Genomic DNA, 56,982 nt, shown 5'->3' with positions numbered 1-56,982 from the left:
CGGCTACCGGAGAATGGGTGTCGAAGCACTAGCCTGTCCGTCGGAGCGGGACAAACCGCGAAGCACGCCGAATTTGCCCGGCCGGAAGCAAGGAGCCGATCATGACGCAATTGTCCATTCCCCGCGCGATCCTGGTCTGGGGCACGGCTTTGAGCCTGTTCCTGATGATCAGCCTTATCGCCTGTATTCTTTACGGTTTGGCCCTGCCTTCCGGATTCGAAATGCACCGCGCCTGGTCGCCCTGGCTCCCCGGGTTCGAATGGCTGACACTCGGCGGTGTTCTCGCGGGTCTGTTTTGGTCCCTCATCTACGGTTTTTGGGCGGCGGCCCTCCTCGTCCCCCTGCACCGCCTCGCAAGGCGTTGGTTCGGAGTTGCAAATGACTGATCGCAAGGCCTGCTGCGACCCTGCCAGCGGCGCGCTGCCGCCCGAAGGAATAGCGATTGATCCCGTTTGCGGCATGAGCGTTACGATTGCCGGAGCCAAGCACAGCGCCGGGCACGACGGTGCGCGGCATTACTTCTGCTCCGCGCACTGCCAGCAGAAATTCGTAACCGATCCCGAAATGTACCTGAGCGGGGCGCATCTGCAGGCGGTCGAGGACGTGCCGGAGGGCACGATATACACCTGCCCGATGCACCCGGAAATCCGGCAGCAAGGACCAGGCTCGTGCCCGATCTGCGGCATGGCGCTCGAACCGGAAACCTTCAGCCTCGATGACGGCCCCGATCCGGAACTCATCGACATGAGCCGGCGCTTCTGGATAAGTCTGGTCTTCACTATCCCGTTGTTCGTCTACGCGATGGGCGATCTGATTCCGGGGCAGCCGTTTTCACAGCTTGTCGAACCGGCCTTGGCGCAATGGATACAGCTGGCGCTGGCCACACCTGTCGTGCTCTGGGGCGCTTGGCCATTCTTTACGCGCGGTCTGCAATCGGTTCGGACGATGAACCTCAACATGTTCACGCTGATCGGGCTCGGCGTCGCCATCGCTTACGCGTTCAGCGTCGTGGGAACGATTGCGCCGCACATCTTCCCGCCCGGTTTTCACGATGCCGATGGGCGGGTGGCGGTCTATTTCGAAGCGGCGGCGGTCATCGCCACGCTCGTCCTGCTCGGGCAGGTGCTCGAACTCAAGGCACGGGGCGCAACATCGAGCGCTCTGCGCGCGCTGCTCGAACTCGCTCCGCCGACCGCGCTAAAACTCATGCCCGACGGCTCGGAGCGTGAGGTCGCTCTCGATCAGGTCGCGACGGGCGACCGCCTGCGCGTCCGCCCCGGCGACAAGATCGCCGTCGACGGCCGTATTCTTGAAGGCTCGAGCAGCGTCGATGAATCGATGATCAGCGGCGAGCCGCTACCGGTGAAAAAGTCAATCGGCGACGAGGTGACGGGGGGTACGGTCAACCAGACCGGCGGCTTTGTCATGACTGCGGAACGCGTGGGCAAGGACACGATGCTGTCCAAGATCGTGCAGATGGTGGCTGAGGCGCAGCGCAGCCGCGCGCCGATCCAGCGTCTGGCCGATCTTGTCGCGGGCTGGTTCGTGCCCGTGGTAATCGGCATCGCCATACTTACCTTCGCTGCCTGGGCGGTCTGGGGGCCGGAACCGGCGTTCGCGTATGGCCTGGTCAATGCCGTAGCCGTACTCATCATTGCCTGCCCCTGCGCCCTGGGCCTCGCCACGCCAATGTCGATCATGACCGGGACCGGCAAGGGTGCGCAAAACGGTATCCTGGTGAAAAATGCCGAGGCGCTCGAGACCTTCGAAAAGGTCGACACCATCGTCATCGACAAGACCGGGACACTGACCGAAGGCCGACCGGAGCTGGTCATGGTCGAACCTGCACAGGGCATCGATGAATCGGAGATGCTGCGCCTGGTGGGCGCCGCCGAAATCGGCAGTGAACACCCGCTCGCCGAGGCGATCGTCAAGGGCGCTCGCGCGCGCGGCCACAAGTTCGCGGCGGCGAGCGATTTTTCCTCCGTGACGGGCGAAGGTATCGAGGCAAGCGTCGGCAAGCGACGCGTCGCGATCGGCAACGCAAAGATGATGCGCCGGGTCGGTGCCTATGACCCGATCATGGCCGACGCCGCCGAAACCGCCCGAGCGAAAGGGCGGACGGTGATGTTCGTTGCAATCAACGGTAAGCCGGCCGGGCTGATCGGCGTCGCCGATCCGATCAAGCCGACCAGCGCGCGCGCCATCGGCCGTCTCCACGCAGCAGGTATTCGGGTGGTCATGCTGACCGGCGACAGCGAGGCAACCGCGCGCGCCGTGGCGAACGAAGTGGGGATCGACGAGGTCCATGCCGATGTCTCGCCTGCGGACAAGAACCGCATCGTCGGTGAATTGAAGGCGGCAGGCAAGACTGTCGCAATGGCGGGCGACGGGATCAACGATGCGCCTGCGCTCGCCGCGGCCGATGTTGGGGTGGCGATGGGAACCGGCACCGATGTCGCGATTGAAAGCGCCGGCATGACCCTTGTGCGCGGAGATCTCGAAGGCCTGGCCCAGGCGCACCGGCTTTCGAGTGCAACCATGCGCAATATCCGGCAGAATCTGTTCTTCGCCTTCGCCTACAACTCGCTCGGCGTGCCGATTGCCGCTGGCGTGCTGTTCCCCTGGTTTGGCATATTGCTGAGCCCGATGATCGCGGCAGCCGCGATGAGCCTCTCTTCGGTGTCGGTTATCGGCAATGCGCTGAGACTACGGACGCTCGATCTCAGAAGCGAGCCATGACGGTGTGAATATGCTCTGGCGCCCTGTCCGTCGGCTGATCCGCTGGAGGCTGAGCAGGTCGGCGCGCAAGGTGCTCGAAACGAGAACTCTCGAGCGGTTAGATGGCGTGTGGCTGCGCTGGTTGCCGGATGAGATTGATCTGTTCCTCGCGAACCTGGAGCCACAGGCGAAGGAACTGCGCCCCTTGTCCGATCTTGGTCAACTTCCGAGCGCAGGCAATCGCCTCATGGTGGAGCTAGCCATCTATACCGCCGCGGCCTATCGGGCCTTGCTCGAAGCAGGGCTTTCCAGAGAATCGTCGCGGAGCGCGGTCGCCGACATCGGGTGGAACGTCTATGCGCTTCTTCTCCGGCTGAATTCGCTTCCCTTCCACCTGGTCACCCAGGATCCCGGCAAACGGCTACGCGGCACGATAGGACTGCTGCTGCGCTTTTCATTCAGCGCACCGGGTTACGCGGTCGAGGCGCGCCGGGGAGGCGACGACCGTATCACCCACTAGACCCACTGTCCCTCGCAGACCTTTATACGGACCCTCGTTGCGGAAGCGGGCGACCGCGGCGATCTCGAAACTTTTTGCGAAAGCTGGTGCCGGTACGACTCGCCCGGCGCCGACATCATCGCGGATGACGGCGGCCGAGGTCAACGTAAGCGGGAACAGGCGAATGCAGCCCACGCTGGCAGCTCTCGAAAAATTCACACCGGGTTTTTGGCCGTCTTCACGGTCGACGCGCGGTAAATCCGCTCAATGGCTTCGGCGAGCACGCGATTGAATTCCTCGTCATCCATCCCGGCGCGCAGATCCTGCAGGAGCGCACGGCTGAAGCTTGCCACAAGCGCATGATTTTTCGCCAGCTCGTTGCAAGCCTCTTCTTGCGAATACCCGCCAGAAAGCGCCAACACCCGCGCACAGCTGGGATGTCCCACAAGCGGCGCAAATAGGTCTGGCGCTGCTGGCATGGAAAGCTTGAGCATCACCCGGCGACCAATTGGCTGCTTATCGAGTGCCTTCGCTAGTGCGCCAAGGAGTATCGCGTCGCATTCCGCGCGCGACTTGCTTTTCAGGTTCACCTCCGGCTCGACGATTGGAATCAGGCCCTTATCCAGAATGCGATTTGCGATGTCGAATTGTTGATCGACAACTGCGCCAATGGCTTTGGTGGACGCCTCGTTGATCAGCGAGCGCATTTTCGTACCGAAAACGCCCTTGGCCTTTGCGCGGTCAAGCAAGGTCTCGAGACCCCGGATCGGCTTCATGAGCCGAACACCGTCATTCTCGTCTTCCAGACCCTGATCGATCTTGACGAAGGGCACGATGCCACGCTGCCGGAGCAAGTCCGGCACGGGCGTGCCGTCCACCTCGCCATCCATCGTTTTCTCGAACAGGATCGCACCCAGGATCTTGCGGCCATCGAACGACGGAGCGGTAATGAGCCGGCTCCGCATCTGATGGATGAGGGCGAACATCTCTTCTTCACCGGAATAATCGTGAGCGCTGATGCCATAGTTTGTCAGCGCAGTTGGCGTCGAACCGCCGGACTGGTCGAGCGCAGCAACGAAGCCGGCACCGCCAATGATTTGCGCCATCAATACCGGGTCGTGCATGCACTGCCTCCGTTCATCCGGGCGTGGGCTGCTTTTTTGCGTGCCACTTCCGTCCGGCAGCAGCTGTCGCGCCTTGCACTCCGTTTGAATACGCCGTGCTCGCGACCGCCAGGACCTTCGGCCGGAGGAACCGGAAAAGGTGCATTACCGCGCCCGTTGGAGCTGCCAGCGGGTATGGTCATCGGCGCTCACCCATGAAGCGGAGCAGAAACAGGAACAAGTTGATGAAATCTAGATACAGCGTCAGTGCACCCATTACGATCGCCTTGCCGCGGAAATCGCCGCCCTTAACCTCAGAATAGATGTTCCTGATCTTCTGGGTGTCATAGGCCGTGAGCCCGGCAAACAGCAGAACTCCAATGCCGCTCACGATCATGTCCATCACCGAGGATTTCAGAAACATGTTGACGAGCATGGCGATGATCAGCCCGAACACGCCCATGATCAGGAACGATCCCCACGCGGACAAATCGCGCTTGGTCGTATAGCCCCACAAGCTCAACGCGGCAAAGGCCGATGCCGCCACGAAGAAGGTGCGGGCGATGCTGACCCCAGTGTAAGCAAGGAAAATGGTAGCGAGCGACACGCCCATGAGTGCCGCGTAGCTCCAGAACATCGCCTTGACCGCCGTCTCGGAAAACCGATTGATGCCAAAGCTCAGGGCAAGCACCAGCGCCAGAGGCGCAAATACAGCGACCCATCCCAATCCTGTCGGCGCTCCGGTTGCAGCAAAGAACAGTGCGCGTACACTGTCCGTGCTGGCCACGAATAGCGCGACCAAGCCGGTGAGCAGCAATCCGCTGGCCATATAATTGTAGACGCCGAGCATATAGGATCGCAGCCCCGAATCGTAGATTTGCGCGGGCGCCCCCGCGCGGGACCGTAAGGGGTGCTGATCTAGAGTTTTGAGTGGGTCTGCCATTGTGAAGTCCTCCTGCGCCGGACCGCTGACGGTGCCGAATTTCTGCCGCCGCCCTCTGAAGACGTTTGAGCCTCCGGTGAATTACAGTTTGCTGTCGCTATGCAGACCCGCGCTTTAGACGACAAGAGCGCCATGGAAGAGGAAGGCCTCCGTCGTCGCTGGAACGCACCTGTCAACCGTCCGGGTTGCCGCGCAACATGCTTCAATCATGGGTATAGGTGAAATGCACCGTCACAGACGGCTTGCGATGCATCGCGTGCGGAGTCTGCTTCGATTGCGACGGCAGCATGTGCGGCGGGCGGTCCACGACAATTCCGATCCGGTAATTAATGCCTCGGGCAAAGGTTGTGTACCCGCCGAAAGTCAGCGCGCCCGCGACAGTCATCGGTTGCAGGCGAACCGATCGTTGTATTCCGCCAGGCTCGAGGATATGCGCGGTGACATTCGCGTCCTTGACTCTGGCCCCTGAAGCCTTTTCGAAGACAGCGGCCGTGATGTGCATGCTGTGAGAGCTTGCCGGCGTGCCGCCATGCATCTCCGCCTCGGGATGGCCGGTTGGATGACCCTTCACCACTGCCGCCGGCACCACGCCTAGATACACCGTGAGACCGCCCGCGCTCTGAGAACCATCGATTACACCCGCGTTGGCTGTGACCGGAGCGAAGAGCATTCCTGCTAGGCCCAGCGTAGCGCGCTTGGCGCCAGAACGATCTGTATCTCATAGTGAAGGCATCTTCCTCTTTGTTACGTCCGGGCAAGGGGCAGGACTGCATCGGCTTGCCCTACGGGTTACGCGTTGCCGCCACCAGGCGCATCTTTTTGCTTGGCTAGAGTCTCGAACAATCCTCCAAATTCAATGGGGAACGGGAAAACGATGGTCGAGCTCTTATCTCCGGCAATTGTGCCCAAAGCACCCAGATAGCGCAGCTGCATGGCTTCAGGACGTGCGGAAAGAGTTTCCGTCGCTTCCAGCAGCTTTTGCGCCGCCTGTTGCTCGCCTTCGGCATTGATGACCCTGGCCCGGCGCTCGCGCTCGGCCTCAGCCTGCTGGCCGATCGCACGGATCATGCTTTCCTGAATATCGACATGCTTGATTTCGACATTGGCGACCTTGATTCCCCACGCGTCGGTTTGTGCATCGAGAATTTCCTGGATGTCCTTGTTGAGCTTGTCCCGCTCGGAGAGCATTTCGTCGAGTTCGTGCTTGCCGAGCACCGAGCGAAGCGTGGTCTGCGCTAGCTGGCTGATTGCGTAATCGAATTGCTCCACTTGAATGATCGCACGCTCCGGATCGATCACGCGGAAGTAGATCACCGCGTTCACGTGAATGGAGACGTTGTCGCGCGAGATCAGGTCCTGGGTCGGCACGTCAAGAACGATCGTACGCAAATCAACGCGTGCAATGGTCTGTACAAACGGGAAAATAGATCAGCCCGGGCCCTTTGACCCCAGTAAAACGACCGAGCGTGAATATAACCGCGCGCTCATACTCCCGCAAAATGCGGATCGAGCCTGCCAAAACTGCCAGCGCAATGAACAGGATGACAATTATGGTAAAGATGTTGCCGCTCGCGTCGTACTGCATCTCGTTCTCCGATCGCTTGGACACTGTCATGTGCTGCTTGCCCCAATAGGAGGCAACTACGCCGTCAAAGACGCGCCGGAATTCGAAATCTTACAGAGCCATGGAATGAAGGAAGGTCGCCGGACCATGAATCGCCTCCGTCCATGGCAGATCGGCGTATGGGCTCAAGACCGGGAGGCTGGAAAACGACCGATATGCTCGATTGGACCATTGCTGACCCTTTGAGGCGACGCAGGCTAAGAAATCAGATTCCACGTGTAAGAATCGTAGAGAAGAACGCCAGAATCTAACGACAGCCACTGAAGCGGGTCCGAATTTGCGCCGCAGTCAACGAAGACGACTTTGCAGAATACGGCTTCCGCCTGCCGAGTTGCATCGACAACCGCCCGCTGCGCTTCAACGAATGGGACGCAATGCGCCCGCAGACCTTCGCGGTCAGCGCCACGCCGGGGCCGTGGGAGATGGAGCAGACCGGCGACGTCTTCGCCGAGCAGGTGATCCGCCCGACCGGGCTCATCGATCCGCCGGTCGAGATCCACCCGGTCGAGGATCAGGTGCAGGATTGCATCGACCAGTGCCGCTAGACCGCGCTGAGAGGCTACCGCACGCTCGTCACGACGCTGACCAAGCGCATGGCCGAGGATCTGACCGAGTTTATGCACGAGGCGGGCTTGCGCGTGCGCTACATGCATTCGAAGCCGAGAATTGACCGACACTTGGCCATATAGGAGTTGTATGGCGTACCTGTCGGTCGCCAATCACCGTGCATGAAGAGAAGACGGTGACGATTCCTTTGTCGTGTTGCGAGGAATCAGTTTGCCTCTTCACTTTCCTGCTCCACCCCGCAAAGGGGAGACGTCAAAGGGACGATCGTGTTCAACGTGCTTTCTGCGGTTGCAACGCTCCCGGCAGCACACGTCAGTTTGAAACCCGCGTCCATTTCTGGTTCTTGCACCCCACATGCCCGAACATACATCCATGAACCTGGAGGGTGTCGGCACTGATCGGTTTCAACTCCCCGCCGACCGTTCTGTCGAGATCGGGAACCAGAACTTTTCCGCGCCATTCGTTCCGGCCGGACCGATCGAACTCGCGGAAAAGATTGATGCCTATGAGCACGTCGGTTCCGGCCTTTGCTGCGTCGGCCTTCGCTTTCTCGTTCGCATAAACAACGACGCCGCAAAGCTTCGTGCCGCACTCCTCGATCCGGACACGAACACTTCCGGACGGGTTTGCCCAAACACCCATGATAGCCTCATTCGGCGTTCCGGTTTGCCGAGCATGCGCCGCATTTGATGCAAAGATGAGGGCCGCGCCCATGATGGCCAAACGAATCATAGCTTCTCTTTCTTACGCCAAAATAGAACCGAGCATACCAGGTCCGATGAACGAACGTCATCTGCCGGCTCACATACTCTCACGTTAGCGAAAACCTTCATCTCGTCCTGACGCGCTGCTTCTCGAGCAAAAATGGAGCGTGTTCGTTGGAACTTTTAGCGCCTTCCCCCAGCTCGGTACTCGATAAAAGGGTCAAGTGCTGTTCTGCCGAGCGACTGTAATCTGGGGAGCCGCCGCGCGTCAATGATGCTGAGGCCGCCTCCTTTCATTGGTGGCGACCGTCCTTAGGCCGAAGGTGGGAGCAAGGAATGAGGCAAGGTCACAAGCACGCGTCCGACAGACGGGGATGGCGGATGCCGATCGTCTTCCTCGGTTTCGCAGCGATTGCGGGGTATTTCCTGCTTGCCGAACATAGGGTTCACGCGCTCAGCATTCTCCCTTGGGCTTTGCTCTTGCTGGCCTGCCCGCTGCTCCACATGTTTATGCATGGTGGACACGGTGGACACGGAGGTCATGGCGGCCAAGGCGGTGATGATGATCAGCGCGCCAGCAACAACGGCCCGAGTCCGGTCCGCGATCGCCACAGCGGACACAAGGCCGCTGATTCCAGCGCCCGTCGCCGATAACTCCGGAGAAACCTGCCATGCATAGCGACGCATCCGCCGCCTATGGGCTTTGGGGTCTGGTGATCCTCAACTCCGCGATCTTCATTTTCTTCGCGTTCAGCTTCTTCAAACCGCAAACCAAGCGCGACTGGCGATCATTCAGCGCTTTCAGTGCTTTTCTCGTCGCACTTTTTGCAGAAATGTACGGCTTTCCGCTGACCATCTACCTGCTCTCGGGCTGGCTCCAGAGCAACTATCCGCAGGTAGACTGGTTCTCGCATGACGCCGGCCATCTGCTCGAGGAGTTGTTCGGATGGCAAGCCAACCCTCATTTCGGGCCCTTCCATATCCTGAGCTTCATCCTGATCGGCGGTGGCTTCTGGGTGATATCGAGCGGTTGGGCACGGCTTTACCGGGCCCAGAAGCAAGAGAAGCTCGCAACTGAAGGTATCTATTCCTACGTCCGGCATCCGCAATATGACGGCTTCATCCTGGTCATGCTCGGCTTCCTGTTCCAATGGCCGACTGTCCTGACGCTAGCGATGTTTCCGGTCCTGGTTGTCATGTATGTGCGGCTCGCCCGGAGCGAGGAGCGCGAGGCACTCGCCGCTTTCGGCCAGGACTATCGCGCCTACATGGCACGCGTCCCGGGTTTTATTCCCAGGCTGTCGCGCTCGCGGTCAGGTGATCCAAATCTGCCCAAAAGGCGACCGCGCCGGCCATTCTAAAACGGCCCAGGACGAAGCCCTAGTAGAGATTGTCAGATCGATATGAGCAAGAACAAGCAGGACAGATCTGCGCCCGGCTACGCCGAGAAACTCCATGCGCTTCAGATCGGGCTCAGCGCGTTGCAACGCCAGGTGATCGCCGATGGCCGCAAGCTGCTGATCATTCTGGAAGGGCGCGATGCAGACGGCAAGGACGGCACGATCAAGCGCATCGTCAAGCATCTGAGTCCTCGAGACACCCGCGTGGTGGCCCTTGGTGCACCATCGGACCATGATCGCCGGTCCTGGTATTTCCAGCGCTGGGCAAACCATCTTCCGGCTGAGGGCTAGATTGTCGTGTTCAATCGTAGCTGGTACAATCGCGCTGGCGTCGAGAAGGTGATGAACTATAGCACGGACGCGGAATATGAGGAATTCATGGCGACCGTGCCGCTGTTTGAGCAGCTTCTCGCGCATTGCGGCGTCACGTTGGTCAAATATTATCTCGATATTTCGAAGGAGGAACAGAAAAGGCGTCTGGTTGCTCGCCGGAAAGATCCGCTGAAGCAGTGGAAACTCAGTCCAGTGGATGACCAAGCAATTAAACGCTGGGATGCCTACAGCGCGGCTCGCAACGAAATGCTTGCCCGTACACACAACGTTGCCGCACCATGGCGGTGGTGCGGGCCGACGACAAACACCACACCCGGCTTTCGCTCATCAGCGATCTGTTGAGCCGTTTCGGGGAAGCGCCGCACACCGATTCCGGCTTGCCGGATCCCAATACCGCATTCCTCTACGACAGCGCTGCGCTCGAACAGGGTCTTATCGCGCCGTAAACCGCCGCAAGTCAGTCCCGTGGACCACGGAAATTAAAATCTTGAAGGCACATTATGCAAAAACACCGTGTCATTGGCATGGCCAGCCCCAGCACCGGCGCGCGCTAGTCTCCGAGATTATCGGCGAGCGTTTTTGTCCGATCCGAGACTCGGTTTTGTCGTTTGCGAAAGGCTGTGCTGCGAAGGCCTATTGACGGTGCTGCGGTTCACAGCGCACATCGCCCGAACGCGATACCGCTGACGCGCGATCGCACCGCCGGCTCTAAGCGACAAGCATTTGCCTGCATGCCCGAGGACGTCAGGGAACGAGGATGAACCTGTCCAACGATTTCGTGTGGTTGATATGGTCGCTGGCATTCCTCTTGGCCTTTGCCCTGATCTACCTTGCGTTCCCCGTGCACCGGAAGGTAATGGTGCGGGCCGCACTTGGCACGGCGCCATTCGGCTTGACCGAGCCGCTATTCGTCCCTGAATACTGGCACCCGCCCAGCCTGTTCGATCTCGACCAAAAAACCGGTTTTGACCTCGAGAGTATCATTTTCTCTTTCAGCATCGGCGGCATTGGGGTTGTGCTCTACAATCTGATGAGCCGCCACGAGACGGCGCCCGTCGAGTCCCATCACCGGCACCGTCTGCACCGTCTGCACCGTCTGCACCGCCTTGCACTGGCCACGCCGGTGCTATTTTTCTTTCCGCTCATGGCTCTTGGGTGGAATCCATCTATCCTGCGGTCATTGCAATGGCGGCCGGTGCTGGGGCCGCCGCTTGGTGCCGCCCTGATCTCCTCGCCAAGACGTTCCTCGGCGGCATTCTCTTTCTTGTGTTCTATGCAGTCTTTATCGCCGGTCTTCGGATCACAACGCCGACCGATATCGAACAGGTCTGGAATCTGCCTGCTTTGTCAGGGATACTGCCTGCCGGCATACCAGTTGAAGAGTTGCTATTTGGCGGCGCATTTGGCCTTTATTGGGCAAACGTCTACGAGCATCTGACCTGGTCGAAGTCCTCGCCGCTGCCGAAACGGGATGGTGTCTGAGCCCCAGGGCGATCGAGCTTCGCGGGCATCGTCATGGCGCAGCAATGGCAATCCAGACGCTTGGCAGTTCTCATGCGACAAATGGCGATGAAAAGATGGCTTCGCCGCCGAGTTGGTGTTCGATTTCCAGCAAGCGATTGTACTTGGCGAGACGTTCACCTCGACACGGCGCTCCACCCTTGAACTGACCACCGGTCATCGCGACGGCAAAATCTGCGATGAAGTCGTCTTCTGTCTCGCCGGATCGATGGGAGAATTTGTAGCGCAGTCCAGCTCGCCGACACAGTTCGATCGCCGCCACCGTTTCGGTAACCGTGCCGATCTGGTTGGGCTTGATCAAAACAGCGTTCGTGGCTTTGTCATCAATGCCCCGCTGGATGAAACGCGAATTGGTGACATACAGGTCATCGCCGACGATCTGGATGCGGTCTCCCATCGCCAGGGTCTGCTTTACGAAGGCGGGCCAGTCCTGTTCGCCGAAACCATCCTCGATCGACACGATCGGAAATGCGGCAATCCAGTCAGTGTAGACAGCCAGAAGTTCGTCACTGGTCATATGCGCTCGGCCAAGCCCGGGCAGGACATAACCGCCGTCCTTGACGAAGGAGGTCGCTGCGGGATCCAGCGCGATGGCAATTTGACGGCCTGGTTCATAGCCTGCCACCTCAATTGCGCGGACGATCAGCTCGAGCGCTTGACGCTCGTCTTTCAGATGGGGCGCGAACCCGCCTTCATCACCAACCCCCACACCCAGGCCTTTCTCTTCCAGAAGCCCCCTCAGGACATGATAGGTTTCCGAACCATAGCGCAGCGCTTCGCCGTATGTCGGGGCACCATGCGGTACGATCATGAATTCCTGCATTTGGAGCCCATTGGCGGCATGCTTGCCGCCATTGATAATGTTCATCATGGGGACCGGGAGACGCCGGGCGGTGGAACCCCCGAGGTACTGGTAGAGGGGTAATTCCATCGCCTGAGCAGCGGCGCGAGCGACGGCTAGCGAAACGCCGAGAACGGCGTTCGCGCCGAGCCGCGCCTTGTTCTCGGTTCCGTCGAGTTCACACATAAACCGGTCAATTTCCGGCTGCCGGACAACATCCACACCGATGAGGGCGCCCGCGATTTCGCGTTCGACATTTGCGACCGCCTTCAGGACCCCGCGACCGGCATACCGCGCCGCATCGCCGTCGCGAAGTTCGTGGGCCTCGAACTGGCCAGTCGATGCTCCCGAGGGCACCGACGCGCTTGCGGCGATACCGCCCTCCAGACGGACTGTCACCTTGACCATGGGCCAACCGCGCGAGTCGAGAATCTCGTGCGCCGACAGAGCAGCAATGGTTCGCTTCATTCGATGTCTCCTATTCCAGCAAACAAATTCAATGACCGCGGCCTTCGGCCAACTCACGCTTTGTCCTGTGATCTTTCAACCGTCCGGCAGCGGCACGGCCCCAGCACATTCCGAAAGGCGTCCGCCGATCGACCCGCGTCCGAATTGCGACACCGTCTTCATCGCGTCTTTCGTCACTGCTCGTATCTGCAGCAGGCACGCGCATTGGCGCGTCATCAAAGGGACGTCGCAGCGGGCCGATCCTTACCAGAACGCCCTCTCAAATCGCGTGCAAGCGCGCCGATCTCCGCGTCTGAAATGACGAGTCTGGCAGCAGCATGGAAACCCGCTGGCCGGTTTGCCGGGGGTCCCGCACCACGCGGTACTGTAAGGTCGGGTGCTTGCCTGCGTCCTTTCCGGAACACACTGATCGTCTGTCACTGGCCGGGGCTGCCGCAAGAGCGGTCATAGGTTAGCTGCCGGAGATCACGTCGCGGCAGATAGTCGGCAATAGGGTCTGTATCAGCCGTGAGTGCACAAGGAGCGCAGCGATGACGGAAAGCCGCATAGCCTGGTTTGAGTCCCTGAACGTGGGCGACGTTCCCATCGTCGGCGGCAAGAACGCCTCGCTTGGCGAGATGGTACGCACACTCGAGGAAAAGGGCGTGCGTGTGCCGGGCGGCTTCGCGACGACCGCCGCGGCCTTTCGCGAATATGTGGCTGCCAACGAAATCGAGCCGGAGCTGCGCGCCAGCATTGCGGCATTGCAGAGTGAAAAGGCCTCGTTGCACGAAACGGGCGAAACGATCCGCCGGCTGTTTCTCGACGGAGAATTCCCGGAGGCGATCGCCACAGAAATCCGGGACGCCTATCGCGAGCTTTCCCGTCGCAGCGGCCAGGACGAGATCAGTGTTGCTGTGCGCTCGAGTGCGACTGCTGAGGACTTGCCCCAGGCGAGCTTTGCCGGTCAGCAGGAAACCTTTCTCAATGTGCGCGGTGAGCGCGCGCTGCTCGACGCCTGCCGGCGGTGCTACGCCTCGCTGTTTACCGACCGGGCGATCAGCTACCGCGAAACCCAGGGGTTCGATCATCTGGAAGTCGCGCTGTCGATCGGCGTCCAGCGGATGGTACGCTCCGACCTGGCAGGTTCGGGAGTCATGTTTTCGATCGATACGGAAACCGGATTTCCCGGCGTCGCCGTGATCAGCGCCGCATGGGGTCTCGGCGAAACCGTCGTGCAGGGCGCGGTCGATCCCGACAAATATCTCGTCTTCAAGCCCTTACTCGACGACCGGCGCTACACCCCGATCATCGAGAAGACGCTCGGCGCCAAAGAGACCAAGATGATCTACGCGACCGGCGGGAGCGAGCGCACCACGACAGTTGCAACCACCCAGAAGGAGCGCCAGGCCTTCGTTCTCAGCGAAGCGGAAATTCTGGAGCTCGGCCGCTGGGCCGCAACGATCGAGGACCACTACGGCCGGCCGATGGACATGGAATGGGCCAAGGACGGAGAGACCGGCGAACTCTACATGGTCCAGGCGCGGCCCGAGACGGTGCAGTCGTCCCGGCAAACCGGCCAAATCAAGAGCTACCGCCTGAAGACGAAGGGAAAGCCGATCATCACCGGCTCGGCGATCGGCGAAGCGATTGCCTCGGGTCAAGTATGTGCCATTCGCAGCGCCGCCGACATCGACACCTTCCGCGACGGAGCCATCCTCGTGACCGGCATGACGGACCCCGACTGGGTCCCGATCATGAAGAAGGCCGCCGGAATCATCACCGATCATGGCGGCACGACCAGCCACGCCGCCATCGTCAGCCGCGAACTGGGAGTGCCCGCCATCGTCGGCACGGGCCATGGCACCGAACTGCTGATTGACGGGCAGGAAATCACGCTTTCCTGCGCTGAAGGTGATCGGGGCGTTGTATACGAAGGCATCCTGGAATTCGAGTCATCGCAGGTGGATGTTTCCGACCTGCCCGAAACCCGAATCGCGATGATGGTGAACATCGCCAGCCCTGCCGCCGCCTTCCGCTGGTGGCGCCTGCCTGCGCGAGGAGTTGGCCTTGCGCGGATGGAGTTCATCATCAACAATCTGATCAAGATCCATCCGATGGCGCTGATCCATCCCGACCGCGTGGCCGATCCAGCGGCGCGGCGAGAGATCCGCCAGCGCACGCGCGGCTACGATGACCCAGTGGACTTCTTCGTCGAGACGCTCGCGCTGGGAATCGCCAAGCTCGCAGCACCCTACCACCCGCACCCCGTGATCGTGCGCTTGAGCGACTTCAAATCCAATGAATATGCCCACCTCCTCGGCGGCAGCGTTTTCGAACCGGAAGAGGAGAATCCGATGCTCGGATGGCGCGGTGCTTCGCGCTACTACGACGAGCGCTATCGCGAGGGTTTTGCCCTGGAATGCCGAGCGCTGAAGACGGTGCGCGAAAGGATCGGTCTCGAGAACGTGATCGTCATGGTTCCATTCTGCCGCACGCCCGAGGAGGCTGATCGCGTGCTCGCCGTGATGAAAGAGAACGAACTCGAGCGGGGCCGGCACGGCCTCGAAATCTACATGATGTGCGAGATTCCCGCCAACGTCTTCCTTGCCGAAGAGTTCGCGCAGCGCTTCGACGGATTTTCGATTGGTTCCAATGACCTCACGCAGCTCGTGCTCGGGGTCGATCGGGACTCGGGCGATCTCGCCCCCCTGTTCGATGAGCGCAATAATGCGGTAAAGCGTGCGATTCGCGAAGCCATCGTCCAGGCGCACGCCGCCGGCATCAAGATCGGGATCTGCGGCCAGGCCCCCAGCAACTATCCCGAATACGCCGCTTTTCTGGTTGAAGAAGGCATCGATTCGATCTCGCTCAACCCCGACAGCTTTGTCTCTACGCTTCGCAACGTTGCCCAAGTCGAGCAGAGTCTGAAGACCGCGCCAGCGCGAACAACCTCCGAGCCGGATGCTTCTCGATGAAGGTCGTCGTGTTCGAGACGGAAGAGTGGGAACACCAGGCGTGTCTGAGGCTTGAACCCGAGCACGAGGTCGAATGCACTCGCCAGCGCCTCGACCCGCAAACCGCCACCCTCTTCACTTCGGCAGAAGTCGTAAGCACCTTCGTGAACTCACAGCTCGGCGCCGACGTACTGACCCAGTTCCCCCGTCTCAAGCTGATCGCAACCCGGTCTACCGGATACGATCATATCGATTTGGACTGGTGCAAGGCGCACGGTGTCGCGGTCGCGAACGTACCCGACTATGGCGATTCGACCGTGGCGGAGCATGCCTTCGCCCTGCTCCTGGCCGTCGCCCGCAATCTGGTCGAGGCGGTGGAGCGCACACGCCGCGGCGACTTCTCGCAAGCCGGGCTGCGCGGCTTCGAACTGCGTGGCAAGACGCTCGGCGTCATCGGAACTGGTCGTATCGGGCGCCGGGTGACTGAGATCGCGCGCGGTTTTGGGATGAATGTCGTGGCCTACGATCTCCATCCGGAAAATGACGCGGCAACACAATTCGGGTTTCGCTATGCCGCGTTAGATGAAGTTCTCGCAGATGCGGACGTAATCACACTCCACGTGCCGGCGAACCCGGGAACCGCGAGTCTAATTTCCGACCGCGAGTTCGACCTGATGAAGTCCGGCGCACTCCTGATCAACACTGCGCGTGGCAACGTTGTCGATGTGCCTGCGCTGGTACGAGCTCTGGCCGATGGCAAGGTTCGGGCGGCGGGACTTGACGTATTGCCACAGGAGCCTCTGGTGCGCGAGGAGGCGCAAATTTTTCGGGGAGCGTCGAGCGATGGCTACGACCTCAAGGCGCTCGTCGCCAATCACGTCTTGCTGCGGTTCCCGAACGTGATTGTGACGCCCCATAATGCCTATAATACGCAAAGCGCCGTTCGGCGGATCATCGAAACCACCGTGGAGAATATCGAGGCATTCGGGCGCGGCGAGCCGCGTAATCTGGTTGGAGAACGGTAAAGTTCACACCTTCTCCAATGCACAGAACCAGCAGCCAAGTCCGCTACGGGCCCTTACTGCGCCCGCTGATCGGCGCCCGGATGGTTTCGGGCCGACGAACACCGCCGTCGGAACATCAAACTTTTGCTCGCTTCGGTCATGCTCCGGGACGTAGCGATCACGGCACAACGCTAATGGCGGCACCAGGCTCAGGTATCCCTGATCAATCCCCTGCGATGGTGCGCGTTAAGGCATCCGGCATGAACCGCTGCCCCAATGGAGCGACCCACCATTTTTGCCCTTGCCCGCGTCGTGTTCAGGCGGAGCCTTCAGGCGACCCAGCCATAGGCCCCCCAAGCATAGGGAGGCATTGTTTCGACGCTCAGTTCCAGACCCTTTACGCCCGGGACATTCTCGGCTGCGACCCGGAGCGCGTCCACTTGATCCTGCGAATCCACAAGACCCCAGATACGCACGGTCCCGTCTGCGACAATCACGCTGATACCGTAGGACGGGGCCCAGTCCGCTTGCTCGAGTTCCTTGAGAAGCTGTTCGCGGATTGTCTCGTTTGCGACTGACACGGGGGGAGACGCCATGTCTTTGCCCGCGGCCAGACCGCGTATAAGATCGGCGCGACTGACAATGCCGACAACTTTGCCCTCGCGCATGACCGGAACACGCTTGATCCTTTGGGTTTCCAGCAGGTGTGCCACTTCGCTGCTCAGGGAATCCTCCGTGACGGTAACTACTTCGGGCGTCATCACGTCTGCGGCGAAGCGCCCGCGTGCCTTCACATAATCCGCCGCGCTTGCCCCCTTTTTGGAGAAATGTCTCAACCACCAGGAACCGTGCGGATGGCTACCGTCCTCGGTCCTGCGCAGCAGGTCCCCTTCGCTAACAATACCCGCTGGCATCGATCACCGGCACGGCACTGACATGCCGCTCAAGAAGGAGCCGGGCAACCTCCGGGATCGGTGTCTCCGGCGCAACCGAAACGACCGAGGGTGTCATAATGTGCCTCATCTTCATCATTGATCTCCCAGAGCTTTGGCGATGGTACCGATTCCCAGCGCGGCATTGGTCCTGGCAATGGACTCATTCGGATCACGAATTTGCCCGACCAGAGCCCGTATTGCGTCGACCGTTTCAGGAATGACGATCGCCTGGTTATCGACCATGTAGCCGTAGAATAGTTCATCCCCTTCCACCTTCAGCATGTCCGACCACAGGGCTACTTCGTAGAGGTTGTCGTGAGGCCGGCCGAGATCGGCCATCAACTCCTTCACGGTGTTGATGGCCGTCAGTCCATCTGCCATGCGGATGAGCGCGATACGGCTCGACGAACGAAAAGCCTCGAGTACCTCTTCCTTTTCCGCCGGGCGGGTCAGTTGCACCGCCCAGTAGTGCAGGTGCGCCAGGGTTTGGGGCACCTTTACCGCCATCGTGACGACATCGAGCTCGGAATCGACGCTCTTGGCATCAGGCCCCTGATGGCTAGGAATTTCGGGTTCGGGAACCAGCGTATTCATGATTCCGCCGAGATGACTCTCCCACGGGTCGGTGGCGCGGCGCAGCAACGTACCCCGGGCCCGGCGGAGCAGGCCGGCATTTTTCAGCGCGCTCAACGTCCGGACAATCGAGGTCGTGTTGCAGGAAACAACGCGGGTGCTCTCCCGATCGAGCGCGCCCACGTAACTCGACTCGGCCACGAACGAATGCCCGGTGACCGTATGCTTCTCGCCGCCCTGAACGATGAATTTGATACCCACCTGCCGGTAGATTTCGACATTCTTGGCCGCTACGTGCTTCGGCGTGCAATCGACGACCAGGTCGGCTGCTGCGAGCAGATCCTCAAGCGTTCCGCTCACATCGAGTCCGGCTTCACGCATGAGGTCGGCCTGTTCTTTCGCCGCACCAAATAGCCGATAGCCCTTTTGCGTCACCATGCGTGAGCGCCAGTCGGCGTTGATGTCGGAAACCCCTGCGAGTTCCATATCGTCCTGCCGGGCAACCGCGTCGGCCACCCGTTTGCCGATGACACCATAACCGTTGACGGCTACGCGGATCTTTCGATTTCCATTCACGTCATTCTCCTCAGGTTGATTGATTCTCGCTGGCTGTCCATCGGTCAATCCTTCTATAGCCGGCCTGACCGCCCGACCGCCCCGACCAGTCGGAATGATAACCCCAACGCCAATAAATAGCCGAGGAGCGCGAGCAGCGGGACGTTGCCCAGCACCCGTGGCCCGGCGCTGTGCAGCATCAAAAGGGACGCCGCGATGTAGAGGCCCAGGGTCACGAGCGCCAAGGCGAGCCGGTTGCCGGTCCTGTCGAGGTGAGCTTCGATGGTTTCCAGTCCCTCGTGCCGGACAATTATGGCGGGGTGGAAGCCATCGCTCTGCAGGCGCCGGAGAAAGGCCGCGAGCACGCCGGGCAAGTCATGGGCTGCCAGCGCGGCTTCTGCCTTCAAACGAGCGCGGCCACCATTGCCCGTCTCATCACTCAGGAGGCGTTTCATCACGTCGCGACCGCGCGCCAGCAGCGTATCGAGGATTTTGAGGTCCGGATCGAGCGTACGCAGAGCGCTCTCGATGAGGAATAGGGTCCGCATCAGAACCACGAGGTTTTGCGGCAACATAACCTTGTCGTCAGGACCCAGATGCGCAACCCGCAGGACCGCCTCGGCAAGCGACCAGTCTTTCAATGGCAGTGACGCATAGTCGGCGAGTATTTCGTCGATGCCCCTGATAAACGCGGATCGGTCATCGACCTGATGGAGCAGCCCCAGGTCGATCGCTGAATCCAGCATCCACAGCGGGTCGCCACTTACGAAGGCCTGAAGGAAAAACGCGAGCGCGCGGCGTGTACGGTTATCGAGATATCCTGTCAGACCAAAGTCGTGGAAGCACAGTCTTCCATCAGGCGTGACGAATAAATTGCCGGGGTGTGGATCGCCGTGGAAGAGCCCGATGACGAAGAACTGGTTAAGATAGGCGTCGACAAGTACTTCCGCCAGGCGAGGGCCATCAACCGAAGGGTCGGCAATCCCCGTCCCACCGCTCATTTCCTGGACCAGAACGGTCTCGGTTTGAAGGTCGTCAATTACATTGGGGATAGAGAGCGACGGCCAGTCGCGAAAGGCTTCGTTGAAACGGCGGATGTTGCGTGCCTCTTGCCGGAAATCGGTTTCCTTGCGCAGATTAGCCCATATTTCGTCGACGAGACGCAGCGGTTGAAGGCGCTCAAGTCGGGGGGCAATGATTATGAGTAACCGGGTGGTAGCGACCAGCGCACGCATGTCGCGGTCGATGCGGGCGCGGATTGCGGGCCGGCGAATCTTGACGATGACCGCGCGCCCGTTGTGCAGACGGGCGCGGTGGACCTGCGCAATGGACGCGGCCGCCAAAGGTTTGGTCTCGAAAGTCGCAAAGAGCTCTTCGGTCGACTGGCCAAAGGCTTCCTCGACCGCCTGTTGCGCCTCAGCACCTGGAAAAGACTCGACATTATCCTGCAGCCGCCCCAGTTCATCGAGCCACCGCTCGGACAACAAATCCCGGCGCAAGCTCAATGTCTGCCCGAGCTTGACGAATGTCGGACCGAGCCGTTCAAGCGAAATGCGGGCGCGGCGTGGTAAGCAAGAGCGATCGGGCGGTGTGCGGCGCAATCGCTCATACGCAGCGAGGCCGAGCAGACCTATAGCCCGTGCGCCAATGTGGAGAAGCCGACCGATCATGATGCCCGCAATCGGACTCTCGCGCTCATAGCGCGGCTTTCGAGAAGTGCCCGCGCGCCGGCCACTGGCCCCTGGGAAATCGCGCGGACGGACGGTTGCCGGCGGCGGCAGTCTCGTAGAGTCGACCCTGGTATCCGGTGCCTCCGACAGGATCAATGCGAGGCCTGATGTCGCAGTCGCGGGGCGATGAGCGCGGACCAAGAATGGATTGCCTCTGGTCGCAATTGCCGAGTCGCGCTTTCCGGGCTGTAAGAACTCGTACGGCAGGGAAACGCCGCGCGTCCCCTTGCCGCGCGCGTCCACCGAGAGCTATCGCATGCATGCGTGCAACGCGCCGCAGCCATTCCATCCTCATGCCAACCTCCTCTCTGGAAAAACCGCCTGGCCGGGTCGCCATCAAAACCGGCGGGCTGACCTCGAGAGAGACGCGCGAGCACCGGCATTGTTACAGAGGCGCCTTAGTGAAAGGTCAGGAGCGGCGAGTGAGGACCGCGCTTATCCTCGCTTTGCCGCGGAGGAAATATCGTCGCCCCGGTGCCACTGTTCGAGCCATGATAGATCGGTGTATCGTGCCGGCATTTGGTTATCCTCCGCGTCTCCAATATACTTGGAAAATTCCACCTGACGGATACGATGACCGGCCGCCTCGAGACAGGCGCGAACGCTCCGCTGTGATGAGGCAACGCTGGTCTGTATGATCTCGCAGCCAAGTCGGAACGCGAGGCTGTCAATGGCAGCGACCAGAGACCGGGCGACCGGCGCCTGCTGACCGATGCCGAACGTGGCGAGATAATGTGCTACAAGGGGCTTGGGACTCTTAAGCGGTTCGACTCGGTACAGGCACAGCCCATAAAGGTGGCCAGAAGCGACTGTCGCTGCGAGAATTCCGCGTCTGTCGAATTTATCTTCCAATGTCAGGGGACTGGCAATCCGGATCCATTGCTCGAACATCAAAATGGGTGCGACTTCTCGGACAAGAGGAAACGCCTGGCCGATTTGCGTGCTCCGGAGCGGGGCGACGCTGATCGGATTCCCGAAATTCATCTCGTGCGGCATTCACAACTCCATCACCGCAGCAGTTGATAATGCGGGGATCGCGGAGTTCCTTGATGTGTCTCAATTGTTAAGCTACAAATTGGTGGACGAAGGAAGTCCATGAAGAGCGCATGCGCACAGCAAGTACAGTCACTCTCGTCCGGAAAGGAGCTCTTGCCGGAACCCTGCGCTGCATGTGCCGCGCGCGTCCTCAGTGTATGCGATGCGATCGACGATTGCGATCTTGACCGACTTGCCGCGATTACCAGCGTGCAGGACATTGCTCGGCATCAGATTTTCGTGACCGAAGGCGACCCGGCAGACCACCTTTTCAATGTCACCGACGGTACGGTAAAAGTCTACAAGCTGTTACCCGATGGCCGGCAACAGATTACCGGTTTTCTGTTTGCCGGTGACTTCCTCGGGCTCTCTTTCCTGGAAAGATACGGCTGCAGTGCAGAGGCAGTCACGCTGGTGCGATGTTGCCGATTCCCCCGCAAGCAGTTCGCTGCCATGCTGACGGACTTTCCGGGCATCGAGCAGCGGCTTCTCGGGATAGCATCCAACGAACTTGCGGCCGCACAGGACCATATGGTGCTGCTCGGCCGCAAGACCGCGCGCGAACGGGTCTCCACATTCCTCCTCATGCTATCCCGCCGCGCCGCGCGGTCCGGAGGAACCACTGATCCTGTCATACTGCCCATGACCCGGACCGATATCGCCGACTATCTCGGTCTCACGGTAGAAACCGTAAGCCGTACCTTCACCCATCTGAAAAAGGGTGGGTTCATAGAACTTCGCGAAGCTGGCATCGTCCATCTCTCCAACCTATCTGCGCTTGAGGACCTCAGCCAAGGTTTCTAAACTGCCGGGCCGTCAGGTCAGCGGAAAGCCACCCGATTCCGACCAGGTCGATTTGACGCTGCGGCCACTATATCTCGGCGCGCCCGCCCAGTTGCTCGCGGCGGCGGCGCCATCGCTCTGCCTCGTCACATCGACAGTCGAGGAAACCATGAACCGGGCAGGTCATGCACATTTCTTCCAGCCGCTTCTTGAGCGCCTGACGACCGCGATGAAGCCTGACGGTGATATTGTTCAAACTGACACCAAGGCTCGCCGCCACGCGGTCGCGGGGTTCTTCCAACAAGTCTATGCGCCAGATCACTTCGGCATATTCCGGCTTGAGAGTTGGCAAGAGCTTGTAAAGACAATTGCAGATCGCCTCTTCGAGCTCATCATCCGGCTCGATCGACAGTTCCTCGAGATCGAAGGGATCCACGATTTCCTCCCGTTTACGCCGTTTGCCGGCTCGACGCTGGTGATCAACGATTGTCGTGGCGAGAATGCGGCTGAGCCAGCCACGAACGCTGCGCACATCGCGCAGGTCAGCAGACCGCTCGACAGCGCGGAGCATGAACATCTGCAGGACCTCCTCGGCCTCATCCCCGCTGCCCAGTCTCCGGCGAAGAAAACCCAGAATCTGCCGATGGCCTTCGACGAGCGCACGGCGAACTGCAGCATCCGCTGCCCGGGCGGCGATGTCCGGATCATCATCCGGCAAGGGGTCGTCATGCGTCAATGTGCGTCTCCAGCCATTATCGACGCAGTGGCCTAGCGGTTGTTACAGGCAAGCCTGCCTATAAAGGCTTTTCAGACCTCGATTGATGCAAGTGCGCCTTAGCGAAAGTGAAAACTTGCGTTGTCTGACCTTTGAGGGGCCTGCGCTTCGACGAATGTACCTGCCGCATCCCTGCGGCCCTTGAGCCGCGGACCTGCAAATTCGATCGGTGCTGCGAAGTCTCGCCCCCCAGCGCCATGGCGCAACCGATCGGACCGTCCTCGGGCTCGCTGGTGGCAGAAGCAGTGCATTCTCGCTTTCGGGGCACAAGGAACAGCAGGCGGGCGATCCAAGCCGCACGGCCAGAATGCCCTCGGCATTGCCAGAACGCCTCCGCCCGCACTGATACCGTGCCTTGCCGGGATCACCCTCTGTCAGGAGAACCGGCGCGTGCCAGAGGAGCAGTCTGATCCATTGGGTGAAATGATCTTGGTTAGAATCCCGATGTGATTGACTGCTCTTCTGACGATGCGAGGGAGTTTGATATTCAAACGATCATTCCACTCCTTCCTGGCCCTGCCAGGGCGTGCCATGCCGCCAATCCTCCACTGTCTCGCACAATGGACAAGAGGTGGCGCGCAAGTCAGAAGAAGGACGCCGCAATGGCAGCTCCTTTCAGACCATCGTGTTCGCTGTTCCGGTTCGCCCCGTGCGCTATAGGACGGAAATCGCAGTCGCCGGAGTTCCTGAAATGGCAGGTGGAACAGCGCTTTTCGATCTGATCCTTCATCGCCCGACGCGCCCTGTGCAGGCGCACTCCGATATTGTTGGACGTGAGCCCGAGATCAGCCGCAATAGTTTCTCGCGGTTCTCCTTCGAGATCGACGCGCCGGATGATCTCGGCGTAATCTGAGCGAAGCGCCGGCAAGGCGTCCTGAACGCAAGTGCATGGATTTTCATCGTAGTCCGTTTCGGGAGTATCCGCCATTTCCCGGGGCTCGGCTTCATAGGCATCCCTGCCCCGCTGCCGCGCCGCGCGCCGCCGATAGTGGTCAATAAGCGAATTGCGCAGGACCCGGCGAAGCCAGGCGTCCACCTTCCCGTTGTCCTGCGGTTCCCGGGCGGCCCGAAGGACTTTGACGCAGAAATCCTGAAACGCATCTTCCGCTTCCTCGGTACGACTCAGCCGCCGTTGGAAGTACCGCATGAATTCGGCGCGACACTCGGTCAGTCGTTGGATGACGGCGTCCTCGCCGAGCGCAGACGAGGGTCGGAATGACCCGTTATGTGTTAAGGTTGGCATAGTAAGACCTCCATGCCGAGAGGAAATCAAAAGGGGGGTTCGGATCGCAAAGGACCCGCGTGTACCCACCGCGAAAAGCCGGATTTACGCGGTGAGCCGGGGCGGTGGGATCTCTTGTTCGAGGAGTGCAGGATCAAAAGCGTCCGCTGGCCCGATCGACCATGCTCCGGTTGTCGGTGCGGCGCGACGAGACAAGGTGCTATCGGGCAGAACCGCGCAGCAGATCGACGAGCGGCAATGGCCAGCGGTTGCAGGGGACTGTTTGTGAACCGCGCCGGTCGTGCAATGCTCTTCCAGTTCGGCTACTTGCGACGTGGATGGCGCGACCGGAGCCGCGAACACGGCCGCATCGAGATGAAGAAAGTTCAGGCCGAGCGCCAGCAACAGGCAGAGCACCAAGCGGCGCAAGCTTGCAGCACGATTGGGGTTTCTTGCAGAAGCTTTTCTCACTGAAGCGGCACCGACATATCCGATGGCCCGGTCGCCATCGGGGGCACCTGACACGCGAACGCCTCGGCCGGCATTGAGCTATGTCAACGCCGCGCATCTAAGTCGGCCGGCCGGGCGCCCACCAGGGTTCGCTCAAACGAGCGCCAACATTGGTTTGCCCGTTCCCGTGTTTCGATTTTCCTGTGCGCTCACGACCGAGGCGCGATTTGCCTGGTCAGTTCGCCGTACAGCCGCTCGACATCTTCGCGGCGACACAGGCCAGTGCCAGGCGACAGTACGGCGGCAGCGCCTGCCGCCATGCCGTATTCGAAAGCATCTTGCTCATCGCGGCCCTGCGCCAAAGCGAGTGTCATCGCCGCGACGAAACTGCCGCCAGCGCCGACCGCGCTCTTCGCAACCACATCGAGCGCCGGCTGACGTAGCGCGGCTTGAGCGGTCACGAGCAGCGCACCGTCACGCCCGAGCGTCAGCGCCACCATCTCTGCCGAACCAGCATCAATGAGCTCCCTGGCCGCTGCCTCTTGTGCCGCGCTGTCGGCGAGCCTGCGTCCGACCAGCGCCTCGAGTTCGCCAAGGCTCGGCTTCACCAGGTGGACGCCGCGAACAAGCCCGGCACGCAGCGCACTTCCCGACGTATCGAGAACCAGTCGAATTCCCTTGCGGTGCGCCAGGGCAGCTACGGTCTCATAGAAATCGTCGGGAACAGCACGCGGCAAGCTGCCGCTGGCGACGAGGTATTCGCAATCGATATCTTCGAGGGCCTCCAGGATTGCGCGCCATTCCCACTCCATCACGAGCGGGCCTGCGGGCACGAAGCGATATTCCTCGCCGCTCGAGCGTTCAAAGACTGCGTGACTGATGCGGGTATGGTCCGCGATCGGTATACGACGGTGTGCAATCAATGCGGTATCGAGAAGGTCGTCGAGCACACCGCCGGTCGCGCCGCCGGCCAGATACATCGCAAGTGCAGGGCCACCCAGCTCCCGGATGACCCGGGCCACATTGATCCCGCCCCCTCCAGGATCGTAGCGTTCGTCGGACGTTCGGATCTTGTGAACCGGTCGCACGATGTCCGTCTCGGCAGAGCCATCAATCGAGGGATTCAGAGTCAATGTCACAATCGTCTTCATTCGCCAGCTCCTCCCGGCTTTCCTGGACACGGTGCGGGCCGAAGGACAGCAACCGGGCAGTGCTGCCCGCCAAGGGCAGCGTAGCAAGTCTTCTGTGGTCTCGAGCCGGACATCGCCCGACAGACGTTGCCCATGCCGATTTGTTACGCGCAGGCCGCTTCCGTGGTCCTTCCTAAAAATCGCCGACAGGTGAGATGCGGCGCCGACACGGCGGTCGTCTCCCCGGCCCATTGCCGCAAACTTGCCGGTCCGGAGGACCAGCGCAGGAGCGAGCGGCGCGCGTGCCGGTGTAATGCGCCGGCAGCGCGTTCGTCTAATGGTAGTCCTTCTTCTTGGGAGCCTCTCTTGTGCGCCCGCAGGGAGAAAAAAGCTTCATCACTCGAAGTAGGGCAGAGCGCTGATGCCGGTCATCGGTGGACCGCCGCAAAACGGAGACACAGCAAAGCGATGAGCCCTGGTCCGGCCGATCCACATGAAGAGGGTTACGCGGCCTTCCTCTTTGACCTTGACGGCGTGGTCACCAATACGGCGCAGCTGCATGCAGCGGCATGGAAGCAATTGTTCGACGAATACCTTGCCCAGCGTACAAACCGGCGCGGCAAGCCATATCGAGCGTTCGGAGAAGAGGACTACCGACGCTTCATCGATGGCATGCCCCGATACGAGGGAGTGCGCAGCTTCCTCGTAACGCGCAAGATCAGCCTGCCCCATGGCGATCCTGCCGATCCGCCTGATCGCGAGACGATCTGTGGTCTCGGCAACCGCAAGAATCGTTTCTTCCAGGAGCAGCTGGCAGATAGCGGCGTAGAAGTCTTCGAAACCAGTGTTGCCTTCATCCGAGAGCTTCGCCGTCAAGGCGTGAAAACCGCTCTCGTCTCCTCAAGCAAGAACGCATCGGCTGTCCTCGATGCAGCCGGTCTGAAAGGGATTTTCGATGTGCGGATCGACGGCGTGGAAGCCGAACGGCTTTCGCTGGCAGGAAAGCCGCGGCCAGATACCTTTCTCGAAGCAGCGCGGCGCCTGGAAACGCCCCCGCAGCACTCGGTTGTCATAGAAGATGCCATTGCCGGTGTAGCGGCCGGTAGGGCGGGCGGCTTCGGACTCGTGATCGGTATCGACCGGACCGGCGTTGCGGCTGCCATGAAAGCAAATGGTGCCCATATCGTGGTTGAGGATCTTGCCGAACTGGAGCTTCGCCCGATTCCTCCGATCCAGTATCATCAGACCGCCGATCTGCTGCCCGACGCCCTCTCCTGCACGGCCGGCATATGCACACTATTTTCCAGAAAGCGTCCGGCCGTTTTTCTCGACTAGGACGGCACGCTGACGCCGATCGTCGCCCGGCCAGAACTTGCCGTCCTGTCCGCCGAAATGCGAGGGATCCTCGCGGATCTTGCCTCGCATTGCCATGTCGCCATCGTCAGCGGGCGCGACCGCGCGGAGGTGGCTCGTCTGGTCGGCCTTGACGGTCTCGTCTATGCTGGAAGTCATGGCTTCGACATCGCAGGTCCCGATGGCTTGCATGAGGAGCATGAAGGCGCTTCCACCATTCTTTCGGCGCTGGATCGTGCCGAAGCGCTGCTCCGGGCCGAGATTGGCGACATCGAAGGCGTTCTGCTCGAACGCAAGAAGTTCGCCATCGCTGTCCACTACAGTCTGGTGGCGCGAAGGCAAATCACGCGAATCAAACGCGCCGCGGAGACGGCGGCTGAACGCCATGGCCTGAGGCAAACGACCGGCAAGAAGGTTTTCGAGCTGCGTCCGGATTTGGACTGGGACAAGGGCAAAGCCGTTCTCTGGCTATTGTCCGCGCTCGATCTCGAAGCAGAAGACGTCGTGCCGCTCTATGTCGGCGACGACGATACGGACGAAGACGCGTTTGCCGCACTGTCAGGTCGGGGGATCGGCATCCTGGTGACGAACGCTGACCGCCACACCTTAGCGCAGTATAAATTGTCGGACACCCAGGCGGTCGAGCAGTTTCTGGGCTCCCTCTCTCGAAAGCTGGCGCGTCGTGGCTAGTTGGACCCTTGCCTATGACGGCTTCGACCCGGGCCATGAAGCGTTGCGCGAGGCTCTGTGCGCGCTCGGCAACGGCTATCTCGCGACCCGCGGCGCCGCGGAAGAGAGCGATGCAGACGAAACCCACTATCCCGGCACGTACCTGTCGGGCGGATACAATCGTCTGGTGACGGACATTGCCGGGCGGCCGGTCGAAAATGAGGATCTCGTCAACCTGCCGAACTGGCTCCCGCTCAACTTCCGGCCGGAGGGCGGCGAGTGGCTCAATCTGCCCAGCTCCCAGATCCTCTCCTACCGCCAGGAGCTGGACCTCGAGCAAGGCGTGCTCCGGCGCGTAATGCGCGTGCGCGACCGCGAAGGGAGGGAAACGCGTCTCACCGCCCGCCGTCTCGTCCACATGGGTTCGCCCCACCTTGCCGCGATAGAATGTGTTCCCCGTCAGCACCTATGGCGCAAAATTGGGTTGAGATTTAAGGAGTGATTGGCTCTCGTCGTAGTGACGAAGGAACGAAGATGAGAGCCAATCACTCCAAATCAAAATTGCCAGCCAAGAAGCCTGCCGAGCAGGTGGTGAAGGACATTCGGCGGGCGACCCGGCGGCACTTCTCGGCCGAGGATAAAATCAGGATCGTGCTTGATGGCCTTCGCGGCGAGGACAGCATCGCCGAGCTGTGCCGCAAGGAAGGCATCGCCCAGAGCCTGTACTACACCTGGTCGAAGGAGTTCATGGAAGCGGGCAAGCGGCGCCTGGCGGGTGACACGGCTCGTGCCGCGACCAGCGGCGAGGTGCAGGACCTGCGCCGCGAAGCCCGCGCTTTGAAGGAATGCGTGGCCGACCTGACGCTCGAAAACCGTCTGCTCAAAAAAAGCATGATCGCGGATGGGGGCGACGACGAATGAGATATCCCGCATCCGAGAAGCTCGAGATCATCCGGATCGTCGAGCAGTCGCATCTGCCGGCGAAGCTCACCCTCGACAAGCTGGGGATCGCACGCCGGACGTTCTACCGCTGGTACGACCGGTTCCTCGAAGGCGGACCGGAGGCGTTGGAAGATCGGCCATCGGCACCGAGCCGCGTGTGGAACCGGATCCCGCCTGACATCCTTGATCAGATCATCGAACTGGCACTGGAGCAGTCCGAGCTGAGCCCACGGGAGCTGGCGGTGCGCTTTACCGACGAAAGGCGTTACTTCGTGTCGGAAGCCACGGTTTACCGCCTTCTGAAGGCCCATGACCTGATCACCAGCCCGGCCTATGTGGTGATCAAGGCCGCCGATCAGTTCCACACCAAGACCACCCGGCCGAACGAGATGTGGCAGACCGACTTCACCTACTTCAAGATTATCGGGTGGGGCTGGATGTACCTGTCGACCGTGCTCGACGACTTCTCACGCTACATCATCGCCTGGAAGCTGTGCACCAACATGCGCGCCGAGGACGTGACCGACACGCTGGACATGGCACTGGCCGCATCGGGCTGCGACAGCGCCACGGTGCTGCACAAGCCAAGGCTGCTGTCGGACAATGGCCCCAGCTACATCGCCGGCGAACTGGCGGAATACATCGAGGCCCAGAAGATGAGCCATGTGCGCGGTGCCCCGCTACACCCGCAGACCCAGGGCAAGATCGAGCGCTGGCATCAGACCCTGAAAAACCGCATCTTGCTGGAAAACTACTTCCTGCCCGGCGACCTCGAAGCTCACATCGAGGCCTTCGTCGAGCACTACAATCACCAGCGATACCACGAGAGCCTGGCCAATGTGACGCCTGCCGACGCCTACTTCGGCAGGGCTCCGGCAATCATCAAACTGCGCGAAAGGATCAAGCGACAGACCATCGAACATCGGCGCTTGCAGCACCGCAAGTTCGCCGCCTAACATCAACCCCCTGACGAGGTCCGCACTCCGCTAATCTACGCCGCGAGTTGTGCCGAATGTTCTGACGACGGACACTCCTCCGCCGCATCGGACGCTCAGCATGAGTTCCGAAACGGACTCTATAGGAAAAAATCGGCGCGGACTTCCGGCCTTACCGTATCCTTGGCGCGTACAATCCAAGCCTGGCGCACAAGGCATTGCAGGCCGAGGACAAGATCGGAACCATGCTGCCCTGCAACGTCATTATCCAGCAGGTTGCTGCCGAAGTGTTCGAAGTCGCTGCGGTCGATCCGGTCGCCTCGATGCAAGCGGTCGAAAACGAGTTGCTGGCAGAGGTCGCTACGGGCGTGAGGGATAAATTGAAAGCGGTGATAGCGGCGCTCTGACAATGGCTCGATAGGCCTGTTTACCCCCTGAGAAATGTTCCAAGGAGCATGCCTATGTAAAGAAGATCCACGACCGACCCCCTGGAATGAAGAGGAGATAATGATGAAACGGACACTTTTTGCAACCGCACTTGCCACTGCGCTTGCTTCGTCGCCCGCTATCGCACAGCAGGCCGAACATCAGCACGGCGCTACAACCGCTCAGGCTGGTGAACCGGACCACAAGGCCGGCATGACGATGGGGTCTCAAGCGATGCAAGAGCACCGTCAGAAGATGGAGGAAATGCGCGCGCTGATGCAAAAGGCGCGCACCGCCACCGACCCGGCCGAGCGCCAGCGGCTGATGGCCGAGCACCAGCAGAAAATGCAGGAACACATGGCAAGCATGATGAAAGGCGATCATGCCACCATGATGCGCGCTTGTCAGGAACGCATGGCGATGATGCATGACATGATGGAGCAGATGGCGGCTCAGCAGGGCGAAATGACGCATCATTAACAAACCGATCAGAGCCGCCGCGCCGGTAAAACGACACGGCGGCCCATCGGGCTTCAACCGACGAGTCGCGGAAACGCGGCGCGAAAGGCACCAACCGATTGCTCGGGAGGCAGCGTTCCTTCCTGCTCATAAGTTTGCCGCTGATCAGATATTTTGGAAATGTCCAATCAGAGGCTCAACCGTTCCTCTTTGTTCTCAAGCGGCAACGCCATACGGCAGAACAATCCCTGGGGAAGATAGTCTATTTCAACTTTCCCGCGCAAAGATCGCGTAAGCGTCGTCTCGATCAGGGTACTGCCAAAACCGCGGTGCGTTGGCGGAGATACGGGCGGTCCGCCGCTCTCTCTCCATTCCAGCGTCAGCCAACAGCCTCGATCACTGTCCTCAAGGGCCCATTCTACCGAGACGGTCCCTGTCGCAAGGCTCAGGGCCCCGTATTTCGCAGCATTGGTAGCCAATTCGTGGAGAACCAAGCCGACCGAAAGACCTGTCTTCGCATCAAGTGAGACAGTTGGGCCCGCAAGCACGATATTGGTGCCGTGCGCGTTCCGGAAGGGCTCCAACTCGCGAAGGAGCTGATCAAGCAGAGTGGTGCCGCTCTCGCCGTCTTGCGTCAGGTTCAGGCTCTTGGCGACCGCGCCAAGCCGCCCCTGCAGCGCTTGCTTGTAAGCATCCACGGATTGGGTGCCACGGGAGGAAAGACTCACGACGGATTGAACCAACGCCATCATGTTCTTCTTGCGGTGATTCAGCTCGGCGGCGAGCAGGCGTCGCTGTTCGTCAAGCTCACGCCGCTCGCTCACATCGAAGGAGACGCCAACAAGGGTCTGGGCTTCTCCTTCCCCTCCGCGCAAGACCGTGCCCCGCGCGGCTACCCAGCGGGATGATCCCTCCCGATCGCGAATCCGGAACTCCCCGGCAAACTCTTCGGTCCTGGCAATGGCGTTATCGAGCACCCGGCGCAGCCCGGGTAGATCCTCCGGGTGAACCCTCGCAAAAGCATCATCGACATTGAGCCGTTTCTGTTCGCTCAACCCCCATAGGTGCCGCAAGGCGTCATCGCCCACGAGTTCATTGTTCTGGAGGCTCCACTCCCACGTACCCATGCGCCCGCCCCCGAGCGCCAGGCGCAAGCGACTTTCGTTCGCTGCAAGCTCGCGGTTACGCGTTTCGAGTTCCTGCTCAAGATGCCTGCGCTCCGAGACGTCCCGGATCACGACCGTGAGGGTGGTGTTCCCACTGAGCACATGCCGGGATAGCGTGGCTTCGACGGGGAATTCTTCGCCATTCTTGCGTTGCCCGAGCACATCCCTGCGATGCCCCATGATGCGGCGGGTCGCCTCCGAATCCGCCGCGAACGCCTTCACGTCGCTGACATGTCTCGCACGAAAGCGACGAGGAAGAAGGATCTCGACCGTTTCGCCAAGTATCTCGTCAGCCTCGTAGCCGAAAATCTCTTCAGCTGCACGGTTGAAAAGCAGGATGCGTCCGCTTCCGTCTGTGCTGACGACACCATCGCCAATCAGCGCAAGAATATCCGATCCTGAAGCTGCTGATGCAGGATGGCTTCCGCCGACCATGAACTCCCTCCCAATGTGGCGATCTACATTAAAACCCGGTGTACCTTGTCCCTGCCCCACGGCAAATCCAAGGACTATCCGACCACCGCACTGAAAAGGTTCAAGCCGACGGAAAAAAGTCATCATCGGCATGGTTGCTCCGCAGCCGCCTGTCCGGACAAGGCTTCAGAAGCGTCCTGTTGCCCGCAATCTCCCGCCCCCAGGTCCAGAAATCGTGAATGCGTCATTCGACTGCCGGCAGGGATGGCTGGAGGCGATTTCCTCCATCGACACAAAACCTCCGATGAACCTGGAGCGACCTTTCCGCCCGTCAGCCCAAGACACTCACTATCCAAGATGCTGATAGCGCCAGCTCATTGGAGGTACACAAACGTGTGACGAACGAACAACGGGGTGATAAGAATATGTGCCAGTGCAATCGTCAGATCGGCGGATATGAAGAAACGACTGGACGCACGGCAGATCACGGCAACTTGCTTGTTGATGACAATGTCGGCTTGTGACCGCACGGGGGCCCAGAACGGCGGCGATCCCTCCGAGGCCATTTCACATGATCTTGGGCCATTCTTCCGGGCCGAAACCGCCATGTACGACAGCATGAGAGCCGCCATCGGAACGAGCTCGGGCGACAATTGGGTAAGAATGATGATTGCGCACCACGAGGGCGGAGCGGCACTGTCGCGGGTGCTTCTTCAGGAAAATCCATCTCCTGAAATCCGGGCTCTGGCAATGCACACGGTGCGAGCGCAGGAACGGGCGGTCCGCGAGCTCGAGAAGCTGCTACGCGACGGGCCCACAGATGTCGAGAGCGCGCTGGTCTTTCTGCGGCCGATACAAAAAATGCACGATGCAACCACAGGCGTTTTCGGTCCCGATGTGTCCACGGTCTGGTTGAGGAAGATGATCGAACATCATCGCGGCGCGATAGACATGTCCAATGTCCTGCTGAAGCAACCCGGCGTTCCTAGAGACACTGCCAATGCGGTCCGAAAGCTCAGGAACGAGCAGGTTAAGGAGATGAAGGTGCTCGAGCGTGCGCGGGAGGGGCTAGAAACCTAGAGGTGCGAGGAAAGAGGTCATACATGGTTCTGTGCGCATATGATTTCACCTTCATCTTCGCAGCGCCACGACGCCGGGCAGCGCCTTACCCTCAAGCCATTCGAGGAACGCCCCACCTGCGCTCGACACGTAACTGAACCGGTCGGCAACGCCCGCGTGGTTGAGCGCTGCGGCCGTGTCACCCCCGCCCGCGACTGCTCGGAGGCGCCCAGCATCTGCCAAATCGGCGATCGCCCCGGCAAGGGCTACCGTTCCCTGGTCGAAAGGCGGAACCTCGAACGCTCCAACCGGACCATTCCAGACGACGGTCCGCATGTGCTTCAGCGCCTTCTCAAGAAGCGCTACTGTCGCGGGACCGACGTCGAGGATCATTTCGTCTGCGCCGACCCGCTCAACCGAAACCGTACGCGAGACGGCGCCGGCGGTAAACTCGGTGGCTACGACCACGTCGATCGGCAGGAAAATCGTGCAACCGGCCTCGTTAGCACGGTGGATAACCTCACGGGCATTGTCCAGCATTTCGCGTTCGGCCATCGATCTGCCTATTGGCCGGTCCTGGGCAGCCAGAAACGTGTTGGCCATCGCACCCCCAATGCCGATGGCCTGCATCTTGGCGACCAAATTGACGAGGAGATCGAGCTTGGTGGAAACCTTGGCTCCGCCGACAAGCGCGAACACCGGGCGATCCGGGTTTTCGAGAACCAGGCTCAGCGACTTGATCTCAGCCTGCAGAGCGCGCCCTGCCACCGCCGGCAGCACGTGCGCGATGCCCTCCGTCGATGCATGAGCACGATGCGCTGAGGAAAATGCGTCGTTTACGTATATGTCGCCCAGGTTTGCGAACTGCGCGACCAGCTCTGGATCGTTGGTCTCCTCACCCGGATGGAACCGCGTGTTTTCCATGAGCAGTAGATCGCCCGGCGCCGCGGCTTTGACGGCCTCTCTCGCATGGCCATCGCGCCAGTTCGTCGCGACGAAACGAACCGGCATGCCCATCGCTTTCTCCAGCGCGCCCGCGACGGGCTCGAGACTCATATCGGCAACCACCTTTCCCTTCGGACGACCCAGGTGAGAAAGGAGGACAACTTTCGCGCCCTTCGCGGTCAGTTCGACAAGCGTAGGGATAATGCGCTCGATCCGGGTGGCGTCGGCCACGACCCCGTCTTCGACGGGCACATTGAGGTCGACCCTGACGATGGCGGTCTTACCGCCAAAGTCGATATCATCGAGTGTCCGCAAGGATGAGGCAGAGGAGGGCCCGAGCATAATATGCGCCTTTCATTCTGTCTGCGAACGGGTGGATACTCTCCACGCTCAGTGCAAAATATGTTCCGATCGCCTTATCAGCTTTACTCGGGCCGAAGGACGTGGCCGAGACCGTCACTGCAATTGACGATCCGGCTCATACTCGAGAATATTCGTTTCCCAGCTGAGGCTTGCGTGTCAGAACCATAGACGCACGCCAACGACGAAACTGGTCACGCTCGGATCCTCTCCGGCAGCCCTGGCATAATCGGCGCTTTGGCCAAGCCGCCACTCCTGATCGATCCCGACATAGGGTGCAAATTCGCGCACGAACTCGTATCGCAAGCGCAAGCCGGTCTCGATACGATCGACGCCGGCGCCAATCCCGAGCTCTGGTATGTCCTGTGCCGAAAGGCCTATTTCCGCACGCGGCTGCAGGATCAGCCGCTGGGTGATACGCTGGTCAAGCTCGCCCTCGATCCGCGCGGTGACATCACCCTTGTTGGAGACGAAGGCGGCCGCATCGACTTCGAATAGGTAGGGGGCAAGCCCCTGGACGCCAACGACTGCATGCGTCCGGTCGGGACCGGCCAGATCTTGCCGGACACCCGCTTGCAGATCCCACCATGGGCCAATTGCGTGGCTCCAGAGCGCTTGGACTTCAGCTGATTCCGGATTCTCGCTGAAAACGCCCTCACCTCCGCTCTTGAACCAGAACTTGTCGATATCGCCGCCGTAATAGCCTTGAACATCCCACAAATATCCGTCTTTGCCCTGGCGCACGCGATATTCCGCCCGGTCAGCCATGAACCAGAAGACGGGCAGGCCGCTGACCACGCGCGCCACTGCTGCGCGCGAAGCTGCCATGATTCGGGGACCGACGAAGGCATCGGCCGCATAGGCAGGGCCAGAATATGCCTCCGGCGGCGGCGGAGCTTCCGGGATTCCCGCAACTTTATCCATCGCGCCATGAGCCGAGTGATCTATGGCGCCGTCCATCTCCATGGCTCCCGCAGGATCGTGGCCAACGGCGCCGGAATCCATTCCTCCCGGCTCGCCTGGCTGCTGATGATCCATCGACCCGTGATCCATCGGCGGCAGCGCTGTGGCTGCCTGGATTTCGCTTTCCTGCTCGGGATGCGCCGACTGCGGCGGCGCCTTATCTGGTGCATCTGCTTGCACTTCGTGGGGTTGGTGCGCCGCATGGTCTTGTGCGTATGCAGGAGCAGCCGAAGCCAGCAGAAGAATGAACGCTCCAGTCCTCATTGCCCAACCTCCCCGTTCAGGGGGCGGACGGTGACGACCTGAAACATGCCGTTGTGCATGTGGTAGATCAGGTGGCAATGGAATGCCCAGTCGCCAGGCTCATCGGCAGTCAGATCAAAAGTTGCACTGCTTCCTGGCTGGACCGTAAGCGTATGCTTGAGGGGCTGAAAACCGTCGTGGCCATTCACCAGTTCGAAGAAGTGGCCGTGCAGATGAATGGGATGCGCCATCATCGTATCGTTCACCAGACGCACACGGACGCGTTCGTTGAACGCGAAGCGAATGGGGTCATCGGTGACGGCAGAAAACTTCTTCCCGTCAAAAGACCACATGTAGCGCTCCATGTTACCGGTCAGATGAATCTCGACCGAGCGCGAAGGCCGACGCTGATCCCTGTTCGGTTTGGCCGCCACCAGGTCCTTGTACGTCAGCACGCGGTGGGAGACCTTGTCGAGCCCGGTACCGGGATAGCCCATGCGGTCGACCGGATTCATTGCCACCATGTCGAGCCCCGGACCGACCTTTACGTCCGGTGGCAACTTCGATGTGTCGCGCATGCTCATTCCGTCCATCGCCATCGCACCCATTGGCGCAGACTGCGCGCCTCCCACGCCTTCATGGTCCATGGAGCCAGGTTCCATGTCGCTCATGCCCATATCGGCCATTGTCAGCAGCGGCGGCGCGCGCAGGTCAGGGACGGAAGCGCGCGCGCCCGGTCGGGCCGCGAACATGGCCAGGCCCATCCCGGTGCGATCCATCGCTTCGGCGATAAAAGCAAAGGCATCGCCATCTCTCGGCTCGATGATGACATCGTACGTTTCCGCGTTGCCAATCTGGAACTCGTCAACCTCCAAGGGGCGGACATTCTGCCCGTCTGCGGCGACAACTGTCATCGGCAGTCCGGGAATCCGCACATTGAAATATGTCATCGCGGCGCCGTTGATGATTCTGAGGCGGATTCGTTCACCCGGGCGATAGGAAAATTCCAGCCCGTCGTCGGGACCATATCCGTTGACGAGAAAGCTGTAGGTCGCCCCGGTCACATCAGAGATGTCGGTCGGCATCATCCGCATGCGCGCCCACATCCTGCGCGCTGTACCGCTCAGCGGATAATCGTCGGTTGCAGTGGTTTTGTTGTAGTTGAAATAGGCGTCGGCCACCTTGAGCTTTTTCATGATCGTGTGCGGGTTCATCGGCGACCAGTCCGAGAGCATGAGGACATAGTCGCGATCATAGGCGAAAGGCTCCGGCTCGGCCGGATCGATGATGATGGGGCCGTAATGTCCCATTGGCTCCTGCAACGTGTGCGCGTGCCACCAGTAGGTCCCCGCCTGCCGGACCGGGAAGTCGTAGCGGAATCGTTCGCCCGGCTTGAGGCCAGCCATCGATACGCCCGGAACACCGTCCATAAGGAATGGAACCAGCATGCCATGCCAATGGACCGAGGTATCTTCCGAGCTGTTGTTGAGCAAATCGACGACGAGGTTCTGTCCCTCTCTCAGCCGTAACAACGGTCCCGGGACCGTCCCATTGACGGTGACGGCGGGACCACGACGAGCCCCCGTCTCGAAAACGGCGTCGGCCACTGTCAGGCTTAGATGTTCTCCCGACAGGACATCGCTACCGCGACGCGCAAGAGTTCCCCCCATCGCTCCGCGCGCCCAAGCTGGCATGGCAGCCGCGATACCCAGGGCACCGAGCGAGACGCTGCCTGCGGCCAAAAACTTTCGTCGATCAATTGATGTCATCTATTATCTCTGCTGGTGGTTCGGTCGTGCGGTTCTGAAGCCTGGGTTTGGCAAAGACCTTTTTGATTGCCCTCGCCCATGATCCAGATCAAAATATCCATTATTGTATCGGCTTTCTCTTGGCCAAACCCCAAGGCCTGGGACCCTTCGAGAGAGGGAGGCTTTTTTAAGGTGTGATGGCCACCTTGAGTACGCCGTCACGCTGGTGGGCGAAGAGTTCATAGGCTGCTTCGATGTCGTCGAGCTTGTAGCGATGGGTAACCATGGGCCGGAGGTCTACCCTCCCCGCCGCCAGGACGTTGATGAGTCGGCGCATGCGTTCCTTTCCGCCCGGACACAGCGTCGTTACGATGCTGAGATCGCCAAGCGCGGCGGCAAACGCATCCAGCGGGACATTTATATCCGCGGAATAGACGCCAAGACTCGAAAGCGTTCCACCTGGGCGCAGCACCCTCAGGCATGCCTCGAATGTTGCCTGGCTTCCAAGCGCCTCGATCGCGACGTCCACCCCCCGCCCGTCGGTCAGGCGCAGTATCTCGTCCACAGGATCGACGGTGCCGGCGTCCACCACGGCATCAATACCCAGCGCTTTCGCGGTCTGGAGACGTGCGGGCAAACGATCGACCCCAATGACGAGGGTTGCCCCGGCAAGCTTCGCGCCGGCCGCAGCGCAGAGGCCAATAGGCCCCTGCGCGAATACCGCGACGGTATCGCCGATCCGGACGCCGCCTCGCTCTGCCCCTCCAAAGCCCGTCGACATGATATCCGGGCACATCAACACCTGCTCGTCCGTCAGACCGTCGGGGACAGGGGCGAGGTTAGCCATGGCGTCCGGAACCAGCACATACTCCGCCTGGCAGCCGTCGATCGTGTTACCGAGCTTCCATCCGCCGATCGATTTCCAGCCATGGCGAGCGTCCGGTCCGTCTTGCGAATGAAAGCCGGCAAGACAGGCGTTGCTGTGGCCACTGGGTGAGATCGCGCCTGCGATCACCCGCTGACCCTCGTGGTACCCGGTGACGGCCGAGCCCAGCTTTTCGATAATCCCGACCGGCTCGTGTCCAACGGTAAGGCCGGGGGCAACCGGGTATTCGCCTTTCAGAATGTGCACGTCGGTGCCGCAGATGGTGGTAGTGGTGATCCGCACAAGCGCATCGAGTGCCCCGACTTCCGGAATCGGCTTCTCATCGAGCACAATCCGCCCCGGCTCCACGAACACCGCTGCCTTCATCTTCGCCATGATCATCCCTGTCTTTGTAAACACGCATCTCTTTTGATTGCACAAAGAGACATCCCAAGGCTGCGCGACGAGTACTGATCAGCAAGTTGTTGCTGACAGGCATTTTCCGTGCACAAGGATTTAGACGCTTATCGAGACGTGATATTACAACTTTCGGAGCTGTCATAGCGGTTGGTGTCCTATGCTCCGGTTTCGCGAACTGCTCGACCTGGCCGACGACAAGTCACGATCCTGCGCGGCCGTCGGTGCGCTTGCGCGCACTGATCTCGCCGAAGTCGAACGGAAGATCGATCTCCTTGCGCTCCACGGGGAACTCGACCGAATGCTTGCGACCTGCGACCAGGGCACCGTCAGCGACTGTCGGGTTATCGAGACGCTCGCAAAAGACGCGATCCAGTGAGCGCCGTCTGGATCTATCCCTAGCCGCGCTCGCCGAAATCGCGGGGTGTCTTGCTTTCTGGCGTGGATGAGTATGGATCGCTCAGCGCTTGTGGCTGAACCCGGCATCCTGTCGTACGCCCTCTTCGCACATTTTTTGCGCGGACTGACGCCGACGCCGCAGGTCGGGCGTTTGCGGCTTATCGCGGCGTCTATATCGCTGCCTCACGTCGCTGGCTCTGGATGGTCGAAGAAACTCCGACGGACCGCTGGGACCTGCTGGAAACGGCGATTTGTCCCGCCAGTGCCGCAGCTATTCTGTTTGCGCCGCACGACGTCTGATCGGCCTCGCCCTCACCGCAATTGGCTAGCTGGCGGAGTTATCATCTGGAGACTCCACATCATGGATTGGACGCAGCGCCACCCCATCAACAATTCGTGGCTCCTGCTTTTCGCGCTCGGCGGCACATAGTTTGCCCTTTCCGAATTTATCCTGCTCGCCAATCGCATGCCTAGGATAAGGCGGCGGGGGGAATTTTGAACGAAACAGTAAGCGCCGAGGTTAATCATTCAGGTTAAGGCCGCACAAACCTCACGAAAGCCAAGGAAAGTAAGGTACGATAATCCACATACTGATGAGCACCAGCGCCAGGCCCGTTGCAGGCTCGACCGGCATCAAGTCGCTATAGCGCCAACTCGAGATGCTCTCGCGCGGCAGCGAGGTGGCAATCAATACCACCACGGCTGCAACCTCGAGACCAAAGGCAAGGTAGATTGCGATCGGGGACTTGGAAGGTTACCAAAGCCAGTTGCCACCACCTTTGAGGACGGCCAATTCATTAACCGTCAACAGGATTCGGCCATCGCCGAGACTGGCGAGGCCGCAGCGTACTGTTCGCTCATATGGGGTGAGGTTTGCACCGTCGAAGAAAGGCATTTGGAAAATCTCTTAGACGAAGGCGACCAGGCTCCCACAAAAATATCAGCCAAAAAGTTCGATTCACGCTTCGGCCTTTATTCGCGACGGTCGTAAAAAGCGGATCCGGCAAAACCAGCAACTTCAATCACTTGGTCGATAGTTATTCTATGATCGCGTCGCTGGAACCGCTTACTTTCAGGATCCTTTGAGATCGATCAAGAAATTTCCGCATTTCGTCTGCTGCCAATTCGGTGAGCGGATGCCTTTTGGCATCAGCGCGTGGCTCTATCATATCGGCGCGCCGCCTTATCTGGTCGACCTGCTTTTCGGTCGCATCAGAGAGGAGCCCGAGAACGATGTTTTCAAGGGTGATGAGGCGAATTCGCATCTGCACGAGTTCAGAGTGACCCGGCTCTGGGATTTGCCAGCTGCCGTCGTCACGCGTTACCGATTTCTCGACGTGTCCATCGGATTCTTCTACCGCCATGTGTGGTCTCCCAATTATACTGCGCTTACCGCGAGCTAGCCCAAGTTCGAGAAGAAACCTATTGTCCATCGGGCGGCGTTAGGTACAGAAACCGCTCAGAAACTCGTGTCCCGATTACCATAACAAACGCCCTCTCTCGTCTGCACGACGTTTAACGTGGCCGCGAAACAACCGCTATGACAAGACCAGAGAGTCCTACCTCGGCTTCGTCGCGCTCGCCTCAGTCAAACTCTGGATATCCTTTGTCCACGAAGCCTAGTTTTGTTGGAGGCTCCGCAATTCTCAGCATTGTCCAACGGACGGCTGCGGCACTACGTTGGCCTCGATCTCAAAAGAGACTGTGGTGAAGCTAAGCAACTCAGTAGTGCTCTCTTGGGGTGTTTATCTACTGGGAGTTATTTCTTAACCGCGACAGACCAGTAGAATATACCAAACCGAAAGGAAGAGCGCGCGACCGGTTTGTCCGTCGTCAGAACATTTGGCACAACTCGCGGCGTAGATCAGCGGAGTGTGGGCCTCGTCTCGGATTGATGTTTAGGCGGCGAGCTTGCAGTGTTGCAAGCGCCGATGTTCGAGTGTCTTTCGCTTGATCCTTTCTCTTCGTTTGATGATGGCGGCAGCCCTGCCGAAGTAGGCATCGGCGGGTGTCACATTGTCCAGGCTCTCGTGGTAGCGCTGGTGGTTATAGTGCTCGACGAAGGCCTCGATCTGCTGTTCGAGATCGCCGGGCAGGAAGTAGTTTTCCAGCAGCACGCGGTTCTTCAGGGTCTGGTGCCAGCGTTCGATCTTGCCCTGCGTCTGCGGATGGAAGGGAGCGCCGCGCACATGGCTCATCCTGTTTGCCTCGATGTATTCGGCTAGTTCCCCGGCAATGTAGCTGGGGCCATTGTCCGACAGCAGGCGGGGCCTGTGCAGCACGTTGGCGTGGTTGCAGCCTGAAGCTGCCAGCGCCATATCGAGCGTGTCAGTGACGTCCTCGGCTCGCATGGTGGTGCAGAGCTTCCAGGCGATGATGTAGCGTGAGTAATCGTCGAGCACGGTCGATAGATAGACCCAGCCCCATCCGATGATCTTGAAGTAGGTAAAGTCGGTCTGCCACATCTCGTTGGGGCGGGAGGTTTGCGTGTGGAACGCATCTGCCGCCTTGATCACGGTGTAGGCCGGGCTGGTGATCAGATCGTGGGCCTTCAGGAGGCGATAGACCGTAGCTTCGGACACGAAGTAGCGCTTCTCGTCGGTGAAGCGCACCGCCAGTTCTCGCGGGGACAGCTCGGTCTGTTCCAGCGCCATCTCGACGATCTGCTGCCGGACATCCTCGCCGATGCGGTTCCACACCCGGCTCGGCCCGGATGGTCGGTCTGCCAGCGCCTCGGGGCCACCTTCAAGGTGACGATCATACCAGCGGTAGAAGGTGCGCCGTGCCACGCCGAGCTGGTCCAGCGTGCGTTTGGCGGGCAGGTGCGACTGCTCGACGATCCTGATGATCTCCAGCTTCTCGGATGCGGGATACCTCATTCGTCGTCTCCCCCATCCGCGATCATGCTTTTTTTGAGCAGACGGTTCTCCAGCGTCAGGTCCGCCACGCATTCCTTCAGATCGCGCGCTTCACGGCGCAGATCCTTTACCTCGTCGGTGGTAGCAGCACGGGCTGTATCGCCAGCAAGCCTGCGCTTGCCGGCCTCCATGAACTCCTTGGACCAGGTGTAATACAGGCTCTGTGCGATCCCTTCACGGCGGCACAGCTCGGCAATGGAGTCATCGCCGCGTAGGCCATCGAGCACGATGCGGATCTTGTCTTCAGCAGAGAAATGCCGACGGGTCTTGCGTCGGATGTCCTTCACCACCTGCTCGGCAGGCAATTTGGGCTTTGAGGATTTGGGCTTCATCTTCGTTCCTTCGTCACTACGACGAAGCCCAAATCCTTCTTAAATCACAACCTCAAATCTGTGCCATAGGTGCTGACGGGGGACAGACTGGTCAGGCAATGTCGAGCGCGCGGCCGCTCAAGGGGAACGCCTGCTCGGTTTCGCCATGCTCCGGCTCGAACAGTCAAGAGAGCGCATTGCGCACGCAGATCTGAAGAATGCACGGATGCTGGGATTGATGGGGTTCGTCGATCCGCCGCGCGAGGAGGCAAAGCGGGCGATCGCCGAATGCCGATCGGCCGGCATCGCGATCAAGATGATCACCGGCGATCATGCCGCGACCGCCATGGCGATCGCCCGGCAGTTGAACCTTTCGGACAATCCGCAGGCTTTGACCGGCACAGAGATCGAAGCATTGGACGACGACGAGCTGTCCGGGCGTGTAGAGCAGGTCTCGGTGTTCGCGCGCGCCAGCCCCGAGCACAAGCTGCGTATCGTGCGCGCGCTGCAATCGCATGGCCATATCGTCGCGATGACCGGTGACGGGGTCAACGATGCGCCGTCGCTCAAACAGGCCGACGTCGGCACCGCCATGGGCATCGCAGGGACCGAGGCCGCGCGCGAAGCCTCCGAGATGGTGCTGCTCGACGACAATTTCGCATCGATTGTAGCCGCCGTACGCGAAGGCCGCACTGTCTACGACAATATCCGCAAGGTCATTGCCTGGACCGTGCCAACCAATGGAGGCGAGGCAATAGTGATCGTGCTCGCCATCCTCGCCGGCTTCGCGCTGCCAATGACTGCGACGCAAATCTTGTGGGTCAATCTTGTCACCGCGGTGACGCTGGGTCTCGTCCTTGCCTTCGAACCCCCAGAGCCGGGTGTCATGGAAAGGCCTCCGCGCAGGCGCGATACCCCTCTGCTGACCCCGCTCCTCGTCTGGCGAGTGGCACTGGTTTCGGCATTGTTCGCGGGCGTTTCGCTGTTGATTTTCTTTGGCGCGCAATCGCTGGGTGCCAGTGTGGAAAAGGCCCGCACGATGGTGGTCAACATGCTGGTGGTTGCCGAGATCGCCTATCTTTTCAATGTTCGCTTCCTGCACATGCGTTCACTCACATTGAAGGGGGCGCTCGGCACCAGACCCGTGCTGGTCGCGCTGGCGATTGTGATCGTCGCGCAGATCGCGTTTACTTACTTGCCGCTCATGCAAATCGTTTTTGAAACCGAGGCGCTTACCATTACCGAAGGAGCGATCATCGTGCTGATCGGCTTCGGATTGCTGCTGCTTCTGGAAGCCGAGAAGCGGTTCACCCGCAGATATACGATGTGATATCCATCCCACCTACTAACCAGGAAAAATCCATGTTGCGCCCACGCCTTACTCCTCCCAGAGACATCTTCCCGGTCGACCCGTGGGGAGTGGGGGCGGCGCGGTTCGATCGTGACCTTCTTCAGGCATATACCGGGCAAGCGGAGACGATGTTTGCGCTCTCCAACGGGTATCTCGGCATCCGCGGGACGAGGGACAACCGGTGGAAGAGCCGGGTACCTATCTGAACGGCTTCTACGAAACGCGGCCGATTACCTACGGTGAGAGCGCCTACGGTTTTCCCGACACCGGCCAGAGCATGCTTGTCTGCCCCGATGGCACCCCCATACGCCTGACCGTCGATGATGAAATCTTCAATCTCGCCACAGCCGAGGTGCTGGAGTTCTCGCGCCGCCTCGATCTGGCGAAAGGCGTGCTCACACGCAACACCACGTGGAGAACGCAGCGGGGGCGCCGTCTTACGCTGAAAACGACACGTCTGGTCTCGCTCGACATGAAGCACGTCGCTGCGATCCACTGGGAAACTCGTGCCCGAGGACGACGTGGACTTGGTGATTTCGTCGGAGATCGTGGAGCGCGCTCCGTTGCCACTCGAAGACTTCGACCCGCGACTGGCCGAAACTCCGGAAGGCAGCATCCTGTGTACGACCGGTGGGTCGGTGGACGGCCTGCGAGCCGTGCTGGGCTTTGTGACCTGCCGCTCGCGGCTCGCGCTCGGCTGCGCGATGGATCACGTGCTCGAAACGTCCTCACCGTGCGAGACGGTCGCGGAACGCAAGGAGACCGGCGCCGCGGTGACGATGCGAATAGCCGAACGCGCGGGCGTGCCGATCCGGCTCACCAAGTTCATGGCCTATCATTACGGGCTTGAAGACGGCGACGACATGGTTGCCGCTGCCAGAGCAAGTCTCGACAAGGCCGTCGCACGCGGTTTCCCCGTCCTGCTTGCAAGACAGGAGGAGAACGTGGCGCAATTCTGGGCCGGTGCGGACGTGGAAGTGGAGGGCGACCCTGCGATCCAGCAGGTCATACGTTGGAACCTGTTTCAGCTCATGCAAGCGTCTTTCCGTGTGCATGGTCATGGCATCGGCGCGCGGGGCCTGACGGGGCGCAGCTACGAAGGCCACTACTTCTGGGACACCGAGATCTACGTATTGCCGTTCCTGAACTACACCGCGCCCGATACCGCGCGCGCGGTGCTCAAATTCCGTTACGATATGCTTCCCCAGGCACGAGCGCGCGCGCGCGAGCTGGGTCATCGGGGCGCAACCTTTCCCTGGAGGACAATCAACGGGAACGAGGCCTCGGCCTATTACGCGGCCGGTACCGCGCAATATCACATCAACGCCGACATCGCCTATGCACTGAATAGATATGTCGAAGTGTCCGGAGATGACGAGTTCCTCGCCCGCTACGGCGCCGAGATCCTGGTCGAGACGGCACGCTTCTGGCTCGACCTCGGTTTCTTTTCGGCTCGTCGGGAGGGCAGGTTCTGCATCAACGCGGTGACGGGGCCGGACGAATACAATGCGGTAGTTGATAACAACTACTTCACCAATCTGATGGCTCAGGAAAACCTGCGCCTCGCAGCCAAAGCCGTGCTAACTCTCGACAAGGATGCGCGCGCAGCGCTGGTCGAGCGGACAGGCCTGGCGCCCGAAGAGCCCGCGGCATGGAGCGAAGCCGCGGATCGCATGTACCTACCATATGACGAGCGGCTCGGCGTCCATCCGCAGGACGACAGCTTCCTCGACAAGGAGGTCTGGGATTTCGAGAACACCCCGGAGGAGAATTATCCCCTTTTGCTCAACTATCACCCCTTGAATCTCTACCGATCGCAGGTTATCAAGCAGGCCGATACGCTGCTGGCCATGTTCCTGATGAACGGTCATTTCGCCGATGCCGAAAAGAAGCGGGATTTCGACTATTACGACCCGATCACCACTCATGACAGTTCATTGTCTGTCTGCATCCAGTCGATCATAGCGAGTGAGATCGGCTATAGTCGAAAGGCCTTCGACTACTTCAATTTCGCCGCCTCGATGGATCTCTCCGACGTCGGCGGCAATGTAAAGCATGGCGCACATGTCGCCTCTATCGGAGGCACCTGGATGGCGCTCGCCTACGGGTTCGCCGGTCTGCGCGACGGAAGTGGCGAAACAAGGTTCCGCCCCCGCCTGCCCGCCGAATGGACACGCTTGCAAATTCCGCTCACGATCCGCGGGCGGCGCATTCGCGTGTCGATCGATCACGAGGAGACGGTCTACCGGCTGGAAGCCGGCGATGCGCTAGAAATCATACACGAAGATGAAACTGTGCAGCTGACCCCTGCCGTTCCGGAAGCGCGACGACCGACGACGAAAATGGCGCCCGATCGGAAAGCGGGCTCCGGGGCGGTCGATCCCGCCGAACCCGACGATAGCACGTAAAGTCAATCTCGAACTGACGCTCAGAGAACTTCCACAACGGATAGATCGGGCACCACCATGTCCGCACCTGCTGCAAGCAAGGCCTCGGCATGCTGGCCACGACCGACGCCGATGACGGTGTGGAAACCGGCTTTCCGGCCCGCCGCGACACCGGCAATCGCGTCCTCGAAGATCGCCGCCCGCGTCGGCTCGACTTCCAGCCGCTGCAGTGCCTCGCGAAACAGCGCCGGGTCCGGTTTGCTTGGCAGATCAAGTCGTGCTGAGTCGACCCCGTCTACCCGTATCTGGACAAAGCTGTCCAACCCGGTGGCCTTGAGTACCGCCCCTGCGTTAGCACTGGAGGAAGCGACCGCCACCCGAATATCTGCTCGCCGCAAAGCCTGAAGCAGGGCCCTGGCACCTAGCAGCGGCGCAGAATCGCACCGAAGTCGCTCCTGTACCGCCTCGTTCTTGCGCCGGGACAACCCCTGTACCGTTTCAGCATCGGGCGGGTCGGACTCCGATCCTTCGGGTAATTCGATGCCGCGCGAGGCAAAGAAGGCGCGAACGCCGTCCTCGCGGCGGCGGCCATCGACGAACGCCCGGTAATCCTGTTGGCTGAAATCGGCCAGGGGCGGGCGCCTTTGGCGCAGGAAGGCGTCGAAGGTTTCCTTCCACGCTGCTTCGTGCAGACCAGCCGTGTCTGTAAGTACGCCATCAAGATCGAACACTGCTGCGTCGAGGTGTTCGGGCGAAAGCGACACTTCCATGCGGGTCAACTGTAATCTCCAGGCGGCCCCAACACCTGAGCGGGGCTTTCGGCATGCTGCGGTTCGACCTTTATACTACCAGCCACAGGATGCCTGCAAACCTTCTAAATGCCCACAAGCCTCTGGCTGGCATTGACACCGCCAGGTTTGGCCCCCGATGCGTGGTGCATAGCGTACCGCCACGGCTTTTCGCGCAGTTCCCAGTGCAATAGGGTATTGAACTGCGCCTTGTTGCCAGTTCGCTGCTATGTAGTTATTCTGGCCCGAACTGACACCTTGCCATGAAAAACACGTTTGTTGGTTAAAGCGGAACTGGAGATCAACGCCTGATGCTAAGTATTGTGACGCTTACGATGAACCCAACCCTCGACGTTGCGTTCGAAATCGATCGCATCCTGCCAGTGCACAAGATGCGCGGAGGCAATGAGCGACATGATCCGGGCGGCGGCGGTATCAACGTTGCGCGAGTATTTGTACGGCTGGGAGGCAACGCCCGTTGCTGCTATCTGAGCGGAGGCGCGGCTGGTGCTGCTCTCGATTGGCTAGTCGATTTGCATCAGCTGGTGCGCAACCGGATCGCGATCGTTGGCGAAACCCGGGTAAGCACATCGATATTTGAGCGGGACAGCGAGAGTGAATATCGCTTCGTAACCGACGGACCAATCATATCGGCTGGAGAGTGGCAGGAATGCGAAGCTGCCGTGGCGGAAATCAGCTGTGATTACCTCGTCGCCAGCGGTTCGCTCCCGCAGGGCGTGCCGAATGATTTCTATGCCCGCATCGGCAGATTGGCTAAGAAGCGGAACATCCGGTTTGTCCTCGACAGCTCCGGAGCCGGATTGGCCCACGGCCTGGAAGGCGGCGGCGCCTTTCTGGTGAAGCCGAGCATTGGCGAACTGCGCGCGCTGACCGGCAAGCAATTGCAGGAAGAGGAAGCGATTATCGAAGCCGCAGAAGGCATAGTCCGGCGTGGAGAAGCCGAGCATGTCGCAGTGACAATGGGTCACGACGGCGCGATCCTGACGAATGGAAATGGAACAACCCGGCTCCCCGCGCTTCCCGTGGAAGCCATGAGTGCCGTCGGAGCAGGAGACAGTTTTCTGGCGGCAATGGTCCATGCATTCTCGGCTGGGCGTGAGCCTGTCGACGCCTTGCGCTTCGGCATGGCGGCCGGCGCTGCCGCCGTGCTTACTCCCGGTACCGACCTTGCCCGGGCAGACGATATCCATCGGCTTTATGGAGATATGTCAAAACACCACAGCTTCTGACGCTGGCGGCCGGATTGAGGGTTACGCCGTTCGCGGCGATTTCAGAACATCGGCAGCAAGGCAGACAGCGCAAGGAGCAGCGCGCCGCCAGCAACCGCATAAAGCACGCAGACCGGTAGCGTTTGTTTCAGAACCTCCCCCTCCCGTCCAATCAAACCCACGGTCGCAGCGCCGGCGACGATGTTGTGCGGCGCGACGATATTGCCGATCGCTACGCCGAAACCCTGGCCGGCAAGCGCTAGCAGCGGCGCGACATTGCCCGCAGACGCCGCGGACACCTGGAATTCGGCCAGGACGATGTTCGAGGTCGTGGCCGAACCAGTGACGAAGGAACCCAGCGCTCCGGTCAATGGCGAAGCGAGCGGCCAGGCCGATCCCAGCAGCTCGGCGGCAGCGAGGGCCAGTGCTTCTATCATTCCGCTATGCACCATGAATCGGGCAAGCAGCAGGACGGAAACGAGGGCCAGGGCGACCGGAGGCAACCGGCGGGCGGCGGCAACGAAGGTGACGTTCAGCATGCTTCGCCCGGTTGCATTTGCGTATGCGGGGATACGGTCACTTGGATAGCCCGCGACCACGCGGCTTCGACGGCGGGATGGTATGGCACCATCGACATCGTCCCCTGCACCACCTGGCCGGAAGGAAGCGTCAGGTTGATCGCCTTCATCGGATCCAGCGACATCCATCCCCAGACCGAGGAAAGAAGCTTCATCAGGACGAGGTGGATTTCGTGAGTCTTGAACGTGAAATAGCCCAGTACGAAGAGCAGGAGGACGGTGGTTCCGATCCATGTGTAGAGCGGGATTCTGATCCCCGCCCAGGTCATCAGGATCTCGTGATGGAACAGCTGCGATCCCCGCGTGAAATTGCCCGCGTTCCGCTTCACTTTTCCGCGCGCAGAAGCGTGCGTCAGAGTGATCGCCTGCTGGTTGTATCTGATATCCTCACGCATGGTGCTCTCGCACGTTGCGCATGGCCGCACGGATCAGCTCGTCACTGTCCTCCGGATACTGCCTTTCGACCAGGAGGGAGAGCGCAAGCTGGGTGTGCTCGAGGATGGTGAGCGCACGCTGGCCATTGAGTGCGATACCCAGCTTGAGCATCGGCAGGCCGATATTGACGGAGGTGCGTATTACCTCGGCACGCGTTATGCCTTGTGCGGCCGCGTAGGCGTCGAGGGCTTCGAGAGCATCGGGGGAGAACCCTACGCCGATGCCTTTGTAGGTACTGGCCATGCAAACTCTTTCCGAGTTGTGCATGGTTTCTCTATCGCAAGCCCTTTATATATCCGCCGAAACGGAAAGGGAAGCGCGTTTGCGGAAGAAAGATATTTCGGCGCTAACGCGCTGATGTACCGGCATATTCCGATCATATCGTTTCTTTCGTCCTTCGCCGAAATATGTTTCGGGAGCGCCATTCTGAACTAAGTGGCTGTTCCAAAGCCTATTTTGTCCCGAAAAGAGCTACGGCGCAGCCGTGTTCGGTGTGCATAAATCAGGGGACTTGGCGGTTCTTCTCTTGGTCTGCTGGTCTTGGGGGAGTCGTAGAGGAGCTGGTCATCCAGCTGGAGGTGTCGGCTTTCTAGCCGGAATGAACCTCACGCTTAGTCCGCAGGGCTGATCCTCGATACTGTCATGGCGGACATGCCACTCACGACGATCCGCGGCTACTCGCCCTTCACCATCAACACCACTTCCGGCTTCGTTGCGCCGTGAAGAGGATCGCGACCACACTCGCCCTTTATATGGGGCTTGTCGCCTGTGGCTCCGACACTCGGGTGTCTCAAAGCGACCTCATCATTCTCGATGATTATCCGGCGACGCTCAACCTGACGACCTTGTCGGGTACCATCAAGCGGATCGACGGTTGTATTTCGATCAGCGACGCGCACGACTCGGTATTCGTGCCGCTGTTTCGCCCTGGCGATACGCTTGGAGGGCCTCACTGTGTTCCCGTTAGCGGTGCGAACTTGAAGCTGAATGCGCGCAACTTTGCATGCAGCTGATTTTGAGTATCGGTACGCAGCTTTGAAAACAAGGGCTGATGCGCTCGTTTCGCGTCGAATAGCGCGAAAAACATCGTCAAACCCCATCGATGGAGATCCAATCCCGTCCCATCTCCAATGCCTGTGTTGGCGTCGCCCCAACCAACTGCGCGATCAGTTCAGCCGACTCGACGAGTCGTGGGCCAGGACGATTGAAAAGATGGTGGCCATCAACGGCAAAGACCTTCCCTTTGCGAACCGCGGTAAGGTCTTTCCAACCGAAGTGGTCGACGAGCGACCCCAGATCGGCGAGCGTTTGTGGCAACAGATATCCGCAGGGCATCGCAACGATCAGATCGGGATCGGCGGCAATCAAGTCGTCCCAATTCAGCCACGAGGAATGTTCTCCGGCTCGCGCGAACAATGGGTGACCGCCGGCCGCCTCGATTAGTTCGGGTACCCAGTTTCCTGCGGCCATCAGCGGATCGATCCATTCGATCGCGGCGACACGCGGGCGATCCATCCTCTCCGCGCTACTTCGGGATAGCCCTGACATCCGCTCCTTCAAGTCACCGACGACCGATGATGCACGCTTGGGAATTCCCGCCGCTTCGGCGACCTTAGCGAAATCGCTCCATACATCTTCCAATGTATCGGGTGCCAGCGACAGCAGCGTCGGGGCGGTTCCGATCCAGTCGCCGAGTGCTTCTTCCAGATCGGCAGGGGTGACCGCGCAGACCGCGCATTGCGATTGGGTCAAGATGAGGTCGGGCCGCAAGTCCCGCAGAAGCGCGGTATCGACTTCGTATACCGACAGTCCTTGCCTCACGATTTCCTGGATCCGGTCGTCGATCTGCCGCGACGTCAGTCCTTTCTCGAGTCTGGTCGACGTGACGACCGGCAATGCCTTTACGAAAAGCGGATAATCGCATTCGTGCGAGCGACCGACGAGGCTCTCTCCCAATCCGAGTGCGACGGCGATTTCGGTCGCGCTCGGCAGGAGGGACACGATGCGCGGCTGCGCCATGTCAGGCGAACCGTATTCGCGGAGAAGGTCCGAATAGCGTGGGAGCGGCTCTGGCGAGGAGCCAGGACGCCAACAACAGTCCTGCGAACCATAATGCATCGTTCGCGAAGATCTGTCCCACGATCGCCATCGTGAAAGTCTCTGTCCCGCCTACCACCAAAGCAAACCCGAATAGCGCAGCCTCGTAAACAGCGAAGCCGATCAGAAAGGCGCCAAATGTCCGAAGGGTGCTCAGCTCGTTTTGTTCTCCCATGATGATGGCACCGGCGAGCATGGCGAGAATAGATGCGATGCCCAGCGCACCGCCCCAGGCGAACGCATATCCCGTGTGCGGGTAGCCGAGGACGGTGAACCCCAGCAACTGGTTGGTCGCCCAGATCGCGAGGATCGTCGTTAACGCGAGCGAGCGGCGCATGGTCGCGGCGGTCACGATCGTAACAGCCACGAACGGCATCATGCAGGCGGCAACCAGCGATCCGCCCACCGTCGCCAAGGCAAGTGTGACAGGCCATGCGAACCTCGCAATGTCGGACTTTGCTATCATTTCATCCGTCATCGAAATTCTCCTTAGAAACGCGCGCGCGCGCCAATGGCGAACGAGCGTCCGGGCGTCGCGAAACTGAAGACATCCTCGTAATCGGCGGCCGTCAAATTCTCGACTCGGCCGAACAGCTCGACATTATCCATCACCCTCACGTCGGCGTTGACGTTCAGCAGAAAGTAGTCGTCCAGTTGCACGCGAACCGGCACGAACGAGGGATCGATGAAAGCGCTGTCGATCGTCTCTCCATTGTAGCGCGCAACGAGCGTGACCCCTCCGGCATCCTTGGGAGCGCGCCAGTCGACAGCCAGGCTGGCGGTATGGGAGGGCCGCCGCACTTCGCGCGCGCCATCCTCGTGGGAACGCAGATAGGTGTAAGCTCCATTGACGCGCCAAGCTTCCGCGAAGCGCGCCTCGCCGAACACTTCGACGCCGTTTCTCTTGGATACGGTATCGCGATTGCCAGGGCTGGCGACGAAGTTCGGGGGCGGAAAAGAAGTGAAGATCTCTTCGTCCAGTTCGCTCTCGAAATAGGTGACCCCGATTGAAGCGCGCTCACCGAACAGCGACTGGTCGATCCCGATCTCCCATCCGCTCGACTTCTCGGGCCTGAGGTCGGGATTGCCGATGAAACGGCCGTCCACGAACCCATATAGTTCGTAGAACGAGGGGTTCTTCACCCCCGATCCGACGGCCCCGCGCACTCGCGTAGCCGCAGCGATCCGATAGCTCGCCTGAAGCCTGTACGTGGTTGTATCGGCGAACTGGTCGTTCCAGTCCCTGCGGATGGATGCGGACGCGCTCGCTCGGTCTCCGAGATCGATCGCATACTGGCCGACGAGACCGACATTGTCGATCTGTCGGCGACCGGTGAATGCGAAGCCGGTCGGATCGGTGTTACGGAAGCGTTCGCGTTCGACATCGAGAGCCGCCGTGACCCGGTGGGTCAGACCGCCAGCCTCGATACGCAACGTCGTATCGTAGGACCCTTTCAACCTCTGGCCCTCGCTGCCATAGCTGCGTCCAGTCGAAGCGAAACCGTCGCGCCGGGTATCCGCGATCTGGGCCGAAAACGCTTGGGTCCAGCGATCGTCGAGCAAGTCTAGCTCGCCCCTGATGAGCACATAGATAGCCTCGTTCTCGAAGCGGTTGCCGGGGCTATCGACCTGGAATCCGAAGGTCGGACTTCCCGGATCGGAATCGCTGTCGTTGAATTCGGCATTGGTGCGCGCGTAGCGTAATACACCAGTGAGGCGTGCATTGGTTGATGGCGCGAACGTCGTCTTCAGCGAGACCGCACCACTGTCGTTCGCAAGATCGCGCGTGCCGTTCCGGGCGCCTGGCGTGCCATCGGTGGTATTGAGTGTGGCGGACAGCGCGTAGTCGAGATCGCCACTATATCCAGCGATCCGGGCAGCACCGTTCACCATGCCGAACGAACCGGCTTCGATCCGCGCGACCGCCCCGGGCGCATCGCGGCCGTCGAGAGTGATGTACTGGATGACGCCGCCGATCGCGTCCGACCCGTAGATCGCGCTCTGCTGTCCGCGCAGCACCTCGATCCGCGAAGCCTCGTCGGCGATAAGCGTTCCGAAATCGAACTCGCCGGCATAGGGATCCGACACCTCGATCCCGTCAACGAGGACGAGCGTATGGTTGGCTTCAGCACCGCGCAACCGAAGCTGTGTCTGACCGGGAACCCGTCCGACCGCGACCCCTGGGACGTCGCGGAGCACGTCGGACACCTCGCGGACTTGCCTCCGGTCGAGGATTTGCTCGTCGAGGACGGTGACCGATCCGCCGATCCGGTCGAGCGGCATGGGATCGGTGGCGCGGTTCCCGGTGACGACGATCGAGGTGTTGGATGTCTCTGGATCGGCAGCGGGATCGATGGTCTGAGCGAGCGATGGAGCCGGCAGAAGCACGGAAGACAGAAGCGACAGGTGAATGTATTTCATGAGAACGAATTTCCGGGGCGCCGGGCGACTTGGCCGGAGCGTCCGCACGAGTGCGGTCGACGAGACTGCTAGGGACGGACGCGTGCATCCCCCGGCAGTCCTGCCGATGCGGCTCCAACCGCTACTCGTCGCCCGGACGAAATTCGTTTCGCGCCTGGCCAATCCCATGAGCCCGGCAAGAGCGACACGCGCCGGTCGGTCTCCTGGCTCACGGGTTGTCGCACGAAACATACCTTCCCAGACGACAATTGCCGCCCAGTGGTTGTGGAGCCAACCCCACCCATGTTACGCGCTCGCCGCTTACAGTTGCAGGGACAGCCGCAGAATTGGCCTATCGAGACCTCACTGCGTTCCCGTTACCGGCACGCTTTATCGACATTTGATTCTGCCGACGCTCGTCTCATAGACTTTGGTCGAATGAGCGGCAAGCGCTCAGTTCCAGAGCAACGCAGCAAGACGATGGTCGCCGTTTTAGGGGGTAGGTGAACTTAATCCATCGTATCTGTTTAGGTCACCAACTGAAATGCCCAGATGTTGATCCGTCGACCTTTGGATTGGCACCAGCTTTCGCTTTCGTCTGAGATCGATTCTCAACCCTTTCTTAAATATCGCGAATGGTGTCGGAAGCCGTACGGCAGCATTTTAGTTTCTAATGCGCAAGCCGGACAGATCGCATACGGTCCAACTTCGTCGCCGGTTCAATGTCCTCTATATTGAATGCGCGGCCTAAAAGCCGACCGTCGCACACCCACCCTAAACCACGACATTAAAGCGTCAACATTATTGACCCAGAAGCTGACACATAGGCCGTCCACGAGCGTGGCCGCAACCAATCGTCGAGTATCCCGTGTGCGCTCGTAATCCGAATATCTGGCGCTTGGTGTGCGATGATCGCGTCGTTGCGCTGCCTTGGCGTTGCATCATTTAGCGACGCTCTTAGACACTGCCGCTACAGAAACTTTGCAGCTTGGTTGCTAATCAGAAGCACACTCGCAACGCTATCACTGCAGGTCGCTGGCAGCGCCGGATACAGTCGCGATGCACTCCGCTTGCAGGCGTAATCGGCGTGGGGTATTTGTCCGTAAGCGTCTGATTTGAAGAAAGAAAATGAGGGCCGCTGTATTTGGGGAGGACTTGGCTGCGGCCAAGTCTTGCACAGCGGCTGCATCAGGCGCTTCCCTCGCTCCGGTTAAACGGAAGCGTAGGAGTCGGATGATGGAGTACTTTGCAGGGCTCGATGTATCGATCGAGGAGACCGCGATCTGTGTGGTGGGCGATGACGGGAAGGTGGTACTGGAGACCGAGGTCCCGACCGAGCCGGAGCTGATCGCTGAGGCGCTGGAGCGGTTTGCGGGACGGCTGCGCCGGGTCGGCCATGAGGCGGGATCGGTATCGCCGTGGCTGCATGCCGGATTGATCGAGCTGGGCTTGCCCGCCGTCTGTCTGGAGACGCGCCATGTGCGCGCCGCGCTGTCGGCCCAGCGCAACAAGACCGACGCCGCCGATGCGCTCGGTATCGCCCATATCATGCGCACCGGGTGGTTCCGGCAGGCGCATATCAAGACCGAGGAGTGCTACCGGATACGCCTGCTGCTGGTCCAGCGGCGCAACCTCAAGCGCAAGTTCCTCGATATCGAGAACGCCATCCGCCACTCGCTGAAGGTGTTCGGGATCCGGCTTGGCAAGGTCGGACGCGGATCGATGGCGAAGGCCGTGCGCGAGGCGGTCGCAGGCGATGCGATGACCGCAGGGCTGATGGACTGCATGCTCAGAGCCCGCGCGGCGCTGTGGGATGAGTATCTGATCCTGCACAAGCTCGTCACCCAGCTCGCCATGCGCGACGAGCTGTGCCGCCGGTTCATGGCGATCCCGGGCGTCGGCCCGGTGACCGCGCTGAGCTTCAAGAGCGCGATCGATGATCCCACCCGCTTCCGCCGCTCGCGCAACGTCGCAGCATACTTCGGGCTTACCTCGCGCCGCTGGCAGTCGGGCTCGTCGATCGACGTGAAGGGCCGCATCAGCAAGGCGGGTGATCCCGATATGCGCCGCGCGCTCTACGAGGCTGCATCCGCGATGCTCACCCGGTTCAAGGGGCGCGACACGATCAAGACGTGGGGACTGAAGCTCGCGAAGACCAAGTGCCACGCCAAGGCGCGTGTCGCGGTCGCCCGCAAGCTCGCCATCGTGATGCATGCGATGTGGCGCGACGGCACGTTCTATGTCGGCGATCCCGACGCCGAAGCGCACGAGTTCGACAGCGCCTACGCCGCCAAGATGCAGCGGCTGAGCTACGCGCGGTCATGATGACGAACACGTAGAACGCAGCCGACTGACGGCTCGACAACATACGGAGGTCCGCGCAAGCGGCAGAAGGAATGATACAGACCAGGACAACGGGAAGCACGATATCTCGCCTGTGGCAGTGCAGACTGACCACGCTTGATTGCCTGTGACGATGCCCCGTAACTCCGATAGCGACATGTGCCGCGAGCGCCCAAGTATCGCCTCGATGCAGAGCGATACCGGCTTCGATGAGCACGGAAGATTGCGCGGCGTATCAGACCTCAACCGCTACTTCGCAGACCAGCCTACATTGGCGTCGAATAGTTGGTCTTTTAGTGCTAAAGAGAGGAAACGACGATGGCGAATACTTGCTCAAAAACGAAGCCAAATAAGATGGCGAGATAAAAGCGCCGCCGTCGGTCGGGGCGCAGGTGGTTGGTTTCGTTCAGTAATATGCGACGGCACCCATATTGCCCCTGCGGCGCTCATTTCAAAAAGTTCTTTGCTATCAAACAGATTGGCGACGGCGCTTGGCGTTCTGCGCTGTTTTCGTTCGGTAACCCGCTTTCGCCCGGACGTCCTTCGCCGTCCCGATGAGCATCGGTGCATTTGACTGGAGTGCTTGCCCCCACGCCTCTGCGCTGCGGCGAAAGAACGACAGCTGCGGCGTAGGAACGTCATGTGGCGCAGGGTGCCCTAATCGATCGATACTCAGTGCTGATGGCGGGCCGGCCTGTTCCCTCCATGCTTCCCAAGGTCGGTCCGTCATCACCCGAAAGATGAAAGGATCGACGGCTATGCCATCTGCGAGCACGACAGAGCATCCTTGCGAGCAATGCGGGCCCCAGGCCATCGAACCGATCGCCATGCGCGTACCCGAAGCCTGTCGCTATCTCGGGATCGGACGCAGCACACTCTATGTGCTCATTTCCAGAGACGAGATCGAGATCATCAAGATGGGGAGCGCAA

At 60.3% G+C, this 56,982-nt stretch carries 53 protein-coding genes, 5 pseudogenes and 1 riboswitch; of the genes and pseudogenes, 28 read left to right on the top strand and 30 right to left on the bottom strand.

Translation table 11 applies throughout. From position 1 onward, the window contains the following. The first annotated feature begins 101 nt into the window (after nt 1-101). The 3 genes from AC13F2_RS05455 to AC13F2_RS05445 all read left to right on the top strand — a co-directional run bounded on the left by AC13F2_RS05455 (nt 102) and on the right by AC13F2_RS05445 (nt 3,241). A complete protein-coding gene (locus tag AC13F2_RS05455; RefSeq protein WP_482964478.1) occupies nt 102-386 on the top strand; it encodes a hypothetical protein in 285 nt (94 codons plus the stop codon). After that, a complete protein-coding gene (locus AC13F2_RS05450; protein ID WP_482964479.1) occupies nt 379-2,742 on the top strand; it encodes a heavy metal translocating P-type ATPase in 2,364 nt (787 codons plus the stop codon). The genes AC13F2_RS05455 and AC13F2_RS05450 overlap by 8 nt, the downstream gene beginning before the upstream one ends. A gap of 106 nt (nt 2,743-2,848) precedes the next feature. Further along, on the top strand, nt 2,849-3,241 hold the full coding sequence (locus tag AC13F2_RS05445; RefSeq protein ID WP_482964480.1) for a hypothetical protein: 393 nt from the start codon (nt 2,849-2,851) through the stop codon (nt 3,239-3,241). A gap of 194 nt (nt 3,242-3,435) precedes the next feature. Here AC13F2_RS05445 and AC13F2_RS05440 read toward each other — a convergent pair whose 3' ends face one another. The 4 genes and pseudogenes from AC13F2_RS05440 to AC13F2_RS05425 form a co-directional block, all read right to left on the bottom strand. Next, nucleotides 3,436-4,344 carry a fructose bisphosphate aldolase gene (locus tag AC13F2_RS05440; RefSeq protein WP_179408469.1) on the bottom strand — a complete coding sequence of 303 codons (909 nt, stop codon included), beginning with the start codon at nt 4,342-4,344 and terminating at the stop codon, nt 3,436-3,438. Nucleotides 4,345-4,522: 178 nt separating this feature from the next. Continuing rightward, nucleotides 4,523-5,266, bottom strand: coding sequence for a Bax inhibitor-1/YccA family protein (locus AC13F2_RS05435; protein ID WP_179408470.1), 744 nt, complete (start codon nt 5,264-5,266; stop codon nt 4,523-4,525). 202 nt (nt 5,267-5,468) lie between these two features. Further along, nucleotides 5,469-5,936 (bottom strand): hypothetical protein, encoded by a 468-nt coding sequence (locus AC13F2_RS05430; RefSeq protein ID WP_066850740.1) that lies wholly within the window; start codon nt 5,934-5,936, stop codon nt 5,469-5,471. A gap of 119 nt (nt 5,937-6,055) precedes the next feature. After that, nucleotides 6,056-6,851: pseudogene (locus AC13F2_RS05425) on the bottom strand (slipin family protein). Nucleotides 6,852-7,195: 344 nt separating this feature from the next. On the opposite strand from AC13F2_RS05425, the pseudogene AC13F2_RS05420 reads away from it, so the two are divergent. Further along, a pseudogene (locus AC13F2_RS05420) lies at nt 7,196-7,546 on the top strand (excinuclease ABC subunit UvrB); the annotation flags it as partial. 223 nt (nt 7,547-7,769) lie between these two features. Here the strand turns inward: AC13F2_RS05420 and AC13F2_RS05415 are convergent. After that, nucleotides 7,770-8,189: a DUF2147 domain-containing protein gene (locus AC13F2_RS05415; protein WP_482964481.1), complete on the bottom strand. Its 420-nt coding sequence runs from the start codon at nt 8,187-8,189 to the stop codon at nt 7,770-7,772. 308 nt (nt 8,190-8,497) lie between these two features. On the opposite strand from AC13F2_RS05415, the gene AC13F2_RS05410 reads away from it, so the two are divergent. From AC13F2_RS05410 to AC13F2_RS05400, 3 genes and pseudogenes are all read left to right on the top strand, one after another. Then, nucleotides 8,498-8,815: a DUF2933 domain-containing protein gene (locus tag AC13F2_RS05410; protein WP_482970454.1), complete on the top strand. Its 318-nt coding sequence runs from the start codon at nt 8,498-8,500 to the stop codon at nt 8,813-8,815. 17 nt (nt 8,816-8,832) lie between these two features. After that, nucleotides 8,833-9,522, top strand: coding sequence for a methyltransferase family protein (locus tag AC13F2_RS05405; RefSeq protein WP_482964483.1), 690 nt, complete (start codon nt 8,833-8,835; stop codon nt 9,520-9,522). 42 nt (nt 9,523-9,564) lie between these two features. Continuing rightward, a pseudogene (locus AC13F2_RS05400) lies at nt 9,565-10,236 on the top strand (polyphosphate kinase 2 family protein). 562 nt (nt 10,237-10,798) lie between these two features. Here AC13F2_RS05400 and AC13F2_RS05395 read toward each other — a convergent pair. Beyond that, a complete protein-coding gene (locus AC13F2_RS05395; RefSeq protein ID WP_482964484.1) occupies nt 10,799-10,987 on the bottom strand; it encodes a hypothetical protein in 189 nt (62 codons plus the stop codon). A gap of 92 nt (nt 10,988-11,079) precedes the next feature. On the opposite strand from AC13F2_RS05395, the gene AC13F2_RS05390 reads away from it, so the two are divergent. After that, nucleotides 11,080-11,376, top strand: a complete 297-nt coding sequence (locus AC13F2_RS05390) for a lycopene cyclase domain-containing protein (RefSeq protein WP_482964518.1) — start codon at nt 11,080-11,082, stop codon at nt 11,374-11,376. Between the two features lie 70 nt (nt 11,377-11,446). Here AC13F2_RS05390 and eno read toward each other — a convergent pair whose 3' ends face one another. Continuing rightward, nucleotides 11,447-12,724 (bottom strand): phosphopyruvate hydratase, encoded by a 1,278-nt coding sequence (gene eno, locus AC13F2_RS05385; protein ID WP_482964485.1) that lies wholly within the window; start codon nt 12,722-12,724, stop codon nt 11,447-11,449. Nucleotides 12,725-13,254: 530 nt separating this feature from the next. Between eno and ppsA the strand changes: the two genes are divergently transcribed. Both ppsA and AC13F2_RS05375 read left to right on the top strand, forming a co-directional pair. After that, nucleotides 13,255-15,681 carry a phosphoenolpyruvate synthase gene (ppsA, locus tag AC13F2_RS05380; protein WP_482964486.1) on the top strand — a complete coding sequence of 809 codons (2,427 nt, stop codon included), beginning with the start codon at nt 13,255-13,257 and terminating at the stop codon, nt 15,679-15,681. Then, entirely contained in the window at nt 15,678-16,685 is a 1,008-nt protein-coding gene (locus tag AC13F2_RS05375) for a hydroxyacid dehydrogenase (protein WP_482964487.1), read from the top strand. Before ppsA ends, AC13F2_RS05375 begins: the two co-directional genes overlap by 4 nt. Nucleotides 16,686-16,993: 308 nt before the next feature. Here AC13F2_RS05375 and AC13F2_RS05370 read toward each other — a convergent pair whose 3' ends face one another. The 5 genes from AC13F2_RS05370 to AC13F2_RS05350 form a co-directional block, all read right to left on the bottom strand. Further along, nucleotides 16,994-17,578 carry a CBS domain-containing protein gene (locus tag AC13F2_RS05370; RefSeq protein ID WP_482964488.1) on the bottom strand — a complete coding sequence of 195 codons (585 nt, stop codon included), beginning with the start codon at nt 17,576-17,578 and terminating at the stop codon, nt 16,994-16,996. Next, on the bottom strand, nt 17,559-17,675 hold the full coding sequence (locus tag AC13F2_RS05365; protein WP_482970453.1) for a CBS domain-containing protein: 117 nt from the start codon (nt 17,673-17,675) through the stop codon (nt 17,559-17,561). The genes AC13F2_RS05370 and AC13F2_RS05365 overlap by 20 nt, the downstream gene beginning before the upstream one ends. A 17-nt stretch (nt 17,676-17,692) precedes the next feature. Continuing rightward, entirely contained in the window at nt 17,693-18,748 is a 1,056-nt protein-coding gene (locus AC13F2_RS05360) for a type II glyceraldehyde-3-phosphate dehydrogenase (RefSeq protein ID WP_482970452.1), read from the bottom strand. 53 nt (nt 18,749-18,801) lie between these two features. Then, nucleotides 18,802-20,397 (bottom strand): ABC1 kinase family protein, encoded by a 1,596-nt coding sequence (locus AC13F2_RS05355; RefSeq protein WP_482964491.1) that lies wholly within the window; start codon nt 20,395-20,397, stop codon nt 18,802-18,804. Between the two features lie 495 nt (nt 20,398-20,892). Further along, nucleotides 20,893-21,453, bottom strand: coding sequence for a hypothetical protein (locus AC13F2_RS05350; RefSeq protein WP_145985312.1), 561 nt, complete (start codon nt 21,451-21,453; stop codon nt 20,893-20,895). A gap of 153 nt (nt 21,454-21,606) precedes the next feature. Here AC13F2_RS05350 and AC13F2_RS05345 point away from each other — a divergent pair, with 153 nt between their 5' ends. After that, nucleotides 21,607-22,296, top strand: coding sequence for a Crp/Fnr family transcriptional regulator (locus tag AC13F2_RS05345; protein ID WP_482964492.1), 690 nt, complete (start codon nt 21,607-21,609; stop codon nt 22,294-22,296). Between the two features lie 67 nt (nt 22,297-22,363). Here AC13F2_RS05345 and AC13F2_RS05340 read toward each other — a convergent pair whose 3' ends face one another. The 4 genes from AC13F2_RS05340 to AC13F2_RS05325 form a co-directional block, all read right to left on the bottom strand. After that, complete coding sequence (locus AC13F2_RS05340; protein WP_482964493.1) at nt 22,364-23,011, bottom strand: RNA polymerase sigma factor; 648 nt, start codon at nt 23,009-23,011, stop codon at nt 22,364-22,366. Nucleotides 23,012-23,633: 622 nt separating this feature from the next. Further along, nucleotides 23,634-24,293, bottom strand: a complete 660-nt coding sequence (locus AC13F2_RS05335; RefSeq protein WP_482964494.1) for an RNA polymerase sigma factor — start codon at nt 24,291-24,293, stop codon at nt 23,634-23,636. A gap of 84 nt (nt 24,294-24,377) precedes the next feature. After that, the gene (locus tag AC13F2_RS05330) at nt 24,378-24,692 is read right to left on the bottom strand and encodes a hypothetical protein (RefSeq protein ID WP_482970451.1); all 315 of its coding nucleotides are present in this window, start codon (nt 24,690-24,692) and stop codon (nt 24,378-24,380) included. Between the two features lie 239 nt (nt 24,693-24,931). Further along, nucleotides 24,932-25,873: a 1-phosphofructokinase family hexose kinase gene (locus AC13F2_RS05325; protein ID WP_482964495.1), complete on the bottom strand. Its 942-nt coding sequence runs from the start codon at nt 25,871-25,873 to the stop codon at nt 24,932-24,934. Between the two features lie 447 nt (nt 25,874-26,320). On the opposite strand from AC13F2_RS05325, the gene AC13F2_RS05320 reads away from it, so the two are divergent. The 6 genes from AC13F2_RS05320 to AC13F2_RS05295 all read left to right on the top strand — a co-directional run bounded on the left by AC13F2_RS05320 (nt 26,321) and on the right by AC13F2_RS05295 (nt 30,657). Next, the gene (locus AC13F2_RS05320; protein ID WP_482964496.1) at nt 26,321-27,187 is read left to right on the top strand and encodes a beta-phosphoglucomutase family hydrolase; all 867 of its coding nucleotides are present in this window, start codon (nt 26,321-26,323) and stop codon (nt 27,185-27,187) included. A gap of 9 nt (nt 27,188-27,196) precedes the next feature. Further along, complete coding sequence (otsB, locus tag AC13F2_RS05315) at nt 27,197-27,895, top strand: trehalose-phosphatase (RefSeq protein WP_482964519.1); 699 nt, start codon at nt 27,197-27,199, stop codon at nt 27,893-27,895. After that, a complete protein-coding gene (locus AC13F2_RS05310; protein ID WP_482964497.1) occupies nt 27,888-28,376 on the top strand; it encodes a hypothetical protein in 489 nt (162 codons plus the stop codon). Before otsB ends, AC13F2_RS05310 begins: the two co-directional genes overlap by 8 nt. A 32-nt stretch (nt 28,377-28,408) precedes the next feature. After that, a protein-coding gene (locus AC13F2_RS05305; RefSeq protein ID WP_482964498.1) for an IS3 family transposase occupies nt 28,409-29,772 on the top strand; the annotation gives its coding sequence in 2 pieces (ribosomal slippage) (nt 28,409-28,756 and nt 28,759-29,772; 1,362 coding nt in all). Nucleotides 29,773-29,903: 131 nt separating this feature from the next. After that, nucleotides 29,904-30,158, top strand: a complete 255-nt coding sequence (locus tag AC13F2_RS05300; protein ID WP_482964520.1) for a DUF302 domain-containing protein — start codon at nt 29,904-29,906, stop codon at nt 30,156-30,158. Between the two features lie 103 nt (nt 30,159-30,261). Beyond that, nucleotides 30,262-30,657 carry a hypothetical protein gene (locus AC13F2_RS05295; protein WP_482964499.1) on the top strand — a complete coding sequence of 132 codons (396 nt, stop codon included), beginning with the start codon at nt 30,262-30,264 and terminating at the stop codon, nt 30,655-30,657. 167 nt (nt 30,658-30,824) lie between these two features. Here the strand turns inward: AC13F2_RS05295 and AC13F2_RS05290 are convergent, their stop codons facing one another. After that, entirely contained in the window at nt 30,825-32,237 is a 1,413-nt protein-coding gene (locus tag AC13F2_RS05290; protein WP_482964500.1) for a PAS domain S-box protein, read from the bottom strand. A 435-nt stretch (nt 32,238-32,672) separates the two neighbouring features. Here AC13F2_RS05290 and AC13F2_RS05285 point away from each other — a divergent pair, with 435 nt between their 5' ends. After that, nucleotides 32,673-33,296 carry a DUF305 domain-containing protein gene (locus AC13F2_RS05285; protein ID WP_482964501.1) on the top strand — a complete coding sequence of 208 codons (624 nt, stop codon included), beginning with the start codon at nt 32,673-32,675 and terminating at the stop codon, nt 33,294-33,296. Nucleotides 33,297-33,347: 51 nt separating this feature from the next. Here the strand turns inward: AC13F2_RS05285 and AC13F2_RS05280 are convergent, their stop codons facing one another. From AC13F2_RS05280 to AC13F2_RS05265, 4 genes are all read right to left on the bottom strand, one after another. After that, complete coding sequence (locus tag AC13F2_RS05280; protein WP_482964502.1) at nt 33,348-34,562, bottom strand: phosphoglycerate kinase; 1,215 nt, start codon at nt 34,560-34,562, stop codon at nt 33,348-33,350. A 177-nt stretch (nt 34,563-34,739) separates the two neighbouring features. Next, complete coding sequence (locus AC13F2_RS05275) at nt 34,740-35,807, bottom strand: copper resistance protein B (protein ID WP_482964503.1); 1,068 nt, start codon at nt 35,805-35,807, stop codon at nt 34,740-34,742. After that, the gene (locus AC13F2_RS05270) at nt 35,804-37,555 is read right to left on the bottom strand and encodes a copper resistance system multicopper oxidase (protein ID WP_482964504.1); all 1,752 of its coding nucleotides are present in this window, start codon (nt 37,553-37,555) and stop codon (nt 35,804-35,806) included. The genes AC13F2_RS05275 and AC13F2_RS05270 overlap by 4 nt, the downstream gene beginning before the upstream one ends. A gap of 166 nt (nt 37,556-37,721) precedes the next feature. Then, entirely contained in the window at nt 37,722-38,819 is a 1,098-nt protein-coding gene (locus AC13F2_RS05265; RefSeq protein ID WP_482970450.1) for a zinc-binding dehydrogenase, read from the bottom strand. A 157-nt stretch (nt 38,820-38,976) separates the two neighbouring features. On the opposite strand from AC13F2_RS05265, the gene AC13F2_RS05260 reads away from it, so the two are divergent. Together AC13F2_RS05260 and AC13F2_RS05255 are read left to right on the top strand one after the other, a co-directional pair. Next, entirely contained in the window at nt 38,977-39,195 is a 219-nt protein-coding gene (locus AC13F2_RS05260; protein WP_066850924.1) for a MerR family DNA-binding protein, read from the top strand. A 188-nt stretch (nt 39,196-39,383) separates the two neighbouring features. After that, nucleotides 39,384-39,515, top strand: a pseudogene (locus AC13F2_RS05255) (YnfA family protein); the annotation flags it as partial. Nucleotides 39,516-40,252: 737 nt separating this feature from the next. On the opposite strand, the gene AC13F2_RS05250 reads toward AC13F2_RS05255, so the two are convergent. Continuing rightward, on the bottom strand, nt 40,253-40,579 hold the full coding sequence (locus AC13F2_RS05250; RefSeq protein ID WP_482964506.1) for a hypothetical protein: 327 nt from the start codon (nt 40,577-40,579) through the stop codon (nt 40,253-40,255). Between the two features lie 534 nt (nt 40,580-41,113). After that, a protein-coding gene (locus tag AC13F2_RS05245; protein ID WP_482964507.1) for an IS3 family transposase occupies nt 41,114-42,465 on the bottom strand; the annotation gives its coding sequence in 2 pieces (ribosomal slippage) (nt 41,114-42,127 and nt 42,130-42,465; 1,350 coding nt in all). A gap of 205 nt (nt 42,466-42,670) precedes the next feature. On the opposite strand from AC13F2_RS05245, the gene AC13F2_RS05240 reads away from it, so the two are divergent. From AC13F2_RS05240 to AC13F2_RS05225, 4 genes and pseudogenes are all read left to right on the top strand, one after another. Continuing rightward, nucleotides 42,671-43,774, top strand: a complete 1,104-nt coding sequence (locus AC13F2_RS05240; protein ID WP_482964508.1) for an HAD-IC family P-type ATPase — start codon at nt 42,671-42,673, stop codon at nt 43,772-43,774. 32 nt (nt 43,775-43,806) lie between these two features. Continuing rightward, the gene (locus AC13F2_RS05235; RefSeq protein ID WP_482964509.1) at nt 43,807-44,001 is read left to right on the top strand and encodes a hypothetical protein; all 195 of its coding nucleotides are present in this window, start codon (nt 43,807-43,809) and stop codon (nt 43,999-44,001) included. Next, nucleotides 43,977-44,249 (top strand): annotated as a pseudogene (locus AC13F2_RS05230) (hypothetical protein); the annotation flags it as partial. The gene AC13F2_RS05235 and the pseudogene AC13F2_RS05230, both read left to right, overlap by 25 nt. Nucleotides 44,250-44,301: 52 nt before the next feature. Beyond that, the gene (locus AC13F2_RS05225) at nt 44,302-46,203 is read left to right on the top strand and encodes a glycoside hydrolase family 65 protein (RefSeq protein WP_482964510.1); all 1,902 of its coding nucleotides are present in this window, start codon (nt 44,302-44,304) and stop codon (nt 46,201-46,203) included. 20 nt (nt 46,204-46,223) lie between these two features. On the opposite strand, the gene AC13F2_RS05220 is transcribed toward AC13F2_RS05225, so the two are convergent. Next, nucleotides 46,224-46,952, bottom strand: coding sequence for an HAD family hydrolase (locus AC13F2_RS05220; RefSeq protein ID WP_482964521.1), 729 nt, complete (start codon nt 46,950-46,952; stop codon nt 46,224-46,226). Between the two features lie 353 nt (nt 46,953-47,305). On the opposite strand from AC13F2_RS05220, the gene AC13F2_RS05215 reads away from it, so the two are divergent. Then, complete coding sequence (locus AC13F2_RS05215) at nt 47,306-48,220, top strand: 1-phosphofructokinase family hexose kinase (protein WP_244959111.1); 915 nt, start codon at nt 47,306-47,308, stop codon at nt 48,218-48,220. Between the two features lie 41 nt (nt 48,221-48,261). Here AC13F2_RS05215 and AC13F2_RS05210 read toward each other — a convergent pair whose 3' ends face one another. Genes AC13F2_RS05210 through AC13F2_RS05200 form a run of 3 tightly spaced genes read right to left on the bottom strand, consistent with a single transcriptional unit; the run spans nt 48,262 to nt 49,455 of the window. After that, a complete protein-coding gene (locus tag AC13F2_RS05210; protein ID WP_482964511.1) occupies nt 48,262-48,738 on the bottom strand; it encodes an L-lactate permease in 477 nt (158 codons plus the stop codon). Further along, nucleotides 48,732-49,172 carry a hypothetical protein gene (locus AC13F2_RS05205; protein ID WP_482964512.1) on the bottom strand — a complete coding sequence of 147 codons (441 nt, stop codon included), beginning with the start codon at nt 49,170-49,172 and terminating at the stop codon, nt 48,732-48,734. Before AC13F2_RS05205 ends, AC13F2_RS05210 begins: the two co-directional genes overlap by 7 nt. Then, nucleotides 49,165-49,455, bottom strand: coding sequence for a hypothetical protein (locus tag AC13F2_RS05200; protein ID WP_149036579.1), 291 nt, complete (start codon nt 49,453-49,455; stop codon nt 49,165-49,167). The genes AC13F2_RS05205 and AC13F2_RS05200 overlap by 8 nt, the downstream gene beginning before the upstream one ends. Before the next feature lie 476 nt (nt 49,456-49,931). On the opposite strand from AC13F2_RS05200, the gene AC13F2_RS05195 reads away from it, so the two are divergent. Beyond that, complete coding sequence (locus tag AC13F2_RS05195) at nt 49,932-50,225, top strand: hypothetical protein (protein WP_482964513.1); 294 nt, start codon at nt 49,932-49,934, stop codon at nt 50,223-50,225. Between the two features lie 76 nt (nt 50,226-50,301). Here the strand turns inward: AC13F2_RS05195 and AC13F2_RS05190 are convergent, their stop codons facing one another. The 3 genes from AC13F2_RS05190 to AC13F2_RS05180 are packed head-to-tail and all read right to left on the bottom strand — an operon-like array spanning nt 50,302 to nt 53,730. Beyond that, on the bottom strand, nt 50,302-51,231 hold the full coding sequence (locus tag AC13F2_RS05190; RefSeq protein ID WP_482964514.1) for a cobalamin-binding protein: 930 nt from the start codon (nt 51,229-51,231) through the stop codon (nt 50,302-50,304). A gap of 1 nt (nt 51,232) precedes the next feature. Next, nucleotides 51,233-51,787, bottom strand: a complete 555-nt coding sequence (locus tag AC13F2_RS05185; RefSeq protein WP_051749615.1) for a hypothetical protein — start codon at nt 51,785-51,787, stop codon at nt 51,233-51,235. Between the two features lie 11 nt (nt 51,788-51,798). After that, nucleotides 51,799-53,730 carry a TonB-dependent receptor plug domain-containing protein gene (locus AC13F2_RS05180; RefSeq protein WP_037447551.1) on the bottom strand — a complete coding sequence of 644 codons (1,932 nt, stop codon included), beginning with the start codon at nt 53,728-53,730 and terminating at the stop codon, nt 51,799-51,801. Between the two features lie 176 nt (nt 53,731-53,906). Then, nucleotides 53,907-54,138, bottom strand: a riboswitch (cobalamin riboswitch). Between the two features lie 807 nt (nt 54,139-54,945). Between AC13F2_RS05180 and AC13F2_RS05175 the strand changes: the two genes are divergently transcribed. Together AC13F2_RS05175 and AC13F2_RS05170 are read left to right on the top strand one after the other, a co-directional pair. Beyond that, a complete protein-coding gene (locus tag AC13F2_RS05175) occupies nt 54,946-56,034 on the top strand; it encodes an IS110 family RNA-guided transposase (protein WP_482964515.1) in 1,089 nt (362 codons plus the stop codon). A gap of 572 nt (nt 56,035-56,606) precedes the next feature. Beyond that, nucleotides 56,607-56,982: excisionase family DNA-binding protein (locus AC13F2_RS05170; RefSeq protein ID WP_482970449.1), on the top strand; the 376-nt coding region annotated here is incomplete at its 3' end.

Source organism: Qipengyuania sp. L-5Y, from assembly GCF_056859455.1.
This window is presented reverse-complemented; position numbering and strand designations above follow the sequence as displayed.

Bases quoted from the DNA above. Each gene is read 5' to 3' on its own strand.
- AC13F2_RS05440 (WP_179408469.1), bottom strand. From the start codon at position 4,344: ATGCACGACCCGGTATTGATGGCGCAAATCATTGGCGGTGCCGGCTTC.
- AC13F2_RS05365 (WP_482970453.1), bottom strand. From the start codon at position 17,675: ATGACACCCTCGGTCGTTTCGGTTGCGCCGGAGACACCGATCCCGGAG.
- AC13F2_RS05285 (WP_482964501.1), top strand. From the start codon at position 32,673: ATGAAGAAACGACTGGACGCACGGCAGATCACGGCAACTTGCTTGTTG.
- AC13F2_RS05430 (WP_066850740.1), bottom strand. From the start codon at position 5,936: ATGCTCTTCGCTCCGGTCACAGCCAACGCGGGTGTAATCGATGGTTCT.
- AC13F2_RS05275 (WP_482964503.1), bottom strand. From the start codon at position 35,807: ATGAGGACTGGAGCGTTCATTCTTCTGCTGGCTTCGGCTGCTCCTGCA.
- AC13F2_RS05260 (WP_066850924.1), top strand. From the start codon at position 38,977: ATGCTCCGGTTTCGCGAACTGCTCGACCTGGCCGACGACAAGTCACGA.
- AC13F2_RS05180 (WP_037447551.1), bottom strand. From the start codon at position 53,730: ATGAAATACATTCACCTGTCGCTTCTGTCTTCCGTGCTTCTGCCGGCT.
- AC13F2_RS05185 (WP_051749615.1), bottom strand. From the start codon at position 51,787: ATGACGGATGAAATGATAGCAAAGTCCGACATTGCGAGGTTCGCATGG.
- AC13F2_RS05355 (WP_482964491.1), bottom strand. From the start codon at position 20,397: ATGATCGGTCGGCTTCTCCACATTGGCGCACGGGCTATAGGTCTGCTC.
- AC13F2_RS05320 (WP_482964496.1), top strand. From the start codon at position 26,321: ATGAGCCCTGGTCCGGCCGATCCACATGAAGAGGGTTACGCGGCCTTC.
- AC13F2_RS05190 (WP_482964514.1), bottom strand. From the start codon at position 51,231: ATGGCGCAGCCGCGCATCGTGTCCCTCCTGCCGAGCGCGACCGAAATC.
- AC13F2_RS05370 (WP_482964488.1), bottom strand. From the start codon at position 17,578: ATGCCAGCGGGTATTGTTAGCGAAGGGGACCTGCTGCGCAGGACCGAG.
- AC13F2_RS05220 (WP_482964521.1), bottom strand. From the start codon at position 46,952: ATGGAAGTGTCGCTTTCGCCCGAACACCTCGACGCAGCAGTGTTCGAT.
- AC13F2_RS05175 (WP_482964515.1), top strand. From the start codon at position 54,946: ATGGAGTACTTTGCAGGGCTCGATGTATCGATCGAGGAGACCGCGATC.
- AC13F2_RS05215 (WP_244959111.1), top strand. From the start codon at position 47,306: ATGAACCCAACCCTCGACGTTGCGTTCGAAATCGATCGCATCCTGCCA.
- AC13F2_RS05375 (WP_482964487.1), top strand. From the start codon at position 15,678: ATGAAGGTCGTCGTGTTCGAGACGGAAGAGTGGGAACACCAGGCGTGT.
- AC13F2_RS05280 (WP_482964502.1), bottom strand. From the start codon at position 34,562: ATGCTCGGGCCCTCCTCTGCCTCATCCTTGCGGACACTCGATGATATC.
- ppsA (WP_482964486.1), top strand. From the start codon at position 13,255: ATGACGGAAAGCCGCATAGCCTGGTTTGAGTCCCTGAACGTGGGCGAC.
- AC13F2_RS05270 (WP_482964504.1), bottom strand. From the start codon at position 37,555: ATGACATCAATTGATCGACGAAAGTTTTTGGCCGCAGGCAGCGTCTCG.
- eno (WP_482964485.1), bottom strand. From the start codon at position 12,724: ATGAAGCGAACCATTGCTGCTCTGTCGGCGCACGAGATTCTCGACTCG.
- AC13F2_RS05410 (WP_482970454.1), top strand. From the start codon at position 8,498: ATGAGGCAAGGTCACAAGCACGCGTCCGACAGACGGGGATGGCGGATG.
- AC13F2_RS05205 (WP_482964512.1), bottom strand. From the start codon at position 49,172: ATGCGTGAGGATATCAGATACAACCAGCAGGCGATCACTCTGACGCAC.
- AC13F2_RS05390 (WP_482964518.1), top strand. From the start codon at position 11,080: ATGGCGGCCGGTGCTGGGGCCGCCGCTTGGTGCCGCCCTGATCTCCTC.
- AC13F2_RS05250 (WP_482964506.1), bottom strand. From the start codon at position 40,579: ATGGCGGTAGAAGAATCCGATGGACACGTCGAGAAATCGGTAACGCGT.
- AC13F2_RS05415 (WP_482964481.1), bottom strand. From the start codon at position 8,189: ATGATTCGTTTGGCCATCATGGGCGCGGCCCTCATCTTTGCATCAAAT.
- AC13F2_RS05210 (WP_482964511.1), bottom strand. From the start codon at position 48,738: ATGCTGAACGTCACCTTCGTTGCCGCCGCCCGCCGGTTGCCTCCGGTC.
- AC13F2_RS05450 (WP_482964479.1), top strand. From the start codon at position 379: ATGACTGATCGCAAGGCCTGCTGCGACCCTGCCAGCGGCGCGCTGCCG.
- AC13F2_RS05335 (WP_482964494.1), bottom strand. From the start codon at position 24,293: ATGCCAACCTTAACACATAACGGGTCATTCCGACCCTCGTCTGCGCTC.
- AC13F2_RS05405 (WP_482964483.1), top strand. From the start codon at position 8,833: ATGCATAGCGACGCATCCGCCGCCTATGGGCTTTGGGGTCTGGTGATC.
- AC13F2_RS05295 (WP_482964499.1), top strand. From the start codon at position 30,262: ATGAAACGGACACTTTTTGCAACCGCACTTGCCACTGCGCTTGCTTCG.
- AC13F2_RS05435 (WP_179408470.1), bottom strand. From the start codon at position 5,266: ATGGCAGACCCACTCAAAACTCTAGATCAGCACCCCTTACGGTCCCGC.
- AC13F2_RS05235 (WP_482964509.1), top strand. From the start codon at position 43,807: ATGTTGCGCCCACGCCTTACTCCTCCCAGAGACATCTTCCCGGTCGAC.
- AC13F2_RS05200 (WP_149036579.1), bottom strand. From the start codon at position 49,455: ATGGCCAGTACCTACAAAGGCATCGGCGTAGGGTTCTCCCCCGATGCT.
- AC13F2_RS05240 (WP_482964508.1), top strand. From the start codon at position 42,671: ATGCTGGGATTGATGGGGTTCGTCGATCCGCCGCGCGAGGAGGCAAAG.
- AC13F2_RS05455 (WP_482964478.1), top strand. From the start codon at position 102: ATGACGCAATTGTCCATTCCCCGCGCGATCCTGGTCTGGGGCACGGCT.
- AC13F2_RS05325 (WP_482964495.1), bottom strand. From the start codon at position 25,873: ATGAAGACGATTGTGACATTGACTCTGAATCCCTCGATTGATGGCTCT.
- AC13F2_RS05350 (WP_145985312.1), bottom strand. From the start codon at position 21,453: ATGCCGCACGAGATGAATTTCGGGAATCCGATCAGCGTCGCCCCGCTC.
- AC13F2_RS05290 (WP_482964500.1), bottom strand. From the start codon at position 32,237: ATGGTCGGCGGAAGCCATCCTGCATCAGCAGCTTCAGGATCGGATATT.